The sequence below is a fragment of the Planktomarina temperata RCA23 genome, from assembly GCF_000738435.1.
Lineage (GTDB): Bacteria > Pseudomonadota > Alphaproteobacteria > Rhodobacterales > Rhodobacteraceae > Planktomarina > Planktomarina temperata.
Genome location: NZ_CP003984.1, coordinates 1,148,142 through 1,205,812, shown reverse-complemented (window position 1 = coordinate 1,205,812; position 57,671 = coordinate 1,148,142). Strand labels below are relative to the sequence as shown.

Below are 57,671 nucleotides of genomic sequence, written 5' to 3'. Positions count from 1 at the left end.
ATGGAACAACGGTTGGCACCGAAAACAAAACTGAGCGAGGCCCGCCTCTGCGAGACATTTGGCGTTGGTCGCATGCATGTTCGGCGCGCCCTTCTTCTCCTCGCAAGTCAGGGAATCATCGAGCTACAATCAAATCGCGGCGCCTATGTCGCCTGCCCTGACGAATCCGAGGCGAACGATGTCTTCGCAGCCCGCATGTTGATCGAACCACCGCTCGTTCGGCAAATGGCGCAAAGCCCAGATAATATTGATCTGACACTCCTCACCGAACACATTGCGCTCGAGGATGCTGCGCGTAAGATGAATGAGCGAACCGAGATCATTCGGCTGTCCGGTGAATTTCACACCAAGCTCGCTCAATCGACGGGAAACAAATTTGTCTTCCGGATGATGCGCGAGCTTGTGACGCGAACATCACTCATTGTCGGCCTCTTTGGATCATCCGAAAACGCCAGTTGCCCAGATGATGAACACAGTAACATTCTGGAGGCGATCCGGTTGCGAAACCCGGAACTTACCGAAAAACTTCTCATATCTCACTTGAACCATATTCAGAGCGGCCTTGACATGACATCGCGGCAGGCACCTCAGGACGATTTAGCAGCTATTCTTGGATCGGAGTGATTTTGGGCAATCCCCGTTCTGTGTTGATGAAACGAGGAATTTTTATAGATATTAATCAGATTGGTGCTGTTTGGCGCAGGTTGAGCTTAGCCACTCTCAACGGAGCTGTCAGACGAATGAGAACTCGCATCGGATTGCTGGCGCAGCCTGAATCTATGCGCTCAATAATTGACGCCACTCAGCGAGAGCAGTGGCGCGGTTCAGCTTGAACGTGCTGACATTTGGTAATTTGGAATTTTTTGGGGTCGCTATAAACGAAACACATATAGGCTAGGGGTGGGGGTCACCCCCCCTCGGTCCCTACCCCCCCATGGGCTAGAAACCACCTTAAGACTAAACCTCAGTAAGCACATTTATCTTTGATGGGTAGGTAGATGGGTTTACAATTAAATTATCAATAACCAATTGATTTAAAATATTTACTGGTGGATGCAACAGGAAGTGAACACCCTGTCTGTCCGCCACAAACTGCCTCACTAGCAGTGGCAAACCTCAAATAAGCATCAGTTATTACTCATTTATTTAGGCTCGACAATTGTCATGTCGCATGTGGGTTATGTAACCGTCGTTAAGTTAACCTCAACTACGCTCAAGAAAACTAAAATAGCAGATGACCTACACGCGTTCAGTACTTAGACACGTGGGGATCAAGCTGAGTTGGGGTGCTACCCGTCAAATATCAACCCGGATTTATTGGTTTTGAGCTTTTTCTAAGGCTAGCATGTGGAATTCACGTCTATCTGGAACATGGGCCAACCCTCTATCAATAACACTAGGCAAAGAATTTTCTAGACTTTTCAGAAACTCCACTCTTTTAGGTTGCATCAATTTTAGAATGCATTCATTAAACCGAGCACCATTACCAATCAAATAACGTAATGCTTCCACTTGGCCATTATTTTCACGGTAAGTAATATGGTAACAGTCCTTAACATCTAGAAGTGCATCTGATTTCAGACTCTTCGTGGGAAACGTTATTCGATAAAGAAAGGTCTTAGAGTGTTTATACATATGATTTTTAAAATCTAATAATATTGAAAATCGTGGGTTACCAATAAAGTCACCATCGAGTGATACATTTGTCAATTTTACATCCAAAACTTGAAAGGTCTCCGTTGCGGAAATCATCCTTTTCGGACGTTCAATAATATCAACATCGTCAAAAGACAGGAGTGAAATTTTGTCCGTTAGTTGAGGCAAGAGAATATTATCGTTTATGGTAGAGTAAACACACCCAAGTCCAAAACCGATTTGCCCATCCTTTGATCCAAGTGTTTCATCTTGGCCTTTGTAGATTAAAGACAAAAGCTCCTCAGTTACCGTACTGTTAGGATAGCGATATGCGAAAATATAGAACCATGAATTATTATTCGGCATATCAGTGATGCTGTTTTTAAAATCTTGATAACCTGGTTCATAGATTGCGTTATGAGCCACCTTAGCCCATCTGTCTAAATATGAATTATCTTGGAAGCCCTTCAAAAACAATTCACCTGCTTTTTCTACCTTTTTGTTCAATTTATCGGGTATTTTCAAACCGTGCCGTCTCGCTATTTCTAATGTGACCAAAATTTCCTTCATACCGTCATTATGATACCATAAGGCTCTATTTCCTCTGGTGGTTCTATCTTTAATCGAACCATCTTCAAAAACGTTTTGATCGATATGATCAAGCAAACTTTTAATTAAATTTATACTAGATTTGCCCTCTATTTGATTCTGAAGAATTTTAGGCCAGCTCCAAGAATGATCCATTCCAAAAGTTAAATTCTCCATATCTGGAGACTTGTTTCTTTGAAAAAATTCACCAAACCATTTTTTAATAACAATGTGCCTGGGGTCATTCACATTTTGATTAGCAAGGCTCATGTAATACCCATAAGAGAGATGCATCATCTCCATTTGCACTGTTCCGTGATCTTTGATTAGGGAAAGGTCTTGACCGTCTGGCTGTGTCCATTCCGTACATTCTTTTTTCAAGACTCCAGAATTTGTACATTGGACAGTATCGAGAAAAGCCTCGCCACTAGCCCAGTAAAATAGCAATTTCATAGCATCTTCAGTGAATTTCATGGCATCTTCAGTGTAAGTCTCGCTGATCCCACCCATTGCGATTGTAGCAAGATGTGAAAAATCAATTGTTGCTAAACTTAGTTGTTCGGCGTGGGGTACATTTATGCGATTATCCATCCGACTATTGTAACCAGATAACCTCAGTGGAATTGGTCGTTTCAAATTATCATTCAATCGATTAACTGATGATTCTGGATTTTTACCACATAAAAAATTAATTTTTTTCTGAGGAGCCGAATTGAATTTTTTCAATACTTCGAGTGGCACAATAAAGTTTCCATTCCAATCCAAATTTATAGGAATAAACTTTTCACCAAAGTACTTTTCGCTCAATAATAAGGTTGTACTTTCCTCTAACTTTAGGGCAGAGCCTATTTTATTGGTATTTTCAAACTGAACTAAAGCGCTTTTAGATTTAGCTCCAAATATACCGTCTATTTCGCCAATATCATAACCGAGTGCGCTAAGAAGTGCTTGCACTTCAAACTCTGTTTTTCTTTCGGATGCCTGCAAAGAGAAAGGTAAAATGATTGAAATTATAATTGCAGTAATGACCTGAAAAATATGTTTGTTTGCGATAACTTTAACGAAGTAATACTTATTACTTTCAATCGGTTGTAAGGGACAAAACATTAGGGCGCACTCCAATTAAGGCAACATGTCAGATTGAAACACGTTCGGACATGGTACTACTATAAGAAACAAGACTCACAGATTGCGATAAATCAGTCAAGACTCTATTGCTTAACCTTACATCTATCTATCTGATCCCATTTGTAAATTTTGCAGCAAAACGAATAATAAAGCGAAGGTGCACTTGATTACTGCTAGTGCCATAATGTTCGTAAATTTCTGACAATATCCAAATTTTTTGCTCTCATAAATGCGCTATGTATATGCTTCAAATGCATTTTTTATCTGATTATCATTGTGAGCTTAAGCGCAGAATTTTTGTTTAAGGCTTTATACAGCAAGCTATTTGAATTGCATTTCAATTAAATCGCTATGCCGCCTTCTCCAACCATTCCCTCAGCACACTCATGGGATAACCTGATCCGTATCCTTGGCCTACGCCATCGGTCGTCCACCCACCTATCTGGTCGGTAATATCTGAAGGACATTGCACTGCCCTTAACCTGTCTCTCATCGAGTGCCTGAAGCTGTGCATCGTACATCCGACTGGCACATAATGTTTAAGCCATTTGTTCAGTGCTGCACTTGCTGAATTAGCTGTCGTGATTGATCGACGATTATACCTTGGGAAAGCAAAGTCTGATCCATTGTCTGCCTCTGACATGCGTTTAGCAGCCCATAATGCTTCACCGACCAAGGGTATCTTACGTCCACTACTCGCCGTCTTAAGATTACGCCAAGGATGTTTGGTTACACGGACACATGGCAGATCCGTATCAAGCCCTAACAAATCCTCCTTAAGCAGCCCTGCCCCTTCAGCCAAACGCATTCCCGTGTCAGAGATCAAAGCTATCAGCCATCTCATATCATCATCGATTGCATGACACTCAGATTGTACGTTTCTAATAGCCTCAATAGGTATTGGCTTACGAACTAAAACCCCAGCACTGCGATCGTGATAGACTCCAACAAAAGGATTACGAATATCCAAGGCATACTCAGACAGAGCAAAGTTTATGACTGCCTTCAGATACGAAAAATTGCGGGTAATGCTGGAACCTGTAAGTCCACGTGCAACGAGCCAATCCCTGAATTGAAGAGCATCTTGGCGAGTGTAATCTGACAACGACTTGTTACCGCAGAGGCCAATCAGATAGTTACAGGACCGCTCAGCTGCCACACGAAAGGTCTTGGGGCGACCTTTACCCTTCTGCTCAAGATAGACCTCTAAGGCATCTAAAAGGGATGGGCAGTCGATGTTAGGCTGCTTGGGGGCGACTTTTAGACTGCTGGAAGAGCCTTTAACCAACGACAAACCAATCACGTCAGACTTAGCCAATCGCATCTGGCTCCAGTACGCCTCTAGCTTGGCAGCCGTAATACTGGCTTGCACCTTAGCTTTCTGAGGGGATGTAGTACGCAGCCCTTGGACAATACGATGGTAAGAATAGTGATCTCGCAAGTCAGCAGGAACACGTCTGGAGAAGTAATAGTAGCCATTACGGATGAAAGTATGGGGGATAGATTTGGTCAGCAATTTGGTCAGTACTCACGTGCGGCATTACAAGCGCCGGGCCAGAAGAACTGAGTTATAACTGATGCTTATCGGGGATATGCCACTGCTAGTAAGGCGGTGATGGCGGTGCTGTCAGACAAATGAGAACTCGCATCGGATTGCTGGTGCAGCCTGAACCTATGCGCTAAATAGTTGGCGCCACTCAGTAAGATCGGCCGTTCGATTGAGCTTGAAATTGTCTCGTGAGTAGAAGTGGCGTTCCTGATTGAAATGGTTGTGGACTGAAGAGTGGACTGCAGCGAACTTCTGCAGACATCGCATTTGTCGAAAGCGGAGCATGGCGCGTTCTCGTCGTCGAAACGGCAAGTGGGAATTCTCCGCCCTATTGTTACACCAGCGGCCCGTTTCCTGCCGATCCGCGTTGCCAACAACTTTCATTGCAGCGCCGTAGGAACGTAGTTTGTCCGTCACAACTACTTCTGGCCCGCCGTAGCGCTTCATTGCTTTTCTGAGAAACTTCGATGCCGCTTTGCGGTCTCGGCGCTTGGTTACATAACTTTCAAGCACCTCACCTTCGTGATCAACGGCCCGCCAGAGGTAATGCATCTCTCGGACCACGTTTATTAGCTGAGTAAGTTGCCCAAAACATCTCTTTTTCTCAGCATATCATTGCCTAAGTTTGCTAATTCTCATCTTTCACATCTGCGGTGCACGCACAACTTTGCGATCAGATTCTACGATTGCCTCAACGTCGATGACGTTTTTGTTGTGGTGTTTTAAAAAGGCTTAAAAATAGTGTGCCGAGACGATATACCTCTTGGCCATGAGGCTAAGGCGCTTGCAGCACGTCAAATCCGCTGCTTACATAACCACAGATGAGCGATGAGCATTCAAAGTCGAAATGCCCTATGCCTTAAAACATATGATGACCAATAGGGTTAAAGTAGTTTGCTCGATCACCAACTCACAGCAATGAGCCAACTCTAAAGGGAGTATTCGCTGACTGCCTCTACTACTCTGAAGAAGTGAACAGGTTACTCAAGCAGCAAAAAAGAAGTATATCTTACTTAGCTACAGAGATTTTTCTTTCCCAGTCGTGTCATGCTCTTTGCGCATAACACTGAGGCCAGAATAGTCGATCAAATCTTTGATTGTAAGCTCTTCTTTTGTGCGCTTTTCAAAAACCTGAATGTATTCAATCATAGTGTTCGAATGCTCGCGCATAACGCCTTCGGCTCGCACAGCGTCGCCCTTTTGAATGGCCTCAAAGATCACTTTATGTTGTGAATTTCCAAGTTTAAGGCGGAAGTTGCTCCTCTCCTTGCCCTCCTTTGTGGACAGAACTTGCCGATCGAAAACCATGGCCCCAACCTCTAGCATCGGCATGTGACTGATACGACTACACGTAAAGCCGATAAAATCATTGCCGCAACATTCCAAAATCGTTTTGTGAAACACTGCATTCTGTTTTTGTATTAAGCGAATTGAAGCGTGATCCATCTTGCCCACTAAAATAAGCCTATCGATCTCTTCAATCGCCGCTTCCAAGATAGGAAGTGTGCTGAGTCGATCAGGCGATTGCGCCATGAGCCGCGCGGCGAGGCTTTCGAGGTGGCCGCGTACCTGCACTGCTTGCAAGACGTCATTTACATTTGGTGCGTTAACAAAATAGCCGCGCCCTTCGCTGCGTCGAATGAGCCCTTCATGCTCTAACATACGAAGAGCAAGGCGCACCGGCGTGCGAGAAACCTTGTGGGTATCGCACAAGCGCGCCTCGGAGATGCGTTCTTCTTCACCATAATTGCCGAGCACGATGTCATTGCGAATTCGCGCTGCAAGTTCTGTATCAATAGATTCCATAGGCCCATTCAGCCTATTGGGATCCCAAAGTCAACATTGCGACCAAAACTTATCGATTTTAAAATTTTGTGCTTGATTTGGGATCCATAATGGTAATTGTATAGGCTTCAATACACAGAATCTAGCGTGAAGCTGTGGCCTGCTCTTTTTTTGGGATCCCAAACCGGTTATAAAGTTCAGACCCATGCCAAGTAACGCGCGGCAAAAGGAGCCTTTTCATGGATGGTGGGACAGACAGTAAATCCTTGAAGCACTTTATTGCAGGGCAATGGGTCGATGCAGCGGCTGGTGCAATGTTCGAAGTGTTTAACCCTCTTGACGACTCGCATTATGCTTTTGCTGCGAAAGGAACGACCGAAGATATCTTCAATGCAGTGGCGGCAGCAAAGGCAGCCTTCACATCTTACAAAGAAACAACGCCAACCGAGCGCGAGCGCTGGCTCTTGCGGGTCGCAGAAATCATGGAAGCGCGTCAGAAAGATCTGGTAAATTGCTTGATCGACGAGATCGGCTCACCCGTGCAAAAGGCAATGTTTGAATTCACTAAAGGCTTGACGATGATCCGTGCCGCCGCCGGTTTGTGTCGCAATGTGCGTGGCGAGACGATCCCATCTGATCGCCCCGGTACGTTCTCGATGTCCATCCGTGAACCGCTTGGTGTTGTCGCAGTGATCACACCGTTTAATGTGCCACTGATAAAGACTACACGTTTGGTGGCCAATGCCTTGGCGGTCGGAAACACGGTTGTCCATCTACCCTCTGAAATGGCCCCTCATCTGAGTTTGATCTTCGCGGAGATCGTTGAAGAAGCTGGTATCCCCGATGGTGTGTATAATGTGGTAACAGGCATGGGCGCAGAGATTGGCGATGATCTGACCGGCCACAAAGATATCGATTTTTTGACGTTCACAGGCTCAACGTTGGTGGGTCAGCATATCAACGAGATCTGCGCCAAGAATAAAACGCCGAACACGCTGGAATTGGGCGGTAAAAGCCCCACGATAATCCTCGCAGATGCCGACTTGGACAACGTGATGCTGCTTGCCGCGCGCTCTGTCTTTATGTTCGCAGGACAAGCCTGCATAGCGTCGAGCCGTTTCTATGTGGAACGACCTTTATACGATGAATTCGTAAAGCGTTTCTCGATGATCATCCGCAAACTTGGTATGGGCGATCTGCGCGACCCGAATACTGTTATCGCGCCAATAATTTCGCCACGACAACGAGAACGAATAAAAAGCCATATCGACGACGCGCGCGCCAAAGGTGCAAATGTGATCGGCGGCGAATGGGAAGGTAATCGGTGCCAGCCGACTTTGCTCACAGAGGTATCGGAGGACATGACTGTTTGCCAAACGGAAACATTTGGCCCAGTCACTGCGATCTATCCAATTGAGAACTACGAGGAAGGATTGGAAAAAGCGAACGACACTGAATATGGGCTATCATCTGCGATATTCACCAAAGACATCGACAAAGCTTTCCACTTCGTGCGTAATTCCAAAGCGGGCATGTGCCACATAAATGGTCCAACCATTCACGACGAGGCCCATGTGCCCTTTGGCGGAAATGGCGAAAGCGGCGTAGGTCGCGAAGGCACGGACGCAGACATGGAAGCAATGACAGAACTCAAATGGGTTACGGTGCAATTATGACTTTTACACTTTATCATCACGGATCATCAGTATGCGCTGCTAAGGTTCGCTTTGCGATGGCGGAAAAAGGCATGAAATGGGAAGGTGTTTACATCGATATTCTTGCAGGTGAGCAATTCACACCCGAGTATCAAAAGATCAATGCGAAGTCGGTTGTGCCAACACTTGTGCATGATGACTTGGTTATCCCAGACAGTACTGTGATCATCGAATACCTCGATCAAATTGCACCAGAAAATTCTACTCATCCCAAAGATCCTTGGGAGCGCGCGCAGGCGCGCTATTGGACCAAAGCGGTGGATGAGGATCTGCATCCTGCTTGTGGCGCGATGACGTTTTTATGTTCGCACCGCCACACAGTTTTGCGCAAGCTTGGTAAAGAAGGAGCAAATAAATTCCTTGCCTCCACACCAGATTTTTCTGTCACATCTGATTGGAAGAGTTTCAAAGATGCTATCGTGCGCCAAGGCTTTGAGGCACCTGGAGCGTTGGGAAAAGTTAAACTTTACGACAGCTATCTGCACAAGATGGACAAAGCGCTGACTGGTAATGATTGGCTGGTTGGCAATAAATTCTCCATCGCTGACATCGCGCTGACACCCTACATCAATCGTCTTGCAATGATGTCGATGCGCGGCATGTGGGAAGGTGGACGTTTGCCCAATGTGGAGCGCTGGTTCGAGGCCATCGAAGCGCGTGAGAATTTCAAACCTTGCTTTATCGACTGGGTGCCCGAAGATCTCACGAATGATCTGCGTGAGAACGGGATCAAAAGCTGGCCAGAAGTTGCTAAGATTCTTGAAATTGAAATCTAGGAAATAGAGGAGGCTGACATGGGCCGACTAATTGGAAAAACAGCCGCAATCACTGGTGCTGCGCGCGGCATTGGCGCGGAATATGCGAAAAAATTGGCCAATGAGGGGGCCAACGTCATGGTGACTGACATTCTTGACCCAGCAGAGGTGGTGGCCGAGATCAACGCTGCAGAGGGTGGCCGTGCCGTTGGTATGATTGTGGATGTAACATCAGATGATGATCTGAATGCGATGGTCGCGAAAGCTGAAGAAGAATTTGGTGCGCTCAACATCGTTGTCAACAACGCAGGTCTCTTTGCAAACTTGGAACTGAAACCGTTTTTCCAGATCGATAATGACGAATTTGATAAGGTTATGACAATCAACGCGCGCTCAATTCACCAATCGACTAAAGCTGCGCTTCCTGCGCTGGTACGCGCGGGTGGTGGCAAGATTGTCAACATCGCCTCTGGTACGTTCTATTATGGCCCTCCTGGCCTATCACATTACACCGCATCCAAAGCCGCTGTTATCGGTTTGACCCGTGGTCATGCGCGCGAACTTGGTGAAAAGAATATTCAAATCAATGCAATAGCCGTTGGCCTAACCGAAAGCAGCTCTATTCGCGACAACAAAAAATGGGATCGCGCACGCGCTCCCACCGTTGATTCCCGTTCGATCAAACGCGAAATGGTGCCCGAAGATCTTCTTGGAACGCTCATATTTTTGTGCACATCTGACAGCGATTTTATCACTGGTCAGACGATCAACGTCGATGGCGGCAAGGTGAACCTTTAAACCTTATGTCCCAGCGCAAGAACATCCTCTTCATCATGTGCGATCAATTGCGCTATGATTACCTATCCTGTGCAGGTCACAAGACCTTGCACACGCCCAACATCGACTCTCTCGCAGAGCGCGGTGTTCGCTTTTCTAATGCTTACGTGCAGTCTCCGATTTGCGGCCCAAGTCGCATGAGTACATACACGGGGCGCTATCCATCTAATCATGGGGCGACCGCCAATTTCGTACCTTTGCGCGTGGGAGAACTTAACATTGGCGACCATCTCAAGCCTTTGGGAATTCGCCCAGTTCTAGTAGGCAAGACCCACATGATCCCTGATCAAGAAGGGATGAAACGTCTCGGCATTGAACCAGCGAGCCCGATCGGTGTGCATCATTCACAAATCGGGTTCGAACCTTATGAGCGTGATGATGGTATCCATCCCGACCTGGTTTTGAAGCCGAATGTTGCGTATAATAATTACCTCAAAGAACGCGGCTATGACGACCACGAGAACCCTTGGCATTGGGCTGCGAACTCGGTTGAGCGCAGGGGCGAAATCCGTTCAGGATTCTTCAATGATGTCGCGCAACTGCCAGCGCGGGTAAGTGAAGAAGACTCCGAAACACCCTATATGACCCGCCGCGCAATGCAATTTATCGAAGAAGACGATGGCGAAAAGCCATGGTGTCTTCACCTGAGTTATATCAAGCCACACTGGCCCTACATTGCACCTGCGCCCTACAACGATATGTACTCAGCGGCGGATGTTCAGGATGTTCACAGGTCTGAAACAGAACGCGAAAATACCAACCAACTTGCACAGCACTTCCAAGAACGGATTTGCGGGCAAACTTTCTCCAGGGAAGAGGCCCGCGAGACTGTGATACCTGCGTATATGGGGCTGATCAAACAAATAGATGATCAACTTGGCATACTTTTCGAGTTCATGGAAAAAAAGGATCTTATGAAGAGCACGATGATTGTGTTCACATCAGATCATGGAGAATATTTTGGTGATCACTGGATGGGGGACAAAGATTTTTTCCACGATCCTGCCGTTAAAGTCCCACTTATCATTTCCGACCCTGATCCGTCATGTGACAATACGCGCGGTAGTGTGCAGAACGCACCTGTTGAAGCAATTGATCTTGTGCCGACGTTTATCGAGTATGCTGGTGGAGCTGTGCCTAAGCACATTCTTGATGGTCGTTCCCTAATGCCTTTACTGCAAGGGAATGACGTGCCGTGGCGCGAATTCGTTGTTAGTGAATATGATTATTTTCAACAGTCCTTCAGCCCAAAGACAGGTCGCGCACCGCTCGAGTGCCGGATCTATATGATCAAGAATGATCGATGGAAATACATCCACGCACCCGGATTTTTGCCAATTCTGTTTGATCTAACAAATGACCCAGACGAATTTGTCGATTTGGGAAACTCAGATGATCACACAGATGCCCGGCAATATATGCACTACGCTTTAGCTGACTGGTCTTTACAGTATCGCCAACGCGAAACCGTATCAGAAGAACGGGCGGAGCAAATGGTCGGTCTTGAGGACAAGTTTGGCGTGCTTATCGGGTACTGGAATGAAGAGGACGTAAAGCCTCCAGCAACGGCTCCTGATTTCGAATCTGGGCCAAAAGCACACTAAACCAACACTAATAATAAGGTTTCTAGAAGGAATTCGACTGATGGCACATCTTGGCGAAGATATTATTGGAAGAAGCACTCAAACACCGTTCTTCAAAGTTGCAAATGCAGATGAGATTGGAATTCAAGCACCTGAAAATCGCATAGGCGATGCGGATCGAACATGGGTGCGCTCGTTGAGTGGTTTCCAGAAAGAGGCCTTGGTGCGCTCTGCCAAGACCGGCGACACATGGCGTTTTGTAAGTGATGAAGGACAGTACTTGAATGGCCATGACGCGGCTTGCTGCCCACTTGCGTTTCTGTCTTGCGGAATGGCTGCAAGTTACATGAACGAAATCATAGCGCTAGCTGAACAACAGGGTGTTGAGATCCGTAAGCTCAAGCTTATTCAGGATAATTACTATACTATGAAAGGCTCAATGATGAAGCGTACCATGGTAGGTGGAGCGGAAAATATTGAGCTACAAGTCGAGATTGATTGTGATCTCGATGATGCTGCATTGAATGATTTTTTGGTGAACGCTACCTATGCATCTCCACTCAATGGCTTGATGCGTGGGCAGATTGAGAGCTTGTTTAAGTTGAGCAAAAACGGTTCAGAGCTAGCGACCGCCAATGCTTTTGAATTTAGCGGCACGATACTGCCTGACCCCGGCGATCATTTTGCCAAAGCGATGCCTACGGATGCTACAGATGGCTTGATGACCAAGGTTGGACCAACACCAAAAAAAGATGTAAGCGGTGGTACTGCGACCAACGCGTCTTCCCTGAGTGATGAGCAGAACCGACGTCTAAATATTGGTGCGGTGGCTGAATTGCGAAAGGATGGAATTAAGCAAATCCAGCAGATGCAATACTCGCCCTATGGAACATCGTTTATGCTACTCAGTTCAGAAGATGGCCGCGCACCAGATGCGAATACTCTGATCTCTGCTGGCATCGGCTTTTGCTTTATGACGCAGTTCGGACGCTTCGTGTCGATGCTGAAACTCGACTTACCTGATTACCGCATCGTGCAGGACACGCACTTTAGCCTAGGTGGCGCGAGCGGTGGCACTGGCAAAGCAGGTAGTGCGGATCCGATTGAAACACATGTCTATCTTGAAACCTCTGAGAGCGATGCAACCGCGCAAGAGATGCTCGATATTTCAGAGAAGACGTGCTTTCTGCACGCCTTCTGCAAGACGGATTTGAAGACAAAGCTCAAGATTAAACGGATTGCATAAAATGCAAAAGTTCCTGAAATCAGACATTCCGATCTGGGTAAACGTCCTTCAAGTTCTGCTGACTTTGATCATGCTCGGTCAGGTCTACATGTATTTCTTCGATCATGATCTGCTTGCTGCAACAGGTGTCACGGTCAATGGGACGCCTGATTTGAATCTTGTCTATGAGATGGGTGGTCGCACGTTAACTATGGCTGCAGCGTCGATCTTTGTTATGATCACGCAAAATGCGCGGCAATTCCTTGTGGTGCTTTTCATGAACATTCTACGCGAAGGCACTGAGACGATTATCGATCCACTCTTCCCGATTGCAAATGCACCTGCTAGTCCGGCGATGGATTTTGGTATGCATGTTGTCGTAGTTGCGATTGAAATTCTGGCCTGTGTGGTGGTTTGGAAGCGCCTTAAGAAAAGCTCTCAAACGGGCAATTAAGCAGCCAAACCTTGGGACCCTCTGCGTCGGTGTACATAGAGCGGTAGGTCTCAAGCAACGCCAACGGCATGAACTGAACAAGCGTGGGGCCGATGTCGCCCCATTCGTACAGCGTGTCCCAGTGAAACAACTTCAAAACTGCGGCGCCATAAACCTCTCATTGTAGCGATTTCCATTTAAGCTCAAAGCGGCGCACCCAACCGTTTGTGGAGGTGATCGCAAGCGGGACCAAGATGAAAAAAGCGAGCCACCCAGTTCAAATGTAGAATTTTGAAATCTCACCACCAGAAAGTCCAACAGTGCCTATGTCGTGCAAGTAAAGTACCTTGTGCAACAGCCCGTAACCGAAGGCAGCAACGGCAAGATACTGACGGCGTTTCATCAACCAACGCAAACCACGCCTGCCCCTTCGAAGTATCTTCAAAGGTGTGATTATCATGGTGATGATCATGAAGCGTGCAGAAACCTCGCTGCTAGGGTGAAGCAATTGATGGATTGATCTCTTATCGCCCAAAGCGAGACCAACTATCATCAGAATTGCTGGAGGGCTGAGCAGCACCTAGAATGCGTAGGGGTGATCCCAGAAAGATTTGACTGCGAAAATAACGTGTTTCCTAAAATTGCTCAGAAAAAAGACGAAATCAAAATTCTAAACCTGCTTCATATACCCAGATCGATCTCTGGCGAGATATAGACCAACAAAGATTAACACGAATGCAACTTTCGTTCGCGTTGTGATCACGTCGCCAAGCAGCAAAACCCCGAACACATTGGTCAAAATGATGCTGAAATATGCATTGGGGGCTAGGAATATTGGCCCCTTGCGACGGATCAAAAAGATACGGATGGAATAGGCTACGGCGGTTGAAAGGATTGAAACACCAGTTAGCCCTAACCAAGGCCGCGCACTAGGCAATTCACCTTCGAATACTGACAAGAAAGGCCAAATGCCGAACAACGATGCAACCAAAGCGCTCCCACCGATCATCGAAATCGGATGCGCTTTTGGCATGACGCGCATTAAAATGGTAGCCATCGCAAGGCAAGCTACCGCGCAAAACGTAGCCAACATAGGAAAAGCACTTTCCCTTCCTGCAGTACCAATCCACGAAGTCGGCTCTGTGATAGTAAGCAAGCCCACCAATCCAATGATCAAACCAACGGATTTTTGGCGAGAAATCTGAACCTTTAAAACCAATGCTGAAAGGCCAATCGTTATCAGAGGGACCATTGCATACATTGAACCCACTACATTTGATGGGATCGTTTGTAATCCATAAGTTGTCAGACCGATTGGGAAGACAAAATTAAAAATGCCCAGAATGAACGCCCATTTCCAAAACTCAAACTTGAGGGGCAGGCCGTCACCTAATAGATAAGTGATTGGTAGTAGAAAAGCAGCGCCAAGGACTAAACGTCCACCAGCGGCTTGTTCTAACGTGAACGCTTCTAGAGAAAGTTTTACGAAGACGAACGACAGGCTCAAGCAAACCGTCATAAATCCAAAGGCAATCCAAGCGGTGTAATCGGTGTTTTGATCTTGAAGATCGTCTGATTGGTGCATCTACTAGCGTTCCATAGGAAATAGTGTGGATTCGATCATCCACCAACGACGGCTTGTGGCAAATACAAAGCAATTTGCGGGAACAAAATTAATAATCCGATCATTGCTGCCATTGCGAACCAAAAGGGCCAAATGCCGCGGAAAATCGTGCTCATGGGCACATCTCTTGCAATGGATTTGACGATGAACACATTGATCCCGACTGGCGGGCTGATCATGCCCATTTCCAGTACAATGACCAGGATAATGCCAAACCAGATCAGATCCCAATCTAGTGCTACGGCGATAGGAATGACTACGGGGACGGTTAATACTAACATTGCTATTGCTTCTAAAAACATACCAAGAAACATGTAAATCAGGACAATAATCAGCAGAATACCAATGTTGCCGATGGGTAGGGAAGTCAATATTGTAACCAATTGTGCAGGAAGTTCTGTCAATGACATGAAAGGAATGAAAACAAATGCACCAATGATTATTAGAAAAACCGTGGCAGTTGCATTCATAGTTTCAAGGATTACCGCCTTGGAGGCTTGCCAGCCAAGTGACTGACGGTATGCTGCGACAACAAAAGTTAGAAATGCCCCAATAGATGATGCTTCGACTGGTGTGAAGAACCCAGTGTACATGCCACCAATGGTAATCAACACGACACCGACGATTGGAAGTGCCCGCCAAAGTGATGTGACCCGTTCAGGACGGCCAAATCGTTTTGCACGCGGCCCCGCAGTGGGGTTCCTAATAACAACACAATATATTGCGCCAATAAAGAGAAGTGTCAGAATAATTCCCGGGAACACACCAGCCATAAATAATCGCCCAATGGATTGTTCGGTTAATACAGCATAAATGATCATGCCACCTGAGGGTGGAATCAAAAACCCAAGTGTGCCCCCCGCTGCAACTGAACCTGTTGCAAGACTGTCCGCATATTTATACTTTTTCATTTCAGGTAGTGCGACCCGCCCCATGGTGACAGCAGAAGCTAAAGATGATCCTGAAAGTGCTGCAAATCCCGCACAGGCTGCGATCGTAGCTGATGCCAAGCCACCGCGCAGATGGCCCATCCAACGATAGGCGGCAGAGAATAAATCTTTTGACATGCCAGACACACCGGCTAGGTTTCCCATCAAAACGAACATGGGTATTACCAACAGGTTGTAATTTGAGGCAGCCTCAAATGTTTCTCCTGCTAAGTTTGAATAGGCGACTTTAAGTCCACGTGACCAAGCTTGATCTTCGGCCATACCTACAGCCATGAATTTATATGCATTGGCAATGATCGTGCCGATAAACCCCACGCTTAGCATTGACAGGGCTACGGGCATTCGTAGGGCCAGTAAAATGAAAAGTGAGAGTAAGCCTAGAATGCCTATGAGAGTTAAACTTATCACAAAAGTTTTTCTCCAATTTGTAGCTGATTTACTTTTTGTGACTGTAGAATTTGCCAAATATCTAGTACTAAAACGAGAGCGTAAATTAGAATTGAAACTGAAAGAAGGTAATAAAATGGTTCGAATGAAATTAGTAATTGTTGTGTCGTCTCGCCAAATTTACTTGCCATTCCACCAGCATGCCAAAGCCGCCATCCCATAAATCCAAGCATTGAAGCGCCCAAACTCTTAATAAAAATCATGGACCATTTAGCAAATAGAGCTGACATACTTGGTTCTAGAATTTCAATTTCTACGTGAGCACCAGTCCGTGCCCCTAGTGGGATCGAAAGCGCTACCATTGTAACGAGTGCTAGAAGAAGTAAATCTTCTGCGCCTGTTATGGGTGCGTTCATTGCTTTACGCATAATGAGCACATTCCAGACTGAAAAGCCTGTCATAAACGTAAGGGTGGCTCCACCACAGATCAACGCAGTCCACTTAAGGAAATGATCAAGTGCTGATATTGATATCAACATCATCCTTGAAAAAAGTGTGTCACTCATTGTGTTATTTCCAGATCTTTATACTTCAGCAAAGTCTGGGCACCATTTCAAAACACCCTCTTTATAGCTATCTTTTTCGCAAAAGGTTTCTGCCCAACGCGTAATATTTGGAAATTTTTCAAACGAGTATCCGCAGCCCTTCAAAACAAAATGTAGGGGTATCCATGAGATGTCAGCCAGAGTGTATTGATGTCCCATAATCCAGGTTCGGCCTTCTAGGGTTTGTTCCAGTTTAAAGAAAGACGTATCCAAAATCGCCTTGGCCTTGTCCAGATCGCTAGTTTCAAAACTCTTGTCACCGGCATGTTTGGAGTGAAATGCCTTTAATTCTTGATTTTTTTGCAAATCATCGTATTTCGCCTGCTCTTTTGCTGTTTTCTTTAATTTTGGAGCCATCTTCATGGCATACACGTAAGGCTTGCAGCCTGGGACATGGATAGCTGCAGCAAGATGCAGCCATTCCATCATCTCCACATTGTTTTTTGCTCGCAACGATGGTTCTGAATAGGTTTCATCAAGGTAATCTATTATGTCATTTGACTCGATATGAACAACGCCGTTGTCAATTAAAGTTGGCACCAGGCCGTTCGGGTTTATGCCAAAATATTCATCAGAAATATTTTCTTTTTTCTTCAAGTCTAGGTGATGGCTTTCCCAAGCCAGTCCTTTTTCAATAAGTGTCATTCTTACGCGCATCGAGCAGTTAGAAATAGCACCGTGGTACAAGTGCAGTCCTGTGAAGGTTTCAACAGTCTTGTTTTTGGGTGTTATGACGGCCATATGACGTGTTCCTTATTTTCGATTTAAGTAATCAATCAAAGCGCGCTATAAAGCTGTTTTATGTGCGCGCTTCAAATATTTATTTATTTAGCGCTTCATATATCGTTTGCGCATTCTGGATGCCGCGATCTGCGTAATCCGAATAGATAGCTTCCATACCGGCTGCCGCAGCGGCTTCCATCTTAGCGCGTTCCCTATCAGAGGTTACAATCCATTCAACGTTGAGTTCGCCTGCGGCAATTTTCTCATCCTTCCACTTCAGCGCTACTTCATCTGCATCATGAAACGCCTGCACCAATTGCATAGAAAAGGGCATGCCAGATATCTCATCAATAATTTTCTGGTGTTTTGCACTCAGGCTTTCGTAGCGTTCCTTGTTCATAACGTAGAAGACAGGATTAAATGTGGCAGGTGTATTTACAACTGCATAATTAGCCACTTCATCAAGGTTCCAAGGCGGCATGATGTTGTTGATTGATGAGATTGCTGCGTCGATTGTTCCAGTTGATAACGCGGTGTAATGCTCGGTTGGATCTAACTGTACCGGCACTGCTCCCATTCCCTGTAGGACAGGCGTTGTTATGGCCGCCCAAGGAACAATTTTGGCGCCCCTCATGCCTTCTATCGTTGAGACGTCTTTTGTGGCAATGATCATGCCTCCAGCTGGGTTGCCAACGGCTAAAACTTTCACATCGGACCATTCATCTGCCATGTATTTGTCGAAAACTGTCCACATGCGCCTAGTTGAGTCGGGGCCGTCAAGTGCTTTACCAGGTAGTATTGCAAGCATCGTCTTTGGGAAGAGCGTAGGGGTCGAAGCTGCGATCCCAAACGTGATATCCGCCACTCCCTCTACAGCGCGTTTATATTGCTGGGTAGGTCCTGCGCCCAGTTGCCCCGCGGCATACACTTTTAATGTTAATTCGCCATTAGAGCGGGAAGTAAGCTCGTTCTCAAACCAAGCCAGCGCACCTGTGATTGTTTCATGGCTTGGTGGAACAAAAGTTGCTACACTCAGCTCCTCTCCTGATACGGCATTTGCGGAAATGCTAAGTGATCCAGCAAGAATAGCTGCTAGTTTAAACCTCAAATTCATAGTTTCCTCGCTCAGTTAGATCCAAATCTTGACTAGAACCAGATAGATTAGGATCCCAAATTTTTAAATGGAATCAAAAATCCACATATTTAGCCCTATAATGTACCATAGTTACAACAATTGGGATCCTATATCAAGATTTTTTCTCTTAAATCAGCCGAAATTCACAAAAGTACTTGATTTTGGGATCCCATAATTGCTTAATTTTACAAAACAGGCCTGTTTCTGCATAACCCTAAAAATACAAGGACACCGTTACATGCACCCAGAACTCAAAGCTCATCCCGAGTATTTCAAAAAAGAAGTCGTGCAATTGGCAGATAACGTCTATCAAGCTTTCGGGTTTGCTGCTTCAAACGTTTATATGATCATCGGTGATGATGGTTTGATCATTGTTGATACGTCTGAGACAACGGTCGCGGCTGAAAATATTTTGGCCGAGTTCCGCAAGATTACCGATCTACCAATCAAAACGATCATCCTTACGCATTCACACCGTGATCATGTTTCAGGTGCCAGTATTTTTGCAAAAGGGGGTAATCCGGAGATCCTCGCGAGCACAGGTTTCTCGGAAGACTCGCTCTTTGTTGCATCCAATCATCCACAGCCAGTAAAGGCTATGCAGGTCCGAACAAAACGTCAGTTCGGTATTGGATTATCGTATCCCAATGAGATCATTGGCATCGGGGTCGGTCCAGGCGCGCGTCCACTGAAAGGAATGGGGGCGGGGGCTTTACCGCCTACGCGACGCATCGGGGATGAAGGTGAAAAGTTAAGCGTTCACGGTATTGATCTGGAGCTTGTACACGCACCTGGCGAAACCCCTGACCACATTGTTGTTTGGTATGCAGATAAGAAAGTGTTGATATGTGGCGATAATTTCTATCGCTCTTTTCCAAACCTTTATCCCCCACGCGGAACTGCCTATCGGGATTTTGATTCTTGGGCGGATACAATGGATTTACTTATGGGTTTTGGATCAGAGGTGCTTGGTCCGGGTCACACAAAAGCGGTTTTTGGTGCGGAGAAAATCAAGAGTGATTTGACAGATTACCGTGACGCAATCCGTCATATTGTCGATGAAACCCGCAATGGTATGGACGCGGGACTGACAATTGACGAACTCGCGCATAAAGTGAAATTGCCAGATCATTTGGCCGAAAAACCTCATCTGCGGGAGTATTATGGCCGTGTTGATTTTTCTGTGCGTGCCTATTTTGTCGGAACCATGGGTTGGTTTGACGGCAATCCGACCTCGCTATCGCCGTTATCACCTAAAGATGAAGCGATGCGTTTCATTGACTTGGCAGGTGGCAACGCCGCTGTCTTAGGTTCTGCCCAAAAGGCGCTGAAAGATGGTGATTTCCAGTGGGCGCTACAGCTTTTGGATCGCCTGCTAAATGTGGATTATGAGGTTGCCAATGCGAAGCAACTAAAAGCAGAGGCACTTCGCGCGCACGCCGTTGCGCAAATCAACTGCCCGACACGCCACTACTATATTCAATATGCGAAAGAACTGGAACAAGGCGACATCTAAAAACTCCAGAGCGGGGGTCAATCAGCCCCGCCTCGCTTGGCTTTTTGATGCTGGTCTTCGATCAAACCGATTTTCCAATAACCTGAAATATAGGTGTCCTCGCGGGGCACCTGTTTTTCGTTTATCAGGAAGTCTCGCAAGGACCGGATGACGGCCGACTCGCCTGCAATACATGTTTTTACGCGGCCCTGTGGCCATTCAATAGCTTTGATCAAGTCTTCCTGGCGCGTAGATGCTTTGTGGGGATCAGAATGCACCAACCAATGTATCTTTATGCCTGCCGGTGCGTCGATTTCTTGTCGATCTAATGCCGAAGTGATCTCAAATATCGCGACACCTTTTGAATCACGTGGCATGGCCTCCAATGCAACTGCTGCGACCGGAATGGCCGAAGGATCAGCTGCAACAAGATACCAATCCGCATCAAAATCTATAAACTTTGGTTCACTTGGACCAGCGAAACCCAGAAAACCTCCAGCCCTGACAGAACTTGCCCAACGTGATGCAGGGCCTTCATCGCCATGTGCAACAAAATCGATGCTTAATTCATGCGTAAAGGCATCAAACTTGCGTACCGTGTAAGTGCGTCTAACGGGCGGTGGACCACTGCTCAGACGCTCGACAAAATGCTCTTTAGTTTCGCCATTTTCGGGGATCATCAGCTTGCAATTTCCGCCGTCGCGCCCGCTCGGGAAACCATCAAGCTCAGGGCCAGCAAACACAACACGGATCATATTGGGCGTTAGACGCCACACATCTTTGACCACTAAAACGCGTGGCATAGGGCGTTCTGTGCGTTTGCGCGCGGCTTGAGCCACTTTTGAAGTCAAAGTCATATGATTTTCCTAAATCAAAACTGATCGAGATCGTTGGCTATTGAAACCTGACCCGAAAAAACTTGAGAAATTCGCGCTGTAAAGTCAGGCGCAGTTTCTGGCGTGATACTATCAAGCGGAATATGAACGGCGACCACGTGCGCAACTCCCGCGCGGGCCGCGAGGTCGCCCAATTGCTCTGGGCTCAGGTGGTGACTATGAAGGTGCTGACCCATCATCGTGATGCGCTCTGACGTCATGTGAGGATTCTTCTCCTGAAGCTGCGCTATGATTTGCTCTGCAAGCATCATTTCACCCACAAGCAGTTGCGCGCCTTTGGCGAGATTCTCAACCATGCGACACGGCCCCGTGTCGCCTGTGTAAACTATAGAGCGATCAGGCGCGTCAAAACGTAAAGAAAGTGAGATAGGCCCCTTCATTCCCAGTTCTGTTTCGGCACGATAATGCGTGTTTTCGCAGCATGAAACGCGAATATTATCGATTTCAAACGTGTCGCCTGGAGCGATTTCCTCAACCTGAACAAAATTTCGCGGATGTGGAAGTGACTGACCAACGACGCCAAAGCCAATGGCTTGCGGAATATCACAGGCCATCGCGAGACCCTCAACGATTTGACGCGTGCCCGGTGGACCATAGATCGTGATCGGCTGTTTGCGTTGCAGCATCATATTGATCCCGAGGCAGGTAAACAGACTGCCAATATGATCAAAATGATGATGCGAAAGGATGACCTTATCAATGCGACGAAAGTCGATCCCAGCACGCATCAACTGTTGCATCGCGCCTTCGCCGCAATCAATCAAGATCACGCGATCGCCATACGTAATTGCATGAGAAGGTGCAGCGCGATGAAGCTTTGGGACAGGGCCACCAGCGGTTCCGAGCGTGATAAAAGTTGTATCAAATGGCATTTCATTTAAGCCTGAGCCGTGGGGAGAGGTACGCGATCGACCGCAGCAATCTCCAACTCCGCTAAGCGCTCTACTAATCGCGCTTTCACGTCTTGATGTTTAGCGCTGCACCAAAGATTGACCATTTCGCCAGGGTCGTTTGAGAGGTCAAAAAGCTCGTTAGGACACTTGCCAAGATACATTGAGAGACGCCAGTTTTCATAAACAATTGAATGAACGCGGGGGCGAGGCCCAAAGGCTTCTTGCGTGCGTTGCGTTTCATATTGAATATGTGCGGCTTCCCTGCCCGCGCCACCAGCAGCGGCTAGAACGACGCCTTGCATTCCTATCGATTTTTCGACCTTCGCATGCTCAAGGATGGTGGTTCCAATATCAAGTGTTTGGGCTAAGTCGTCTGTACGAGTGCCGCTGTCGCCTTTCGGATCCGCCCAAATGAATGGAACGTGCGTGAGGCTGTCGTATTGCTCCGCTCCTTTGAACAAAAGGCGATGTTCGCCCAAATGATCGCCATGATCGGACGTATATATTTGCACAGTATTTTCCGAGACGCCTGCATCTGCCGCCGCCGCGCGCACGCGGCCAACCGCATCGTCAATCATCGAGATCATTCCGCAAGTCAGTGCGCGCGCCTCCAACGCCTCCTGTTTGGAGACAGCCACCGAATAGCCTTCCATTTGACCCAGGTTTGGATCTTTGGCACGGTCACGTTCGGCTACTTTTATGTACTCGGGCGGATCCCAGTCATCAGCTTCATATGCGGCAGGCACGACCATATCTTCGGGCTTGTACATGTCCCAATATTTTCCAGGCGGGGTAAACGGATGGTGCGGATCAGGGAAGGAAACCATCAGCAGGAAGGGCTTATTGTTATTACGCCTCGCTTCGAGCCACTCAACCGCACGATTTGCGATATAGGTCGTGGAATAATGTTCTTCTGGAACTTTCGTACGGATCGCTTGAGGAACGGTGAAATCGTGATCGAATTGTTTGTCACGCCCACGCAGAGCCAAAGTTTCAGGTGCGTTCTTCTTGACCCATTCGAGATGACTTCCGCCTGTGTTGAAGCCATGCCGCATAACTGCGAAGTATTCTTTGAAACCATAAAACGGTATTGGGACTTTAGGGTCGGGTTTATCCCAGTACGCCTGACGCTCGTACTGATAAGTGTCGTTATCAAGGTCCGAGCGGGTCGCGACATTCAGATCGTCGGGTGGCGCTGTAAAACCTTCCCGATGCTTGGTTGGTTCGATCTGTATGTCAAAATCGGATACGTTTTGTAGATGGCTTTTGCCAATCAAGCAAGTGTCATAGCCAGCATTCGCAAGAAGTTCAACAAATGTCACACTGTCATGATTAAGAGGAATTCCAAGCGAGCGTGTTCCATGGCTTGATGGCATACGGCAGGTCATAAGGCTTGCGCGGTTTGGCATACAAACTGGAGAAGCAACGTAGAACCGGTCGTGGCTCACGCCCTCAGCTGCCATTGCATCAATATTTGGTGTGCGCAGAACCGGATGGCCGTTACAGCCCAGGTGATCGTAACGCTGTTGATCCGTGATGAAGAGGATATAGCTCGAACGTTCGCTCATTGTTATAGCTCCTATGTTGTTGGTAGTTCATCACGGCTGCGCAGCGTATGCCATGCCACCAGAACAAACCCCCCGGCTAATGCCAGACCATAGATTTCGGTCGGACGCGCTAGGATCAGAACTGCAATTATGAGGCGCGTGCAGATCATTATCGGTTTCAGCGCTTTGCGGTCAAACCCTGCAAGGGCGCTGGACACCAAATAAAGGGCCACGGCGATGCGAAGCATCAGCAATGCCAACCAGCCAAAATTGAGGGAGCCATCGTAGCCCGCTATGAATAACCCATTGTTTGGATCGATCACAGCCTTGTCGATCAGCAATAATTCTGGGTAGAGCGCGAAAACGAAGGGAATGGTGAACATAACGATACCAGATCGCACTGCCGAAAAACCAGTTTTCATCGGATCTGCCTTTGTGATACTCGCTGCTGCAAACGCAGCCAATGCGACGGGCGGCGTGATAGCTGAGGCAACTGCGAAGTAAAAGATGAACATATGCGCCGTGAACGTCGCAAGTCCTAGGCCCACAAGCATCGGACCCATCAGCAACGCAACGTTAATGTAGGCTGGCACCGCTGGCATTCCCATGCCGAGTAGGACTGCCAAAAGCATTGTCAAAAATAATGCGAACAGTTGGAAACCAGCAGAGTTGGCGGAAACATCAAAGGAATTGAGGAAACCAAGCACATCAACGGCCACAAATTTAGCAAGGCCTGTGAAGTTCAAGCATACATCGATCACAGTGACAGCGACGAACATTAAGAACAATGTGGAGATCGTCACGCCCGCTTGCGACAGACCATCAAAGATCTTCATCGGTTTGGCACGGAAGGATTTGTCGACGAACATCAGGATAAGTAGGAGGAACACCGCCCACCATCCCGCCGCGCTTGCATCACCCGCCGCGTTTTGGCACAGCTCGATGATCCAAGGCAAGGATGTGATCTCGCACGTCCCGTTTCTTTGATCAACAACTGCGCCCAGCATGATAGAATACCAGCTGCATCCGACAGCGTCTTTGGGAGTAAGCAGAAGTATCAGAACCAACAAAACAGGACCAAAGATTTGCATCAAATGAAGGCGATCCTCACCTGTTAGTTTCATGTCTTCAGTTAATTCTCCGACTGCTTCGATTTTTTGCTTACGCGCTTGAAACATGACAGAGAGGAACAAGCAGAAGAAGTAGAAGAGTGCGGGCAAAGTTGCGGCAATGATAATCTCGCGATAAGGCACACCAGTCAAAGCTGCCATGATGAAAGCAGCAACGCCCATGATCGGCGGCATAATTGCACCGCCGGAAGAGGCGGCAGCTTCTACGCCGCCTGAAAAGACTTTGGAGAAGCCCCGCTTGAGCATCATTGGGATCGTCAAAACGCCCGTGGACAAGACGTTCACAACTGGGCCGCCCGTGATCGTTCCAAACATCGCGGAAGACACGACGGCCGCATGGGCTGGGCCACCGCGCAAGTTGCGGGTTGCAGCAAAGGCGAGCTTGATCAAAGATTGGCCACCCGCGCATTTGCCGAAAAGAGCACCTAGAATGACATATGGGAACACGAGAACAAGCAGGACATTGATGAAACGACCGAGCAGGCCAGAAGATTGATTGACCAAGGCATCTTGGAACAACCCATGGCTAGATCCAAGGCTCCTGACATCTTCACTGCTTAAAATCGTCACTAAGTACTTGTTTTGGTCCTCTGGCCCAAAAAAATACCAGTTAAGAATTGTAAAGAAAGTATAAGCGGCTATCAGGATTGAGACTAGGACGAGCGGCAATCCCCAGACTTTAATATTGTAGCCAAGGAAAACAGCAACGGCGCTGAACATGATTAAGATCAACCAGCTACCTGTTGTGGTCGCGCACCCCGGATCATCGGCTGTGTCAGGCACGGGCAACCCATAAAGCTCAGCGAAGTCAATTTCTGCCTGTAATGCCTTGGCGACCAGGCGTTCACGGTCTCCGGTAAATTTATCGATCAGGCACACGGATTCGATCTCGACTAAGTATGTTAGCGAAATTGCTGCAGCGGCTACTACAAGCGCTGCATCCATAAAAAGTCCAAAACGGCGGACAGTTGCACTTTTGTTTGCCCAACTACGCCACATAGACTTTTTCAATGCAACAACCAGCATCATCCAGAAGAAGGTGATCGGGAACAACCACTCGGTCGGGAAGCGCCGTATTCTGAAAAACTCGTTTCCCGTGAGATCCTTCCATAGATTGTCCCAACCCGGAATAGCAGGTGTCACGTTTATGAGACCAAGCAGAACAAGCAGAAGTGCCAAAATGTAGATTAGTCGATCTACAAACACAGGTTTTTGAAATGCTATTATGGAATTTGTAGAGTTTTGATCTGACATGACGAAAGCAACCTTTTACCCACTGGAGCAGGGAAATTGAAAAGGAGGGCACATGCGTTACGCCCCCCCCCTAACTGAAAGTGTTCACCAGATTAAGGCTTGGAACAGTCAGGTAGCGTGTGTCCAGCTTCTTCCCAAGCACGTACCGCGCCAGGGTGGAATTTCACAATGTTCGCTCCACAAAGACCGTTGGCTTTTTCGGAAACATCACCAAAGTTGAGCGTCGCCATGAATGGAGCCATCGCTTTGATCTCATCTAAATTCTCGATGTGCGACTTTGTGAGTTGGTAGGCCAGCTCTTCGTCCATGCTTTTGTTAACAAGATCCCCACCAGGCACAGCTTTGCCGCGGAACATGTCATCCTCAGACACAATGGTCCAACCTTCACCCATCGCCGCTTTGATGTCTGCAAGCGGCACAACGAAAGGCGTTGAGCCAGGCTTGTTCAAGAACTTCTGCGTTGCCGGCGCTTCGAACAATTCCTTGGGCATGGAGTGCATTGTCATTGAACCCGCAGCGGAAGCTTGAGTCACCCGCGGTCCAGGGAACATTGCAGGGATTACAGCAGCATCAACAGTGCCGTCGATAATCGCCGATGGCATCTGACTCCAGTTTACTGTCACCGTATCGTAATCGTCTTCTGGCTTCAGGCCGGTGAAAAGCTGGATCAAGCTACGTGAGTTCAAAGCGGCAGTACCACGTGGTGGCCCGTTCAAAACCTTCATGCCCTTAAGGTCATCCCAACCAGAAATTCCTTTTGAATCATATGCATAAAGCGTGAATATTGAGAATGTGTAAGGATAAAGCATAGCAATGCTATGACCAAGCTCCTTAGCCGCGTCTTTTTCCAAATTGGAATATGGACCAGCTGCTTTCGCCATCAAGAACGGTAGAATGAAAGGTCCGCTGGCAAGGTCAATTTTACCTTCTGCGAGGGCCATTATGTATTTGGTTCCGGTTTGTCCGTCTTTCATTTGAATATTGGCGATGCCGCGCTCTGCTGCGTTCTCAACGAGCGACGTCGCGGATAGCGCACCGGCAGTGCCCGCGCCAGCAGCGTTGGATGTCAAGTTAACTTGCGCGAAACTCGCGCTTGCACTTAGCGCGAACGTCATGGCGCTGGCCGTTTTGAATATAGTCTTGAGCATTGTGTCCTCCCTTAGCTCTAAACATTGCGGCAAATCTGTTGCTACCGCTGCGCAATCAATCTCTAGATGACAAAGTGGGCTGCAGTTTTCCTGTCTAACTCACTACCAGACACTCCCAAAAATGCGGACCTTTAGATTCGCAATTCGTTTGAGTCCAGTCTTCTGAGCCCCAATACATTATTTCGGGATCCTTAAGTCAAGAAATTTTAAAAATAAACATAAATTTTACTGATTTTATTTCATTTTGGGATCCCAAAATGAAATTTTCATCTATTCTGTGGATGTGTGCTGCCCCTCAGAACAATGAGAGGTGCTAGGAGACGATTTAAAACTCGCATCGGGTTGCTAGCGCAGCCTAATTTTACGCCTCCAATTTCTGGCGCCAAGGTACTCGCAGACGCATCCATTTCAGCATCGGCAGCCTAACCTTTGACAGCTCCTCTTCGGACTGGACTTTTGTTTTGCCGTAAGCCTGTGTGTTGATGTGCCCGAATGCCCTCGGGCTTTGCTCAGTGAGCAAAGTCAAAGGGAATAAGGACATGGGAATTGATATAGCTGCATTGGACACAGCGGGCCGCGATGAACTTTTGGAGCACTGGCGATCTTTGATTGGAAGGCCGCCGCCCAAGCATATCAGCCGCAGCCTGCTGATCCAGATAATAGCTTTTGAACTGCAATCAAAGCAACACAGGGGCTTCTCCAAAAGGCTGAGCCAGCGCCTCAAACGCGCAGCGCTGCGCGATGTTATGCGCCCCGCCTTTAAGCCCGGTAGCAGCTTTGTGCGCGAGTATCGCGGGAAGACCCATGTTGTTGAGGTGGGAGAGGATGGCTGCTTTGCTTGGAACGCGCAGCGCTTCAAGTCCCTGTCTCATACGGCCCGCGCTATTACCGGCTATAACGTATCGGGCTTTAAGTTCTTTGGAGTGAAGCCATGAACGGGCTGGGGCGGCCAAGCGTGCGCGCAGTTGTCTATACCCGCAAAAGCTCAGAGGAAGGCTTGGATCAAGAGTTCAATTCCCTTGATGCTCAATATGAAGCCTGCACCGCCTATATAGCCTCACAACGCCATGAAGGCTGGAAGCTGGTCAAACAACGCTTTGATGATGGTGGTGTCTCAGGCGGGACCATGGACCGCCCTGCCCTCAAGGCTCTATTGGATGAGGTTGATAAAGGCCTCATAGATATGATCGTGGTCTATAAGATAGATCGCCTTACAAGATCACTGTCAGACTTCGCCCGCCTTATAGAGCGACTGGAGAAAGCTGGCTGCTCCTTTGTATCAGTCACCCAATCCTTCAATACCTCCAGCTCCATGGGAAGGTTAACCCTGAATGTCTTATTATCCTTCGCTCAGTTTGAGCGTGAAGTCACAGCTGAACGTATCCGCGATAAAATAGCGGCTTCTAAAAAGAAGGGCATGTGGATGGGCGGCATGGTTCCGTGGGGCTACCAGGTTCATTCAGACCCCAAAGTTCAATCTTTGGAACCGCACCCCCAAAACGCGCCAGATATCCAACGCGTCTTTGATCTTTATGAGGAGTTGGGGTGTTTGAGCAAACTCAAGCGGGAAGTCGATCAGCTTTGGCCTAACCGCAGCTACAGCCGCGGCCGTCTTCATAATATTCTGCGCAACCCCATCTACATTGGAAAGGTCAGGCATAAGTCCGATGTCTATGATGGCCTCCATGAGGCCATCATAGCGCAGGAACAATTTGATCGGGTGCAACAGCAGATGCAGCTGAAGTCTGTGATCAAGCGCGGCACCCATCACTCCCGCGGCCCCTCTGCCTTTTTGATTGGTAAGGTCTTTGATGAGACAGGGGATAGGTTAACACCCTCCAAAACCCGCAAAAACGGGCGTTCCATCCGGTATTACTACTCCAACCGCTTAATTACCAAAGGCGCTGATCCAACAGGCTGGCGGCTTAGGGCCGATATGATGGAGGAGGCTCTTCAGGACATGGTAAAGCAACGGTTAGGGCGAAGACTACACAGGATGCAGATTGCACCTCTGATGAAGCCTCATGACGTAAATAGAGCTATTCAGGCGTTAGAACGGTTGAGTATCGATCAAGTGCTCAGGTTGATTGCGCGTGTAGATTTGAGCAATTCTGTCCTGGCGATTCAAATCGATCACGAGGCCTTGGTAAATCATCTCGGTATAAACACAGATGATCTCGATCATGATTATCTCAGTTTTGAACAACCGGTGGCATTCCAAAGACGCTGTAATGGCACCAAGATGGTTTGGGCCAGCTATAAGAGCGAGCCCAACCACGCATTAATCCGCGCTATCGTGCAATCGCGCAGCTGGGTGGAAAAACTAAAGGCTGGCAAGAGCGTTTCAGACATCACAGCGTCAGAGGGCATTTCTGAGGGGCGGTTGTGGAAGCGTATTCGCCTGGCCTTTCTCTCACCCAAGCTCGTTACTGCCATATTGGATGGCACCACCAATCAGGAGCTAACAATAAACAAGCTATCAGGCAAGGATATCCCCCTCAATTGGGAGGAGCAGAAGGCACAGTTTCTCTGTTAAATTCCCTGTTAATCGGAATTAAGTTCCCTGTTATTTTTAGCACCCACGCCCAAAACCCCAATGGAACATGGGGATTTATCAAACCTGCAATTTAAAAACAAAAATATTCCCTGTTAATTTCCCTGTTAATTCCAAAAAACAGGGAAAACCCACCCTCGACAAATGAGCTTCTGAGTAAAGGCCGAAGATCAGCCTATATCTCAGCCTCACACAAAGCATCACGCAAAGCGCGCGCTTTTAGATCTCTGAAACAACGCAAAAAATCAGGGCATTTTGGGGAGCTGTGCCAGCTGCAAAAGCAGGTGGCGGACAGACAGGGTGTTCATCTCCTGTTGCATCCACCAGTAATCAGCTAACTCTATGTAATCACTGGATACAGCATACCTCAGTTCACTGCAATAAGGCGCATATTGGTCAGTAATCTGGTCAGTAATGCAGACCCCCCCTGCATGTGCCACCCCACCCCCTAGGGATACCGTACATAGCTCTGACCTGCGATTGGGTTCTGGGTATCGTCAACCAGCAGCATCAGCCTGTTTCAATGATACTTGACGGTTTCATCTGTGCGGTAGGGTGTGGGCTGTATGTATGCCTCTGCTACTTCGTAGGATGCTTATGCATGATGCCTGCTGTTGCTACCCTGTATCCTAGGAAATCGTTACAGTAGCATCAGAGGGCCTCTGCATGGGCCATAGGTGGCTATGGGGTAAGTATACATGGCCTCTGCCAGTGATTAGCCCTGTGAGTTTGTAAACTACTATTGGTTCAGTTTCGGGTAAGATGACCGTGATTGAAGTCCTTAGGGGGACAAAGTGCTATAGTAATATATAGGAACCTGTCCCTTTAACGGTGTCACTCCCCCGAAACTTCAGGCTCTGGCCCGTAGAGATACTCCAGCTTTAACTCTGTGATAGCACCTTCACCCCAGCCTGTTGCTAGATGGGTTAGTACTTCTGCTTCAGTCCACGGGGTGTAGATGCTGGCTGTAGGGCTGCCTGAGTAATCCTTGGGGAGGTAAAGGTGACGGTGGGGGGTTGCAAGATCAGATACCAATTAACCTGACTGCAACCTGTTTTGTAAAAAATGAAATCGCTAGCACTTCATATGTACAGTTATTATTCAGACAAAACTCGTTGAGAGCCTTATATTCATCCTGCTCCCAATTTTCGTTAACTATGAACTCGTCAAAAATTAGTATGGTGTGTTTATCAATCACTGGCTTTGAAAAGTTTAGTGCGCAGATCGTTGAAGAATAAAGGTCAGCATCAAAGTTGATTATTGAAGCCATTGGGCGTGGTTGAGAGAAAAACCCGGTTAGGGTATCTTCAAACTTACCAACAATGAACTCTCCACCTGCGATTTGAGGTATATTTCCATCGCTAGAATAAGTACCCGCTTTTTTGTCATGCCAGTCTTCTGGAATGCCTTCAAAAGTGTCGAATCCATAACCCTTTTTAAAAGTATTAATCAGATATTGGAACGCCTCACCCCGCCAAACACCGTATTCATAGAATGGCCTGTCTTGCTGACTCTGTTCGACCATGCGATCAAATAATGCCCATCTATGGAAATATAATTCAGGCAGAACAGGTAACTCAAACACCCATGCCAAAGAACGCATATATGGATGATTTTTTAAAGAAGACCGCATCAGAGCATCAAACCCTGATTCATCACCTTCATAGTATTGCAGCGCAGTTAATGTAATCTTAGCTTTTCGATGTTTTGGATCAGCCGATAAACATTTTTCAACCCAATTTTTGGAATCTGATATGGATTCTGCCAAACCTGATAAATTCCAAAATACCTCAGCATGATCAGGCTTGATAGCTAGAGCTTTGTTGTAAGCCTCTATCGCTTCTTCCAGCTTACCTTGCTCTTTGAGAGCATTGCCCATGTTGTTGTAGGCATCAGCATAATCAGGTCTGATGGCCAGTGCCTTGTTGTAAGCCTCTATCGCCTCTTCCAGCTTACCTTGCTCTTTCAGAGCATTGCCCATGTTAAAATAGGCATCAGCATAATCAGGCTTGATGGCTAGGGCTTTGTTGTAAGCCTCCATCGCCTCTTCCAGCTTACCTTGCTCTTTGAGAGCATTGCCCATGTTGTTGTAGGCCTCAGCATGATCAGGCTTGATAGCTAGAGCTTTGTTGTACGCCTCTATGGCCTCTTCCAGCTTACCTCGGTCTTGGAGAGTAATTCCCATGTTGTTGTAGGCCTCAGAATAATCAGGTTTGATGGTTACAGCTTCTTTGTAAGCTTCGATGGATTGATCAAGTTGTCCTAGGCCTTTCAGTACCGCCCCTTGTATGTTTAACAAGATGGCTGACTGTGGGAATTGCTGAACTAAGGTTTCAGCCTGCTTGAGCGCCTGCTGAAGTTGCCCTTGGCTGTAGAGGTTAACCAATGATTGCAGTTGATCCTGTCGAGGATCTTGAACTTTGGATGCTTTCCCAACCGGTCTACCCGCTAACCCCTTCAGCCCATCTCTGGCTCTCTTGTTCTTGGGGAACTTAGCCAGAATGTCGTGATAGATAAGCTCAGCATTCTCAGGAGAGCCTTCTTTTGCTTTCGTCTTCGCCAGCTTGAGAGCTTGATCCAGTTTGAGAGTATTTAAGATATTGGGCTGCTTAGGCTGTGGTTCTGCGGGTATCTGATTGGCTTCTAGAGGCCCTTGGCCGGCTTCATTTAAACGTTTCTCAAGCTGATCAAAACCATCACCCTTAACGCCTTTACTTTTGGCTTGATCAAACACAGCCTTTGCATCAGCTAACTTGTCTAACTTGATTGAAGTATCAATGTAACTGAGCCAAAACTGGGCCGTGGCTGGATTAGCCTCCAGCGCCGTCTTAAAGAACGGGAGTGCTTGTTCAACTTTACCAACACCAACAGCGAGTACACCCATATTATGATTGGCATCAGGGTGTTTAGGCTGGGCTTTTAGAATAGCTGTGTAAAGGCGGTCTGCCTCTTGAACCTGCCCTGCTCTATGAGCCTCAACACCCTTCTGTAAAGCCTGATCAATCGTAAGTTCTGCCACTGCTATTCCACCGTTTTTATAATCTCATTCTGAGATAAATACGTGTTGGTACTTCTTCGTTTCCATGTTTAGATTTTCTAACCAAGTTTGGAGAGGGATGCAAATGGGCGAAGTAGTGACACTCCTGACGTCTGCCTCTGGGCATTCCCTTGTTAAAAGCTTCACTGGCCAAGAATTATCCCCACAGCCCTTTTCCACTGGCAAACTGTTCAATGTATCTGAAGAGCCAGTATCAGATCTTCAAAGCCTGTCCGCATTGCTGCAAAGACTTGAGAATGATCCCAAGCATACGGTCATCAGAGGGTCACTGACGGACGGTAAAAACAGCCCAGTGCCTCGCAAAATGGAATACTTCACAGCAATACCTCGCCAGTGGTGCATGATCGACATCGATAGCCTTGCTTGGGATGGTGATGTTTCTGATCAACAAGAAATGGTGTCTTATGCAATCCAGCAGCTTCCTGTTGAGTTCCAAGCTGCTGACTGCTGGTATCATTTTTCATCCAGCATGGGCATCAAAGCTGGGATTAATGTGCATCTGTGGTTCTGGTTGGAACGCACGTGTTCTGACAATGAACTGAAGGCGTGGCTGTCTGGCGGTCCTGTCGACATGCGGATGTTCAATCCAATCCAAATCCACCTGACGGCTAACCCTCTATTTAGCGATGGTGCTGTTGATCCTTATCCAAACAGGTCTGGCTTGTTTAAAGCTGGCACTGGAATATCAACCGTAACAGTGCCATCTGATTTAGCTTTCAGGAGTGCTGTCGCTTCAAGGTCGTCAAAGCAAAGAACAAGTGGCAAATCAGGACTGCTTGATCCTGCCGATATTATCCGTGATCCAGATACTGGTCTTGCCGTCGATGGCAGGGAACAACTTATGTTCTTACTGTCCACCCAGGTCATGCAGCAGTTGGTCACCCTAGAACACACTCCAAGCGAAGAAGAGGTGACCGCTGCCCTCTGGGACCGTTTCTGTGAAGAAGCAGATATAAGCGTGGTGTCTGCCCGTGGCCCTTGGACAGTTGCTGATGCTGCAACAAAGGCCAGAGCAAGGTTGCATGAACTTAATAACGGTACGTATGACTTTGTATCTCGCTCAGACAGAACGATACTTGTTGCAGGTGCAGGTAAGGTGGCACGCCCGAAGCTTGTCGGAGCCGTGGAAGCACAATCAAAACTCAATACCATTCTAGGCGGCTTCTTCGAGGACTTGGCTAGGGGTGCTAGCCCAAGGGCTGCTGTTCGCCTGACTATGGGAACAGGTAAAACCAAACAAACAATAGCCGAACTAAAAAAGTATCTGACAGATAAGTTCCAGCAGACCATAGAAGTCTACGTCCCCCGACATGATCTAGCTGACGAATGGGAAGAAAGCTTAGAAGGCATCAATGCCAGGGTCATTCACGTTTATCCCCGTACAGGCGGTAAATGGGACGAAGAGCAGAACTCATACCCGCATCCTATAATGTGTCAGCGGGCAGAGTATGTCAGGGATTTGGAAGAGAAGGGTCACAGCATCTATGGCAATGCCTGTCTAAGCCGTACCTCAGGAGAGCAATGCAGCTTCTTTGGCAATTGTAGCTATTTGGATCAGTTCAGGCAATCGGGCAATGATCTGGGCGTTGAGAATACGATCCGTATTTACACTCATGCGTCCTTGTTTCTGAGCAGGAATGAATTTGAACGCCAAGCAGAGCCTGATCTGGTAATAATAGATGAGGCGTTTATGTCCTCTGCCGTTAGCAATATGCCATCCATGCCAGTGGGTGATGTGACACAGCATATTCGTTTGGAAGGCCTTCCCAGTTTAGGCTTTGATCTGGTGGAGTGCCTAACCAAACATCAAGGTGATCTATCCTACCTACGGGACAAAGACATTGGAGCCTTTGAGTTCAACGCCGTGTCGGTTGAAGGGCTAAATCCAGCTACCCCCTTCAGTGCTGGGACGACGCAAAGCCGCAATGTGAGATCCGCCAAGCAATATAAGGCTCTGACCAAATTACTTGAGATCGCAGCACGGGAGGTTGAGGACCAGGGTAGAGACAGCTTTGGGCAGTTGATTCACGACAATAGAAAAACCCGAAACAACAACCGCAAGAACGATATTGTGATCTGTGAGCATAAGCCCATTCGAGTGCCACGGTCTACGCCAGTGCTTTACTTGGATGCTACGGCTGACCCCATAATCACAGAAGCGTATCTACCAGCCCTGCAATATCATCAGATTGATGTTCACCAATTAGCTGTGGTCAGTCAGGTACATGATCGCACTGGTAGTAAAAACTTCTGGAACAGCAAGATCGGACCAGAGCAAGAGAACCTGTCAGAACCAACCTATGATGCTCGCCACAATGACTTAGCCAGCTTAATCACAATCCTAAACGCATGGGTGAAGGCAGGAGAAAGCCCTCTAATAGTAGGAAACAAAGATTTATGTGAGTTCCTGCGAGAGCACCCTAAGCTTGATACAGGTGTAGCTGTGGCACACTTTATGTCCTTACGTGGTTCCAATGCCTATGCGGATAGATCAGTTGTATTTATTACGGGCCGCAACCAGCCACCAATCGATGAGATCGAACAACAAGCGAGGTCAGTCTATGGTAACTCAGGCAATCCACTAAGCTATGATGATAAAGAGAACCTACCCTTAGATCAGGTTGAATATTGGCTGTCTGCACGTAGCCCTCAATCTCCAGCAGCTATGACAGTTCCATCATTTAGTGATCCCCGCATTAAAGCAGTTCAAAAGCAAATCAGGGAGGCTGAGACTGTACAGGCAATTGCTCGGTTGAGGTTAGTTTGGGCTGATTATCAGAAGCGAGTATTCTTGCTATCGAACCTGCCTGTCGAGATGCCAGTAGATCACCTGATTGAGTTTAACGACTTGATGCCTGACAGGCTGGAAATGGAACTGATCAGAACAGGTGACCTACCTCTTACACCATTAGGGTTGGAGAAGATGCAGGACAACTTGGGTCTATCCAAAGGGGCAGCTAAGAAGTTGTTTCAGCGTTCCAAAGCTTCTGATCCCAAGCGGCTATTAACTCAACTGCCCGCACTCGTCCGAACAGCCACCCAGATAGCCACCTTTGACGCCAAGGTTAAACGCACCAGCACCCACCAGCATCTATTCCTCCCGAAGGATTACTCAGGCAGTCCTACCACCAGCATCTACACCCCTTGGTCTGAGGCAGAAGTACTGGCGCATCTAACCACAGGCTGGGGTGAAGGTGCTATCAGTAATCTAAAGCTGGAGTATCTCTACGGGCCAGAGCCTGAAGTTTCGGGGGAGTGACACCGTTAAAGGGACAGGTTCCTATATATTACTATAGCACTTTGTCCCCCTAAGGACTTCAATCACGGTCATCTTACCCGAAACTGAACCAATAGTAGTTTACAAACTCACAGGGCTAATCACTGGCAGAGGCCATATATACTTACCCCGCACACCCCCTGTGGCCCATGCAGAGGCCCTCTGATGCTACTGTAACGATTTCCTAGGATACTGGGTAACAACTGAAGGCTTCATGCATAAGCATCCTACGAAGTAGCAGAGGCATACATACAGCCCACACCCTACCGCACAGATGAAACCGTCAAGTATCATTGAAACAGGCTGATGCTGCTGGTTGACGATACCCAGAACCCAATCGCAGGTCAGAGCTATGTACGGTATCCCTAGGGGGTGGGGTGGCACATGCAGGGGGGGTCTGCATTACTGACCAGATTACTGACCAATATGCGCCTTATTGCAGTGAACTGAGGTATGCTGTATCCAGTGATTACATAGAGTTAGCTGATTACTGGTGGATGCAACAGGAGATGAACACCCTGTCTGTCCGCCATCACCGCCTTACTAGCAGTGGCATATCCCCGATAAGCATCAGTTATAACTCAGTTCTTCTGGCCCGGCGCTTGTAATGCCGCACGTGAGTACTGACCAAATTGCTATTTGGCCTTCTCTAGCCAATCCCGCAGCACACTCAGCGGATAGCCTGAACCATACCCCTGCCCTACACCATCAGTCGTCCATCCACCTATTTGGTCAGTGATATCAGAAGGACACTGAACCACCCTTAACCTGTCCCGCATTGAGTGTCTAAAGCTGTGCATCGTGCATCCTGCTGGGACATACTGCTTAAGCCATTTGTTTAGTGCCGCACTGGCAGAGTTAGCCGCTGTGGGTGATGTCCTATTGTACCTTGGGAAAGCAAAGTCTGACCCATTATCTGCCTCTACTATGCGTCTAGCAGCCCACAATGCGTCACCAATAAGTGGAATGTGTCGTTCACTGCTTGATGTCTTCAGGTTACGCCAAGGATGTTTGGTTACACGGACACATGGCAGATCCGTATCAAGCCCTACCAAATCCTCCTTAAGCAGCCCTGCCCCTTCAGCCAAACGCATTCCCGTGTCAGAGATCAAAGCTATCAGCCATCTCATATCATCATCGATTGCATGACACTCAGATTGTACGTTTCTAATAGCCTCAATAGGTATTGGCTTACGAACTAAAACCCCAGCACTGCGATCGTGATAGACTCCAACAAAAGGATTACGAATATCCAAGGCATACTCAGACAGAGCAAAGTTTATGACTGCCTTCAGATACGAAAAATTGCGGGTAATGCTGGAACCTGTAAGTCCACGTGCAACGAGCCAATCCCTGAATTGAAGAGCATCTTGGCGAGTGTAATCTGACAACGACTTGTTACCGCAGAGGCCAATCAGATAGTTACAGGACCGCTCAGCTGCCACACGAAAGGTCTTGGGGCGACCTTTACCCTTCTGCTCAAGATAGACCTCTAAGGCATCTAAAAGGGATGGGCAGTCGATGTTAGGCTGCTTGGGGGCGACTTTTAGACTGCTGGAAGAGCCTTTAACCAACGACAAACCAATCACGTCAGACTTAGCCAATCGCATCTGGCTCCAGTACGCCTCTAGCTTGGCAGCCGTAATACTGGCTTGCACCTTAGCTTTCTGAGGGGATGTAGTACGCAGCCCTTGGACAATACGATGGTAAGAATAGTGATCTCGCAAGTCAGCAGGAACACGTCTGGAGAAGTAATAGTAGCCATTACGGATGAAAGTATGGGGGATAGATTTGGTCAGCAATTTGGTCAGTACTCACGTGCGGCATTACAAGCGCCGGGCCAGAAGAACTGAGTTATAACTGATGCTTATCGGGGATATGCCACTGCTAGTAAGGCGGTGATGGCGGACAGACAGGGATTCGAACCCTGGAGACGGTCTCCCGCCTACACACTTTCCAGGCGTGCGCCTTCGACCACTCGGCCACCTGTCCGTTGGGCGTGGTCTATGAGACTGGCGCGCGGTTTTCAAGAGCCTAAAATAGATTTCCGAGCTCATGATTCAAAAAATCTTATCCTCGGCTCTTGCGCCCATGCGTCAAGCTTTCCAATCAAGGCCGGCACCCTAGGTGACGCCTCATGATGGTTACGAGGGCTCAGAGCGTACGGCGCCCAGGGCCTCTGGGTTACGGATCCAAATATCGCGCTGCCCGAATGGAATTTCTATGCCATTGGCGGTCAGCACCTCATAGACCTGATGGTTCAATTCGGAGCGCACCGTGAGCCCATAATTGATATCGGCAAGCAATGCGCGGATCTCAAAGTTCAAAGAATCTGCGCCAAATCCTTGGAACACCACCGAGGGTGCCGGATCTTTCAGCACCAGAGGATGTTGCTCGGCAAGTGGCAGCAAGAGCTCTTCAATCTTGCGCGTGTCATTGCCATAGGCTACGCCGATCGGGACAATGATGCGACCCACAGAGCTGCCATGGGTGTAGTTGGTCACCGTTCCCGAGACCAAATCGGCATTGGGTACAATCACATCCGTACGGTCAAAGGTCTGTATGCTCGTGGAACGGACGGAGATTTTTCTGACAATCCCCATATTTCCGCCCACTTCGATCCAATCGCCAACACTGATGGGCCTCTCAATCAATAAGATGATGCCAGACACAAAGTTGGATACGATATTTTGCAAGCCAAAACCGATCCCAACCGAAAGGGCACCAGCAACAATTGCAAGCGACGACAGATCAAGCCCAGCAGAGGTAATCGCCACGACCGCCGCCAAGAAAATCCCGAAATAACCGATGCCCGAGACAATGGCATTCTGTCCGCCCGCATCTATTTTGGTTTTCGCCAAAATGCGGGTTTTTAAAGTCCGTTGAATGAGGCGCGTCAGTAACAGGCCAATGACAAAGACAACAATCAGCTGCAGCACAACGCCAGGCGACAGCTGCACCCCTCCGAGTGTCACGCCAGATTTAAAGGACGCCCAGAGCTCCGTCAGCTCTGATGTTCGCACCCCCCCGATCAGGGCAAAGACCGGTAAAAAGGCCACAATCAAGCCCGCATTCACAACGACGGCAGCCAGGCTATCATGCCCGGCGCTACGATCTGAAGACAGCATTGCAAATGCATTGCGCACAGCCTCGAATGTTACAAAGAGTATGCCCAAAAGCCCGGTGGACAGAAGAATAGACATCAACAACTCGATGGCCAAATATGAATAGCCAATCACCGCAAGGGCGATACAGATTGCCGCGACAACAGCCAGCCCTTGCCCAAGTCGCACCACAATCCTGTGGGGCACTTGCTCGGCCCCTGTGGCGGCCTGTGGTCCATGGCTTTGGCGCCACAACAATCCGCCAAGCCGCAAGGTTCCGACGCCCGCGATGGACACGAGTACAAAGACGATCACTGCCTCAGTTCCACTCGAAAAATCGCCCATATCGCTCAGATAGCCCATCAAGATCATCGCAGAGATGACCACACCCAGCCAACGGATCAACAAACGCGCCTGCAGGCCTGAACCGCCGGGCAATGCAAGAGCACTTCGGCTCGTCTCATCAATGGGGCATAGTTGAGTGGCCAACCAACGGCTGATAAAAAGCGGGGCGAAAATCCAAGTGGCAGCTTGCAGCAAGACGCTCAAATCAAGATCATAGAGCCGTGAAACACTCCAAGCACGCGACAGCAAGAATACACAGAGCATCACATTCACCAGCTGCCCCAAGCCGAGCAAGTATCGGGCCAGATCGACGCCAAAGGCATCTTCTGAGCGGGACAGGCGGCGCAGGGCACGGGCCAGCCAGCGGCGACCTTGTGTCAGCAACAGGCCTGCTGCCAAAAGCAGCGTCACGATAAGTGGCAATTGATCACGCGCTTTGTCGCGCACAACAGGGGTATTCCAAGCGGTCGATACATTGCCCACAAGAGATTGCAATTTTTCCGTAATTTGTAAAACCGCCTCAGGCCAGAGGCGAAGATCAATGGGCGACGGGCCCAGCTTGAGCAGATTTTCGGTCTGTTTCGCCGACAGCGCGGCATCAATTTCGCGAATCAAACCATCGGCCTGTTTGTAGGCCTCCCGAGCCCTTATGCGCGGCGCATTTATAGCCTCAATATCCTGAGCCAAGCTGGCGCGGCGCTCGGCGATTTCTGCCAGTTCTGTGCCGCTTTCGGGCACAGGCCCGAGGGCGGCCAACTGCTCCTCCAAAATGGCCAATCTAGCGGGGCTAGAATTTTGCACTTCTAAAAATTCAGACCGTCTCAAGGCCAATTGCTCGCGCAGTTTGGTCAAAAAAGCTTCATTTGCGGTACCGGCTTCGAGCGTATCTTGCGCCATATTTGCCGTGGCGGCCCATCGGCTATAATCTGGCGTGACTTGCGCCGAGGTTTGGGCACTCGCGAGCGTGGCCCACAGCCCCAACCAGACAATCAGAAAAAATTTAGACAGGTTCAAAAACAGTTTGAATATCACGGCTGGTCTCCATCCATTCTGGCACCTCGAGGCCTTTCGAGCGCAAGAAATCAGGGTTAAAGAGTTTTGATTGATAACGCGTCCCATAGTCACACAAAATAGTGACAATTCTATGACCAGGGCCAAGGTCACGCGCCATGCGCACAGCGCCGGCAATGTTGATTCCAGAAGATCCTCCCAGAACCAGGCCCTCATTGCGCAGCAGATCGAAGACAAAGGGCAAAGCCTCTGCATCTGGAATGTTATAGGACATATCCGGCGTAAAGCCCTCTAGATTTTTGGTGATCCGACCTTGACCAATGCCTTCGCTGATCGAGCCACCCTCTGAGGCCAGAACCCCTGTGGTGTAAAAACTGTGCAAGGCCGCGCCATCCGGGTCGGCGAGGCCCACTTTTACACCCTTGGGCTGCAAATACAGTCCCATGCCCGCCACGGTTCCCCCCGAGCCGGCAGCACAAATGAACCCATCCAATTTGCCCTCAGTTTGCGCCCATATTTCAGGCCCGGTGGTCTCAATATGCGCTTGGCGATTGGCAATATTGTCAAATTGATTGGCCCATATGGCACCATTGGGCTCTGTTTTGGCCAATTCTTGGGCCAAACGTCCCGAATAACGCACATAGTTATTGGGGTTTTTGTAAGGGGCGGCAGGGACTTCGACAAGCTCTGCACCCGCAAGGCGCAACATATCTTTTTTCTCTTGGCTTTGCGTTTCGGGTATGACGATCACCGTGCGAAAGCCCATTGAGGCGCCAACCAGCGCCAAGCCAATCCCCGTATTGCCGGCCGTACCTTCAACGATCGTACCACCTGGCTTTAAATCACCCGAGGCCACAGCCGCTTTGATAATATACAAAGCCGCACGATCCTTAACAGATTGTCCTGGGTTCATAAATTCCGCTTTGCCAAGGATTTCACAGCCCGTGGCCTCGCTGGCCGCTTTGAGCCGGATCAATGGCGTATTGCCCACGGCCGCAGCCAAATCGGAATAGATAGTCGACATCACAAACCCTTTATCTTTTAATCTTCCTAAGCCGCATGGAACAGAAGCTCAAGAATTCTTACGCAACATGTCTCGATTTTGTGCGAGCCAATAGCCGGCCAAAGCTAGGGGCACCACGGGCAATTGATGGGTCGTCAGGCGGTGGTAGAAGTCATCAAAGCTCAGGATATGCCCTTGGATATCCTCAGATTCATCCTGCAATCCGCTCAAGATCGCCGCCGCATCACCAATATCAGCCAAGCCCACAAAAATGTGAAAATACTCACTGCTACACCCCGGTGAGCTATAGCCACTATGCACCCTGTGCAGATCCCCGATCTTCAGCCCCGCCTCTTCAAAGCTCTCACGGATCGCAGCGCCTTCGGGGGTCTCGCCCGCATCAATACGGCCGGCAACCGGCTCCATCAACCACGGGTGGGCATCGGCCCGCACAAAGGGGCCAAAACGAAATTGCTCAACCAACAAGACCCGATCTGTCTTTGGATCATAGGGCAGAACAATGGCGGCATCTGTGCCAACAAAGGCCGCCCGGTCCACCCGCTCGCTCCCTGCCCCATCAAACCGCGGCACGGAAAGCTCGGCCTGCTGCAAGGCGAAAAATTTTGTATAGGGCTGGCTGTGTCCATGCACCACCACATCGGCGCGGCTCAGACCAGAGGGCGACGGCGGCGTCGGGTCTGACCGCGCCTTGAGCCTTGCGTCCGCACGCACGCGCATCATGGGATAGGCCTCGGCCAGCTCCGCCGGTGACATCTGCCCCATAACGGCCATAACCTCCCAAGCCGCTTCCAAAGCCAAAGCTCCATGTGCCGCTTGCCAATCGGTCAAAGACCACTCGGGCCCCGGCTCCAGACCGTCGGGCGGCAGGTAAACTTGCGCCTGCACAGAGCCCCCAGCGGCCATGACCGTCACCGGGTGCAGCTTATAGCCAAAGCCACTTTCATAGTGATCCATACGGGCCAAAACTTGCCCATCGCATCCCCGCAGCAAAATGCCCCGCGCCTGACAGCCCGCTTTAGGGTGGATTGCCGGAAAAGGTTGCCCTTTTGCCCAGGTGACATGGTAGCCTGGTAACTCCGCCTCCACTCCTGCGCGGCAGCTTGCCCCGCCCACAAGATCCAACAGATCCGGCCAACACAGCGTGCCGAACAAAAACACATGGGTCATCGGCGGCTCATTCAGGCTTGGACAGGGTGATTTGTGTCACATCGCAATTGGCGTAATGAAAGGTCGCGGCGCAAGAGGTCAGGTAGAAATTCCACATCCGGCGGAAACGCTCATCAAAGCCCATCGCCTCCACTTGATCCCATTTGTCATTGAACCGCGCATGCCAAAGCCTCAGAGTTTTGCTATAACTCTCGCCAAACTCTATTGATTTCACACAGTCCAAACCGGCTTTTTGGGCCTCACGGCGCAGCACTGCCGGTGAGGGCAGCATACCGCCTGGGAAAATATATTTTTGAATAAAATCCACAGATTTACGGTAATCTTCAAACCGATCATCACGCACTGTGATGATTTGTAGCGTCGCCTGCCCACCTGTTTTGAGCCGGCCAAAAACCGTACTGAAATAGGAGGGCCAATATTTCTCTCCGACAGCCTCAAACATCTCAATGCTGGCAATGCCGTCATAAACCCCGGTTTCATCGCGATAATCTTGCAGTTTAAACGTCACCATATCTTGCAGGCCGGCCGCCGCAATCCGATCTTCGGCGTATTTAAACTGCTCATTGCTGATGGTCAGACAGGTCACTTTCAACCCGCGCTCTTTCGCAGCATATTCGGCAAAGCCACCCCAGCCGCAACCAATTTCCAGCACATGATCACCAGGCTTCACCCCCATTTGATCAACCATACTGGCATATTTTGCCGTCTGGGCCTCCTCGAGTGTTTCACGCCCGGTTTCAAAAATCGCCGATGAATAGGTCATAGTCTTGTCGAGCCACAGACCATAGAAATCATTTCCTAGGTCATAGTGATAGCTGATGTTTTTGCGCGCTTGCCCCTTGGAATTCCGCTGCATCCAGAAGCGGAATTTCTCGTAAATCTGGACCAGCTTTTGCCCTGGGAAACTGTCAAACACCTCTTCATTATCCGCATGAATATAATCCATGAAAGCCTGCAAATCCGGCGTGCTCCATTGGCCATCCAAATAGGCATCACAAAACCCCAGCTGCCCTTCCCGCAGCAAACGCTCGAAGATGCCTTTGTCGTGAATACGAACCTCGCATACCGGTCCGGCGCCCGGACCTTCCGCGCGGAAGATGCGGCCATCGTCAAAAGCAAAATCTATGCGCCCGTTTTGTCCTTTTTGCGCAACGCCAAAGGCGGTGGCAAAATAACGCGGCAAGTTTTTCTGCCCATCGGTGGAAGTCAGGATCATATAGGCATCTCCCGTAGAGATTTGAGTTTATAGTAAATTAACGGAGCAGGCGTGAGAAGCAAGCCTCGCGGTGATTAGAAGTCACGGGTTTTATAGAACGACAGGGCGATTTCGCGCCCCTCTTTGGCTGAAACGATCGGCGCAGGGTAGGCACTCTGCGCCGACAGGCCCCAAGACCTTGGGATAGCGTCAAAATATTGCAGCGCGCTGGCCGGCGGATTTGCCTGCCCCTCTGCAATCCACATCTTGCGGTAACGCCGATCTGCATCAAATTTCTCGATCTGGGTTTCGGGATTGAACACGCGGAAATAGGGCGCCGCATCCGGGCCACTGCCCGCCGCCCATTGCCATCCCATCGCGTTGCTCGCCGGATCCCAATCAATCAAGCAATCTTCAAACCAAGCCTGCCCAAGCCGCCAATGGGTCATGAGATGTTTGGTCAAATAAGACGCGACAATCATCCGCCCACGGTTGTGCATGGTGCCCGTGACATAAAGCTCGCGCATCGCCGCATCGATAAACTCAAGCCCCGTGCGCCCGGTTTTCCACGCGGTAAATTTGGCGCTGCTGGCCTCCTCGCTCCAGGGAAAGGCATCCCAAGCCGGTTTCCAATTTCGCGTCAGGATTTGCGGTGTATGGTGCAGCAAGTGATAGGCAAACTCGCGCCAGACCAATTCTTTGAGGAAAATTTCTGCCCCCGGATTGCCACGGTTCAATTCAGCTTGCCCGGCGTGCCAGCATTGCGCGGGGGTAATTTCCCCCAGAGCGAGATTTTCTGCTAATTTTGACGTGCCATCTTCACCGGGAATATCCCGCCCCTCGCCATAGTGCCGCAACGCGCCGCTGGTGAATTCCGCCAATCTCTCCTGTGCCAGATCCGCACCAACCCGCGCGTAGCGTTCCACGATCGCAGCGCCGCGCTGCATAGCGCGTCCCAAGCCCCATGCGCCCAGCGCCTCTGAGCTCGGATAGGTCTCTGGTCCCGGAATCCGTGTTGGCGCCGGCAAGGGCTCGGGTACCTCTCTGCCGCGCACAGCCTTCCAAAGCGGCGTGTAAACTTTGTAAAATCCACCTAGCTTTGTCTGCACCGTCCAAGGTTCGAACAACAGGTGGCCTTTGAAGCTTTTGGCCTCGAGCCCCATGGCCGAGAGGAACGCTTTCACCTCCGCATCACGCGCCTGGCTGGCTGGATCATAGGACCGCTGCCAATAGACGGCGGTCGCACCCGTTTCCTCGACAAGCTTGGGGATCACATCTATCGCCGCGCCGCGCCGCAAAATCAAGCGGTTGCCTTTGTCGGCGACGGCCTTTTGAAGGGCCGCAATACCCTGCCCCAACCGCCATTTTGGCGCCGATCCTAAGGTCTCAACCTGCGCATCACAGATGAACACGGCAATCACCGGGCCACCCCGGGCAAGAGCGGCCGTCAGCGCCGCGTGGTCCTGCAGACGCAAGTCGCGCCGGAACCACAATAAAGTTGGGGTCATATCGCGTCCTTCACAAACCGCTATAGAACGTGATCTAGGGCATTTAACAGCCGGTCAACATCATCGGGACCGGTATAATGCACAAATGACAGGCGCAGCACCCCGTGCTCTGGCGCAATGCCAAGCGCTGACAAGGGGCGCACCGCGTAAAAATCACCACCCCCCGCCATAACGCCGAAAGGGGCCAGCTTCTCGGCCGCCACCTCACCCGGCATAGAGAGTTGCACGGCAATGGTTGGCGCGCGATTTTGAGCCTCAGCCGGGCCAAGCAAATGTACGGAATTTTTAGCGCTCAGATAGTCTAAAATAGGTTGAGCCAAACGTGCCTCATGATCTCTAAACAGATCATGCACCTTTGCAGCCCGCTGTGCAGCTGTGGCCTCCACTGAAAAGTGGTGAGCATAGACCGCATCCATATAATCGGCCATGCCCGCGCAGGCCGCCACCTGAGCATGATCGGGACCGGCGGGTGTAAAACGCTTATACAGGCTGCCTTCGTTAAAATAATGCCCTTGATTGGGAAGGCGCATTCCAAGATCACGCCGGATCACCATCAGCCCTTGATGCGGCCCATAGGTTTTATAGGCGGAAAACAGGTAGATATCCGCGCCTAACTCCGACACATTCACAAAGCCATGCGGCGCGTAACTCACGCCATCAACACAAGAGTAAGCACCTGCCGCACGGATCATCGCGGTGATTTCCGCCACGGGGTTGACCGCCGCGATTACATTGGAGCAATGCGGAAAGCACACCATCCGCACAGATGGGTCCAGCAGAGCCTGCAAATCTTGTGGATCCAGCAGACCGGTTTGCGGATCAATGGCCCATTCTTTCACTTCAACCCCACGTTCGGCCAAGCGCCGCCAAGGGCCCGAATTGGCCTCATGGTCTTGATTGGTGACAATGATGGACTGCCCCGGTTCCAGCCATTGCCCGACCGCTTGCGCCAAAACATAGGTATTTTGGGTGGTGGAGGGCCCAAAGGTCAGCTCATCACTCTGCACCCCCAGCATAGCGGCCAGGCGAGAGCGGGCCTCGTCCATTTCTTCCCCGCCCAAACGCGACGCCTCATAAGGCGCATAGGGTTGTACTTTACGCTCCCGGTAGAAGCGGGCCAGACGATCCTGAACTTGCACGCAAGTGTAAGAGCCCCCAGCATTTTCGAAAAATGATTGCCCCTGTAAAGACGGCACGTCGAAGGCCGGGAAATTTTGACGGATAAACTCTAGATCAAGCTGCATGGCGTTGGTCCTTGACAGATGGCTCCTCGGGCGAGCCAGACGAGGAACGGGATTTGCGAGCCGCTGTAAGATGAGGCCCAATTGGACCTCACCTTGCGGGTCTTAGGCGTTCACGTCAACCACAACGCGGCCCTGCACTTGGCCTTTGAGAATGTCTTTACCCAAGCGCGGCAGATCAGACAGAACCGCCGGAACAATCATGCCTTCAAGCTTAGAGAGTGGCAGATCTTTTGCGATCCTTGCCCAAGCCTTTTGCCGATTTTCAAAAGGTTGCATCACGCTGTCGATGCCCAAGAGGTTCACTCCCCGCAGCAGAAAGGGAATGACCGTCGCCGGCAGGCTTGCCCCGCCCGCCAGGCCCACAGCCGCCACAGAAGCGCCATAGCACATTTGCCCCAAGACCCGCGCCAGCATGTCGCCGCCCACCGCATCAACACAGCCCGCCCAGCGCTCCGCTTCAAGGGGCCGTTTGGTCACCTCGTTGATTTCACTGCGCGCGACAATCTGCGTTGCCCCTAGGGCGGTAAGATAATCTGCTGTCTCAGGACGGCCCGTGACCGCAGCCACCTCATAGCCCAAATTGGCCAAAAGCGCGGTGGCAACCGAGCCCACACCGCCCGCCGCACCGGTGACCAAAACAGGCGCCTTGCCCGGCTCAAGCCCGTGATTTTCAAGCGCCATAACGGCCAACATGGCCGTAAGGCCAGCAGTGCCCACAGCCATAGCCTGGCGGGTCGTCAACCCGTGCGGCAGAGGTACAAGGAAATCTGCCTTGACCCGCGCCTTTTGCGCATAGCCGCCCCAATGGACCTCGCCAACGCGCCAGCCGGTCAGAATGACTTTATCCCCCGGACGATAGCGCGGATCATCGGAGCTTTCGACAGTGCCTGCAAAATCAATTCCTGGCACATGCGGATAAACGCGGACCAAACCACCGCCCGGACCGATGCACAGACCGTCTTTGTAATTCACGGTAGAATAGTCAACCGCCACAGTCACATCGCCCGCGGGTAAATCGTCATATGAGATTTGCCGCAGATCGGCTTGGGTGCCGGTTTCCGTTTTCTCAACAACTAAGGCGTTAAACATTGGGCTCTCCAGGATTATACAATCCTCTCCTGCTAACGCCAATCGCGCCCAAGTGCCAGAGGCCGGCACGAAAACTTATCCAGCTCTTTGTGAATTTAGCCTCTCGCGCCCCTTTTAATTGCGCGCAAAGCGCATTACATCTGATCTGTCCCTCGGGACTATGGTCATAAACGCGCTCGTAATAAACGGATCGGACCCGGGGGCGGTACCCGGCAGCTCCACCAAACCTCCCTCATTTGGGGACAGATGGGGCTGAAATAGGATCGACGGACGTCTAAAGGGGTTAGCTTTGGCTCGGTGAGATACCACCGTTATCGGTTCATTTAAGCTAGTTGCAAATGACAACAAAGCTCCAATGGCTCTGGCTGCGTAAGCAGTCCGAAACATTGAAACCTTAAGCCCTGTCGCCTTGCAGCGTCAGGCGGGGTCCGCAGGTACCTGGCAACAGAAACCTGCACCTTCCCCCCTCACATACCTGGTCTTCACATCAATCAAGCGTTGCGCATTTGGTATAGGCCACCGTCGGAATGACCTGGCCCTTGCGCCACGGCTGCATGGTCACCCAAAGCACCTGTGCCGCCTCATGATACATCAATGTCATCTCAACCCCGTTCCATTGGGTTGTGCCATGCACCTCAGATCGGCTCTGATTGTCAGTCAATCCCACAATGCGATATTCACTGCGCGCCCAATAGACATCCTTTTTCGTGAGGGTGATATAAGGGGTGAAATAGGTTTCAGCGGCCCTGCGGGATCCCAAAGCCCGAATGGCTTGATCCAGATTGCGTTCGGAACACTTGACGCCCTCATGGGCCAATCCAACTATGGGCATACAACACCACAGGCCAAGCGCCAAAGCGAGACTCGGAACAATGCGCGGTTTCAATGTTATTTCCTTCAATTACTGTCGTCGAAATCGATTAATAAAATACATACTCACAAAACTATCCGCAAAAAATCAAGGACCCCTCTGCCTTCGACGTCCCTACTCCCGCGCAACGCGGGGCCGACCGGTTGCTTCGACTGAAATCACGGCCTCAATAAATATCTCACGCGCCTCGCTGCGCGCCCGTTTGATATCACGATGGCTTGAGACCTGTACAGTGTCGCTGCCGCTCTCCTCCACCTCGGCGCGCGCGCTGTCACATAGCCAAGTCTCCAGCGCCAGCAAGGCGTCATCCTCGCTATGAAAATCCTGCGGTCCCGCGGTAAAATGCACCCGAAAGACTCCTTCGGACGGCGCCGTGATTGTGCCGGAGCGCCGCATCGTGATGCGTCCAACGACGGCGCCAATGGCATTGGCCACGGCGGCATGCTCGGGCAAAATAACATCGCACTTCAGCGCCTCGCCCACTGCCGGGTAATAGGTGGCCGCCGAAGCCCCAAGCCCGATCACAGCCACATCCAGACAGGCTTCGATCTTCACCAATCCCCCCGCGCGCCGCAATCCGCGCCGCAGCAGCTCATGGCCGGCCAATTCCGCCGGCGCGCCGCTATAGGGGTCGATCTCCTCCGCAAAGGCCGCCGTGAGCAGGGCTTGAGAGGTTTGAGCGGTGAGTTGATCAATAATGATTTTCGCCATATCCTCGGGCGCCCGCGCCAAAGGCTCGCCGGCTCCCGTGCGCCTGCGCCCCATCAAAGCCAGACCAATCGCCGCCGCCTCACGGTCCCAAGCGTCTAATAGCCCCAAGACATGGCTGGCATCGGAGGGGGTGACACCGGAGAGCTGCACCAAGCCACGCGCCACCAGGCGTTGAATAGACAGGTATTCGACCCGCGTGGACAAAAGCCGGTCCAGAGGATGGGTCTGCGGGCCTATGCGGTCAAATACGGCCTGATCACGGGCGCTGAGACCGGCGGTGTCGCCGCCTGGCACCGCGCGCACGAATTGCCCATCATAGTCGCCGGGCATGACCGCGCGCAGCTGCCGATCAAGGGCGGGCAATACCACCTCTGGCGCCTCTCGGGCGATCAATGACATCGGCAAGACCCGGCGCGGGCCCAAGGTGACCCCGCCCGCAAGACCCTCAGAGCGAAAATGCACCTCACTGTCCCCACCCAAACCAGTTGTGCGCATGGCCACCGCCTCGACCATCGTGCGATAGGGGCCAACCTGCGCCCCAGCCGGGTCAATCTGCGGCTGTCCATCACGCAACAGGGCGATATCCGTCGTGGTCCCGCCAATATCAGACACCAAAGCATGATCGCGTCCCGTCATCCAACGGGCGCCCACAATGGAAGCGGCAGGACCGCTCAGAATGGTTTCAATGGGCCGCTCCTTGGCCTTTTGCGAAGAGATCAAAGCTCCGTCGCCGCGCACGACCATCAGAGGTGCGGAGAGGCCAATTTCGCGCAAAATATCCTCGGCCCGACCAATGAGCTTATGGGTCATCCCGATCAATCGGGCATTCAACACTGCCGTCAACGCCCGTTTGGGTCCATTGAGCTTTGAGGATAGGTGATGCGACGCGCTGACAGGGCGGCCTGTAACCTGCCTAATGACCTCAGCGGCGCGCAGCTCATGGGCGGCATTGCGCGTGGCAAATTGCGCAGCCACCGCATAGGCCGATACGCCTTGATCTTCTTCCAACCACGCGCGCAGCGCAGCTTCATCCAGAGGAGCGGCCTGCCCGCCCGCATGATCATGTCCGCCACTCAGCGTGATCACCGGATCACCCTTCAGCGCCTCTTTCAGCCCATGGCTGTCCAAATCCCGCGCATCAAATCCGATATAGACCAACCCCACACGACCCCCTTGCCCCTCAACCAGAGCATTGGTGGCCAGAGTTGTCGACAAAGAGGCCAAGGCAATCTCACCAGGCGCAACATCGGCCTCGGCCAATACGGCCCGCACCGCAGAGCCAATGCCCAGCGCCAAATCGGCACGCGTGGTCAGAGATTTAGCACTGGCAATCACATCGGTGTCGTCGCGGATCAGCACCGCATCTGTATAGGTGCCGCCCGTATCAACGCCCAATAATATCGTCATCCGCTCATCTCCCGCAGGCTCCGGCTCGGTGTAACCCATTTTTGCGCCAGGTCACGCCATTTTGCGACGCATGAGCGGCCAAAAACCAAAGGTGCAATATTATAAAGGCCTCTGCATAACGCCATTTCAACACGAAATGAGGAGAGCGCCGGCCTGGGCCTGCGCATCTGACTTGTGGTGATATCACTGCAAGATTTGAGCCATAACCATATATACCAGTATACCCAGATGGTGAATGCGCCTGCCGTGGGCAGTCAGGCGCAGCCCGGTGTTGCCACCGGGCATAATGTTTTGGCGTGGCGGCTCGGGTATGCAGAGGTCTTTTACACCTTGTACCGCAGCCGCTCTTGCGGCATTTTCACCTAGGCCGAAAAGGAGCATTCATCCGTGCAAAATCAGGCCACATCCCAGGTCTCTTTGACGCAATTCACTTCCGTTGCGGCAAAAATTGGGCTGCTCTCTTTTGGGGGCCCTGCGGCGCAAATCGCCTTGATGCAAGATGAGGTGGTCGACAAACGCGGGTGGGTGTCACAGCAAGATTTCCTCAGAGCGCTGTCATTTTGCATGTTGCTGCCCGGCCCGGAGGCGATGCAATTGGCCACCTACCTTGGCTGGCGGCTGCATGGGCTGCGGGGCGGATTTATCGGCGGAACCTTGTTCATCCTTCCCGGCGCCTGTGTGATTTTTGCTTTGGCTTGGGCTTACGTCAACTTTGGACATACGGGCTGGAGCCAGGCCGCATTCACCGGGATCAAAGCCTGCGTCATCGTCATCGTGCTACAAGCCTTGCTCAAAATTTGCACCCGGGCTTTGATCGAGCCCATGGCCTGGGCGATTGCCGCCAGCAGCTTTTGCGCCATTGCGCTGTTCGGTCTGCCCTATCCTTGGGTGGTTTTGGGGGCGGCGCTTTGGGGCGTGGCAGCCCTGCCCGTAGCCGCAGAGCCGAAAAACCATACCCCGCCCCTCCAGCAAAGCACTCTGGCCGCTTCCAGCCTCATTGCCGCGCTCTGGGCGCTGCCGATTGCAATTCTTTGGAGCATGAAAGAGGTGTTTTTGACCAAAGTCGCCCTGCTTTTTTCAACCTTGGCGGTGGTCACCTTTGGCGGAGCCTATGCGGTTTTGGGATATCTTGGGCAAACCGCCGTGACTGATTTGAACTGGCTGACAGCGCCGCAGATGATCGACGCCTTGGGGTTGGCGGAAACCACGCCCGGTCCACTCATCCTCGTCACGCAATTCGTGGGCTTTCTGGCTGGGTTTCAAGCTGGAGGGCTCGCCCTCGCGTTCATGGCCGGCCTGCTAACGCTTTGGGTGACTTTCCTTCCGTGCTTTTTATGGATTTTCCTCTTTGCCCCCCATCTGGAACGGCTGATGTCCATCGCATGGTTGGCGCGTGCCCTCGCTGGGATCACGGCTGCGGTGGTTGGGGTGATTGCCAGTCTTTCCATATGGTTTGCCGGGCAAATCTGGTTTGCCAGCCATAGGGGTTGGACCCTTGGCCCGCTAGATCTGTCCCTGCCTGATCCGGGCTCGTTGGACCCGCTGTCCCTCAGCTTTTCCGCCCTCGCAGCCCTGCTTTTGCTGTGGCGGAAGTGGGATATTCTGTGGACTTTGCCCCTTATGGCGCTTTTATCCGTCGGGGTTTCCACCTTTTAGGCAGCCTACAGCCCTTTCGTTTCTGGCAAAATACCCTAGAGTGCAGCGCAATCAGATTTGGAAGATTGGACATGAAAATGATCGACTATGGCAGCATGATGCATGATGCAATGCGCGGTTTAATTAAGCGCTTGTTGCAAGATATTGCTGACGTGGGAGAATTGCCCGGAGATCATCATTTTTTCATCACCTTCAACACGATGTATGCGGGCGTGCTGATCCCTGATTGGCTGCTCGAGCGCTACCCCGACGAAATGACAATCGTGGTGCAACATTGGTTTGATAATCTCAATGTCACCGATGAAGGGTTCTCCATCACCCTGAATTTCGGCGATTCGCCCGAGCCGCTCTACATTCCGTTTTTGGCGCTGCGCACCTTTGTGGACCCTTCCGTTGAATTCGGCCTGCGCTTTGAGCAGATCGAAGAGGATGCGCCGGAAGCCGCAGAGGCGCCGATGCATGAAAATGCCGAGGCTGATGACGAGATTAGAGAAGAAGCGCAGGTTGTCAGCCTAGACAGCTTTCGAAAACAATAGCGCGCGCGACAGAGCGCATTGCGCCTAGAGCGCTGCATGGGTAAACCTTTGAGCAGATAACGAAAGGGCATCCCATGACCACAACACGCGTAGAGACCGACAGCTTCGGTCCATTAGACGTTCCTTCTGACAAATATTGGGGTGCACAAACCCAAAGATCGCTGATCAACTTTCCGATCGGTTGGGAAAAGCAACCCATCGCAATCGTCCGCGCGCTTGGGGTCATTAAACAGGGCTGCGCCATGGCCAATACGGCCCTTGGCAAACTGCCTGAAGACAAGGGCAAAGCCATCCAAGAGGCGGCAAGCGAAGTCGCGAAGGGCCTGCTTGATGATCACTTTCCGCTGGTGGTGTGGCAAACGGGCTCTGGCACGCAGTCCAACATGAACGCCAATGAGGTGATTGCCAACCGTGCGATTGAAATGATGGGCGGGGTGATTGGCTCGAAAGATCCGGTGCATCCCAATGATCATTGCAATATGGGCCAGTCTTCCAATGACACCTTCCCCACAGCCATGCATATTGCCACAGCCATGACCGCAAGAGATGTGACCCTGCCCGGTCTGCGCGCCTTGCACGCAGCTTTGCAGGCAAAAACCGAAGAGTTTGACGGGATCATCAAGATTGGCCGCACCCATACGATGGACGCCACCCCGCTCACTCTGGCGCAGGAGTTTTCCGGCTACACCCATCAGGTGGCCATGGCCATCGCCCGCGTCGAGGGCGCCCTGCCGCGCATTTATGAGCTGGCGCAGGGCGGCACGGCCGTGGGTACAGGGCTCAACACCCCCGTGGGTTGGGGCGAAATGGTGGCGCAAAACATGGCGCAAATCACCGGTTTGCCCTTTGTCACCGCGCCGAATAAATTCGAAGCCCTCGCCGCGCATGATGCGATGGTTGAGATGTCTGGCGCTCTGAAAACAGCGGCGGTCAGCCTATTTAAGATCGCCAACGACATCCGGTTGCTCGGCTCCGGTCCGCGCTGTGGATTGGGTGAATTGATGTTGCCAGAGAATGAGCCCGGCAGCTCCATCATGCCTGGCAAGGTTAACCCCACCCAATGCGAAGCGCTCACACAGGTCTGCGCCCATGTGCTGGGCAATGATGCGGCGGTGGGTTTTGCCGGCAGTCAAGGCCACTTTGAGCTGAACGTCTACAAGCCGATGATGGCCTATAACGTCTTGCAATCCATGCAATTGCTCGGCGATGCTGCACAGGCCTTTACCGACAATTGCGTCACTGGCATAACAGCGAACCGCGATCAAATTGACAAGTTGATGCGCGAAAGCCTGATGCTTGTCACCGCTTTGGCCCCTGAAATTGGCTATGACAATGCCACCACCGTGGCCAAAACTGCCCATAAAAACGGCACCACCTTGAAGCAAGAGGCCATCGCGCTTGGCTTTGTAGATGAAGCCACTTTTGACAAGGTCGTGCGCCCTGAGTTGATGATCGGACCAAAATGAGCGCGCCGGTCAATCTCAACAGGTTTCGAAAAGCCACAGCGCGGGCCGAAAAATCGACCCGCGCGGTGGAAAACTCTGTGAAGTTTGGCCGCAGCAAAGCCCAAAAACGCCTGCAAGAAACTAAAAACGCAGCACAGGTGCAACATTTGGATCAACACAAGCGTGATCCATGATGCAAAGGCCCAAGAAACGCTCCCTCACCCTCAATGGTCACCGCACCAGCGTCTCGCTGGAAGATGAATTTTGGTTGGAGTTTCTGCGAATTGCCCAAGAACAGGGCAAGGCGATCAACGCTTTGGCCGTTAAAATTGACCATGCGCGCGGGGTTGAAATAGGCCTGGCCTCCGCTATCCGCCTGTTTGTGCTGGCTCATGCGCTTGGGCGGCCATTTCCCTAAGATCAAGGCGGCGAATTTTGCCGGTGGCGGTCATGGGCATCGCCTCCAAGACCCGCACCCATTTCGGCGCCATATGCGGCGACAATTGCGCCGCCACTTGCGCAATCAAACCCGCTTCGAAACCCGGCTCCAGCAGCCCATTGACTGTAACATAGGCACCAATCACATGGCCCCGTGTCGCATCGGGCGCGGCCACAACTGCGGCCATGACCACTTGCGGCGCGCGTGCCAATACAGCCTCAATCTCTGTGGGGCCAATCCGATACCCGCTTGACGTGATGACATCATCATCACGGGCCATGAATTGCACATAGCCCTGCGCATCCATACGCCCCATATCACCCGTCACCAGATAGGCGCCCAAAAACCGCTCAGCGGTTTTTTCCGGTTGGTTCCAATAGCGCAAAAACATGCTCGGCGTGTCACGATGCACGCAGATTTGCCCAATCTGCCCCACTTCAACGGCCCGGCCCCGCTCATCTAAAATGCGCATGTCGAACCCCGGGAAGGCCTGGCCGATCCATCCCTCCTGCGCAACATCCCAGCTGCGGGCCGATCCGGCGCTGAGGTTGCACTCCGTTTGACCATAAAGCTCATTCACCTCTGCGCCCAATGCCGCCTTCGCCCACTCTATAAGATCGGCAGAGAGCGGCTCGCCCCCCGATGAAATGGATCGCAACCGCGCGCTGGCGGGCACTTCGGCTTGGCGCATCATTTTCAAAGCCGTGGGCGGCAGAAACGCCCGGGTAATCTGAGCATCACGGATCAGATCAAAGGCCGCATCGGCGGTGAAGCGCTCGAAGCGTTTGGCCACGAGCGGCACGCGGAAATAGAAGCATGGGATCGCCATATCCATCAAGCCCCCAATCCAAGCCCAATCCGCCGGGGTCCAACCCACATCTGCCCCATTGGGAAAATCCGCAAATGACAGCTCCAAACAGGGCAAGTGGCCCAAAAGAAACCGATGTGCATGCAAAACACCTTTTGGATTTCCGGTCGTGCCAGAGGTATAGATCATCATGGCAGGGTCTTCCGCCAAGGTCTGTATCGGCCGGTAGGCGGCATCCTGCGCTTCAATTGCACTCCAAAGCCCATCTGCCTGCCCGCTGGTCCCCTCACGCAGGTAAACCTGATCCAAATCAGGAAGATCAGGCGCAATTTCGCAAATTTTTGGGTATTGCGCGTGATCACTGACGAGGATTTTTGCACCGCTGTCCTTCAGACGAAAGCGCAAAGCCTCCGGGCCAAACAGAACAAAAAGCGGCAAGGACACCGCGCCAATCAAATGCGCTGCAAAATGCGCAATCAAAGCCTCGGCGCATTGCGGCAATAAAATCGCCACCCGGTCGCCTGGCCGCACCCCCTCGCCTTGCCAAACCGCCGCCAATCGCTCCGCCGCCTGCGCCATCTCCGCATAGGTCCACATCCGCGCATCGCGGCTCAAATCCATCAAAGCCACAGCCTGAGGAAACGCGCGCGCATGGCTCATTAAGCAGGCCTCAGCAATATTGAAAAACTCAGGCACGCGCACAGGGCTATCGCGAGGGAAAAGACCATCTTTGATCCGGTAGTCGTGGCGCCGATCACGGGCACTCATCGCAGGCCACCCCCAGCGCTGGCAGAGCGCCAAAATGACCGGCTGGGCGAATAAAACATAGCTGTGCCTCCAAACACCACAGCACTCCCAAGCCCACTTGCGCCGCGCCCTGCTGTATTTCGTCAGCTTAGGTCTGAGCTTGCTTTGCTTCAACCAAAATCACACTTGTGATCGAAGCAGCTTAAGGATACCGTTCGCCCATGACAGCCCCTTTGATTGATCCCTTTGCCCGCGCCATCACTTATTTGCGCCTGTCCGTCACGGATCGCTGCGATTTTCGCTGCGTCTATTGCATGTCGGAAAACATGACGTTTTTGCCCAAAAAAGATCTTTTGACTCTGGAAGAGCTTGACCGCCTTTGCAGCACTTTCATTGGGCTGGGCGTGCGCAAATTGCGGATCACAGGCGGCGAGCCTTTGGTGCGGCGCGATATCATGTCGTTTTTCCAATCCATGTCCCGCCATCTGCAAAGCGGCGCTTTGGATGAGCTGACCTTAACCACCAATGGCAACCAGTTGCACCGCTTCGCGGCCGAACTTTATGCGGCCGGTGTGCGGCGGATCAATATCTCGCTCGATACGCTTGATGCCGATAAATTTGCAAAAATCACCCGCTGGGGCAAATTGCAAAATGTGCTGCGCGGCATTGATGCCGCGCTTGCAGCCGGCTTGAAGGTTAAGCTGAATACGGTGGCTCTGCGCGCGTTCAACGAAGACGAGCTGTTTGATCTCACAGCCTTCTGCGCAGCACGCGGCATGGATCTTACATTCATTGAAGTGATGCCTATGGGCGATCTGGGTGAAGAGGACCGTGTGGGGCAATATTGGGCCTTGAGTGACTTGCAAAATCAATTGGCCGGGCGCTTTACCCTGACGGAGCTGCCCGACCGCACTGGCGGCCCGGCGCGTTATATTCGCCTTGAAGAGACCGGGCAGCGCATCGGGCTGATCACCCCTTTGACTCATAATTTCTGTGAAAGCTGCAATCGTGTGCGCGTCACTTGCACCGGTGAGATTTACACCTGCCTTGGCCAAGAAGGCAGCGCCGATCTGAGAGGGCCACTGCGCGCCTCTGAAGGCAATCTTGTTTTGGAACAGGCCATTCGAGCGGCCATTGGCTCAAAACCTAAGGGCCATGATTTCGATTACTCCCGCGGCGATGAAGGCGGCAAGATGTCCCGCCATATGAGCCACACGGGCGGTTAAGCGGTCTGCAAACTGTCCAATAAGCGCGTCAGCATCGCCTCACCCGCTTGAAACTCAGTCAATTCGATAAATTCGTCGGGTTGATGGGCTTGTTCGATGGAGCCTGGACCGCAGACCACGACAGAAAAGCCTTTGGCCTGAAAATGCCCGCCATCGGTGCCATAGGCCACCGTATGGGTTCCATTGTCACCGGTTAAGCGCCGCGCCAGGGCCTCGGCTTTGCCCTCCA

General features: G+C 50.7%; 45 protein-coding genes, 1 tRNA gene, 1 other RNA gene and 1 pseudogene (2 of these 48 cut by a window edge). 19 read left to right on the top strand and 29 right to left on the bottom strand.

Annotated elements, in window-relative coordinates:
- Positions 1–624 carry the 3' portion of an FCD domain-containing protein gene (locus tag RCA23_RS05700; RefSeq protein WP_044049495.1) on the top strand. Its footprint begins 96 nt before the window's first position, so the window shows 624 of its 720 coding nt (coding positions 97–720); the start codon falls outside the window, past its left edge; the stop codon is at positions 622–624.
- A gap of 690 nt (positions 625–1,314) precedes the next feature.
- On the opposite strand, the gene RCA23_RS05695 is transcribed toward RCA23_RS05700, so the two are convergent.
- The 4 genes and pseudogenes from RCA23_RS05695 to RCA23_RS05680 all read right to left on the bottom strand — a co-directional run bounded on the left by RCA23_RS05695 (position 1,315) and on the right by RCA23_RS05680 (position 6,706).
- Positions 1,315–3,330 (bottom strand): peptidoglycan-binding domain-containing protein, encoded by a 2,016-nt coding sequence (locus tag RCA23_RS05695; protein WP_044049494.1) that lies wholly within the window; start codon positions 3,328–3,330, stop codon positions 1,315–1,317.
- Between the two features lie 370 nt (positions 3,331–3,700).
- Entirely contained in the window at positions 3,701–4,867 is a 1,167-nt protein-coding gene (locus RCA23_RS05690) for a DUF6538 domain-containing protein (RefSeq protein WP_044049493.1), read from the bottom strand.
- A 156-nt stretch (positions 4,868–5,023) separates the two neighbouring features.
- Positions 5,024–5,455 (bottom strand): annotated as a pseudogene (locus RCA23_RS05685) (IS6 family transposase); the annotation flags it as partial.
- 462 nt (positions 5,456–5,917) lie between these two features.
- Positions 5,918–6,706, bottom strand: coding sequence for a GntR family transcriptional regulator (locus RCA23_RS05680; protein ID WP_044049491.1), 789 nt, complete (start codon positions 6,704–6,706; stop codon positions 5,918–5,920).
- Positions 6,707–6,924: 218 nt separating this feature from the next.
- On the opposite strand from RCA23_RS05680, the gene RCA23_RS05675 reads away from it, so the two are divergent.
- The 6 genes from RCA23_RS05675 to RCA23_RS05650 are packed head-to-tail and all read left to right on the top strand — an operon-like array spanning position 6,925 to position 13,254.
- Positions 6,925–8,361, top strand: coding sequence for an aldehyde dehydrogenase family protein (locus tag RCA23_RS05675; RefSeq protein WP_044049490.1), 1,437 nt, complete (start codon positions 6,925–6,927; stop codon positions 8,359–8,361).
- A complete protein-coding gene (locus RCA23_RS05670) occupies positions 8,358–9,176 on the top strand; it encodes a glutathione S-transferase family protein (RefSeq protein WP_236631403.1) in 819 nt (272 codons plus the stop codon). Before RCA23_RS05675 ends, RCA23_RS05670 begins: the two co-directional genes overlap by 4 nt.
- Before the next feature lie 18 nt (positions 9,177–9,194).
- Positions 9,195–9,953 (top strand): SDR family NAD(P)-dependent oxidoreductase, encoded by a 759-nt coding sequence (locus RCA23_RS05665; RefSeq protein ID WP_044049488.1) that lies wholly within the window; start codon positions 9,195–9,197, stop codon positions 9,951–9,953.
- A gap of 5 nt (positions 9,954–9,958) precedes the next feature.
- Entirely contained in the window at positions 9,959–11,596 is a 1,638-nt protein-coding gene (locus RCA23_RS05660; protein ID WP_044049487.1) for a sulfatase-like hydrolase/transferase, read from the top strand.
- A gap of 40 nt (positions 11,597–11,636) precedes the next feature.
- Entirely contained in the window at positions 11,637–12,821 is a 1,185-nt protein-coding gene (locus RCA23_RS05655; RefSeq protein ID WP_044049486.1) for an OsmC family protein, read from the top strand.
- A 1-nt stretch (position 12,822) separates the two neighbouring features.
- Positions 12,823–13,254, top strand: a complete 432-nt coding sequence (locus RCA23_RS05650) for a hypothetical protein (RefSeq protein WP_044049485.1) — start codon at positions 12,823–12,825, stop codon at positions 13,252–13,254.
- 256 nt (positions 13,255–13,510) lie between these two features.
- On the opposite strand, the gene RCA23_RS16620 is transcribed toward RCA23_RS05650, so the two are convergent.
- The 6 genes from RCA23_RS16620 to dctP all read right to left on the bottom strand — a co-directional run bounded on the left by RCA23_RS16620 (position 13,511) and on the right by dctP (position 18,636).
- Positions 13,511–13,705 (bottom strand): hypothetical protein, encoded by a 195-nt coding sequence (locus tag RCA23_RS16620; RefSeq protein WP_174422399.1) that lies wholly within the window; start codon positions 13,703–13,705, stop codon positions 13,511–13,513.
- A 198-nt stretch (positions 13,706–13,903) separates the two neighbouring features.
- Positions 13,904–14,818 carry a DMT family transporter gene (locus tag RCA23_RS05640; protein ID WP_044049484.1) on the bottom strand — a complete coding sequence of 305 codons (915 nt, stop codon included), beginning with the start codon at positions 14,816–14,818 and terminating at the stop codon, positions 13,904–13,906.
- A gap of 35 nt (positions 14,819–14,853) precedes the next feature.
- A complete protein-coding gene (locus tag RCA23_RS05635; protein WP_052377059.1) occupies positions 14,854–16,215 on the bottom strand; it encodes a TRAP transporter large permease in 1,362 nt (453 codons plus the stop codon).
- Positions 16,212–16,760, bottom strand: coding sequence for a TRAP transporter small permease (locus tag RCA23_RS05630; protein ID WP_044049483.1), 549 nt, complete (start codon positions 16,758–16,760; stop codon positions 16,212–16,214). The genes RCA23_RS05635 and RCA23_RS05630 overlap by 4 nt, the downstream gene beginning before the upstream one ends.
- Before the next feature lie 18 nt (positions 16,761–16,778).
- Positions 16,779–17,540, bottom strand: coding sequence for a glutathione S-transferase N-terminal domain-containing protein (locus RCA23_RS05625; protein ID WP_044049482.1), 762 nt, complete (start codon positions 17,538–17,540; stop codon positions 16,779–16,781).
- 79 nt (positions 17,541–17,619) lie between these two features.
- Positions 17,620–18,636, bottom strand: coding sequence for a TRAP transporter substrate-binding protein DctP (gene dctP, locus RCA23_RS05620; protein WP_044049481.1), 1,017 nt, complete (start codon positions 18,634–18,636; stop codon positions 17,620–17,622).
- A gap of 259 nt (positions 18,637–18,895) precedes the next feature.
- Here dctP and RCA23_RS05615 point away from each other — a divergent pair, with 259 nt between their 5' ends.
- Positions 18,896–20,173 carry an alkyl/aryl-sulfatase gene (locus RCA23_RS05615; protein WP_052377057.1) on the top strand — a complete coding sequence of 426 codons (1,278 nt, stop codon included), beginning with the start codon at positions 18,896–18,898 and terminating at the stop codon, positions 20,171–20,173.
- Positions 20,174–20,190: 17 nt separating this feature from the next.
- Here RCA23_RS05615 and RCA23_RS05610 read toward each other — a convergent pair whose 3' ends face one another.
- The 5 genes from RCA23_RS05610 to RCA23_RS05590 form a co-directional block, all read right to left on the bottom strand.
- Positions 20,191–20,991 carry a siderophore-interacting protein gene (locus RCA23_RS05610; RefSeq protein ID WP_347721376.1) on the bottom strand — a complete coding sequence of 267 codons (801 nt, stop codon included), beginning with the start codon at positions 20,989–20,991 and terminating at the stop codon, positions 20,191–20,193.
- A 32-nt stretch (positions 20,992–21,023) separates the two neighbouring features.
- The gene (locus RCA23_RS05605; RefSeq protein ID WP_044049480.1) at positions 21,024–21,920 is read right to left on the bottom strand and encodes an MBL fold metallo-hydrolase; all 897 of its coding nucleotides are present in this window, start codon (positions 21,918–21,920) and stop codon (positions 21,024–21,026) included.
- 5 nt (positions 21,921–21,925) lie between these two features.
- Positions 21,926–23,509, bottom strand: a complete 1,584-nt coding sequence (locus tag RCA23_RS05600) for a sulfatase family protein (RefSeq protein WP_044049479.1) — start codon at positions 23,507–23,509, stop codon at positions 21,926–21,928.
- An 11-nt stretch (positions 23,510–23,520) separates the two neighbouring features.
- Positions 23,521–25,872: a TRAP transporter permease gene (locus RCA23_RS05595; protein WP_044049478.1), complete on the bottom strand. Its 2,352-nt coding sequence runs from the start codon at positions 25,870–25,872 to the stop codon at positions 23,521–23,523.
- Between the two features lie 92 nt (positions 25,873–25,964).
- On the bottom strand, positions 25,965–27,020 hold the full coding sequence (locus tag RCA23_RS05590) for a TAXI family TRAP transporter solute-binding subunit (protein ID WP_044049477.1): 1,056 nt from the start codon (positions 27,018–27,020) through the stop codon (positions 25,965–25,967).
- 539 nt (positions 27,021–27,559) lie between these two features.
- Here RCA23_RS05590 and RCA23_RS05580 point away from each other — a divergent pair.
- Both RCA23_RS05580 and RCA23_RS05575 read left to right on the top strand, forming a co-directional pair.
- Complete coding sequence (locus tag RCA23_RS05580; RefSeq protein ID WP_044049475.1) at positions 27,560–27,955, top strand: DUF2924 domain-containing protein; 396 nt, start codon at positions 27,560–27,562, stop codon at positions 27,953–27,955.
- Positions 27,952–29,556: a recombinase family protein gene (locus tag RCA23_RS05575; protein WP_044049474.1), complete on the top strand. Its 1,605-nt coding sequence runs from the start codon at positions 27,952–27,954 to the stop codon at positions 29,554–29,556. The genes RCA23_RS05580 and RCA23_RS05575 overlap by 4 nt, the downstream gene beginning before the upstream one ends.
- Before the next feature lie 1,042 nt (positions 29,557–30,598).
- On the opposite strand, the gene RCA23_RS15950 is transcribed toward RCA23_RS05575, so the two are convergent.
- On the bottom strand, positions 30,599–32,593 hold the full coding sequence (locus RCA23_RS15950) for a tetratricopeptide repeat protein (protein WP_052377055.1): 1,995 nt from the start codon (positions 32,591–32,593) through the stop codon (positions 30,599–30,601).
- 64 nt (positions 32,594–32,657) lie between these two features.
- On the opposite strand from RCA23_RS15950, the gene RCA23_RS05560 reads away from it, so the two are divergent.
- Complete coding sequence (locus RCA23_RS05560; RefSeq protein WP_169701344.1) at positions 32,658–35,891, top strand: hypothetical protein; 3,234 nt, start codon at positions 32,658–32,660, stop codon at positions 35,889–35,891.
- 653 nt (positions 35,892–36,544) lie between these two features.
- Here the strand turns inward: RCA23_RS05560 and RCA23_RS05555 are convergent.
- The 9 genes from RCA23_RS05555 to acuI form a co-directional block, all read right to left on the bottom strand.
- The gene (locus RCA23_RS05555; protein WP_044049471.1) at positions 36,545–37,711 is read right to left on the bottom strand and encodes a DUF6538 domain-containing protein; all 1,167 of its coding nucleotides are present in this window, start codon (positions 37,709–37,711) and stop codon (positions 36,545–36,547) included.
- Positions 37,712–37,811: 100 nt separating this feature from the next.
- A tRNA-Ser gene (locus RCA23_RS05550) sits at positions 37,812–37,901 on the bottom strand.
- A gap of 152 nt (positions 37,902–38,053) precedes the next feature.
- A complete protein-coding gene (locus RCA23_RS05545) occupies positions 38,054–40,390 on the bottom strand; it encodes a DUF3772 domain-containing protein (RefSeq protein ID WP_052377054.1) in 2,337 nt (778 codons plus the stop codon).
- Positions 40,359–41,393, bottom strand: coding sequence for a cysteine synthase A (locus tag RCA23_RS05540; RefSeq protein WP_044049470.1), 1,035 nt, complete (start codon positions 41,391–41,393; stop codon positions 40,359–40,361). The genes RCA23_RS05545 and RCA23_RS05540 overlap by 32 nt, the downstream gene beginning before the upstream one ends.
- A gap of 48 nt (positions 41,394–41,441) precedes the next feature.
- Complete coding sequence (locus RCA23_RS05535) at positions 41,442–42,560, bottom strand: NUDIX domain-containing protein (protein ID WP_044049469.1); 1,119 nt, start codon at positions 42,558–42,560, stop codon at positions 41,442–41,444.
- Between the two features lie 7 nt (positions 42,561–42,567).
- Complete coding sequence (locus RCA23_RS05530) at positions 42,568–43,776, bottom strand: SAM-dependent methyltransferase (RefSeq protein ID WP_044049468.1); 1,209 nt, start codon at positions 43,774–43,776, stop codon at positions 42,568–42,570.
- A 74-nt stretch (positions 43,777–43,850) separates the two neighbouring features.
- Complete coding sequence (locus RCA23_RS05525; RefSeq protein WP_044049467.1) at positions 43,851–45,263, bottom strand: cryptochrome/photolyase family protein; 1,413 nt, start codon at positions 45,261–45,263, stop codon at positions 43,851–43,853.
- Between the two features lie 20 nt (positions 45,264–45,283).
- Complete coding sequence (locus RCA23_RS05520) at positions 45,284–46,507, bottom strand: aminotransferase class V-fold PLP-dependent enzyme (RefSeq protein WP_044049466.1); 1,224 nt, start codon at positions 46,505–46,507, stop codon at positions 45,284–45,286.
- A gap of 102 nt (positions 46,508–46,609) precedes the next feature.
- On the bottom strand, positions 46,610–47,596 hold the full coding sequence (gene acuI, locus RCA23_RS05515; RefSeq protein WP_044049465.1) for an acryloyl-CoA reductase: 987 nt from the start codon (positions 47,594–47,596) through the stop codon (positions 46,610–46,612).
- 108 nt (positions 47,597–47,704) lie between these two features.
- On the opposite strand from acuI, the gene ssrA reads away from it, so the two are divergent.
- Positions 47,705–48,055, top strand: a transfer-messenger RNA (tmRNA) gene (ssrA, locus tag RCA23_RS16225).
- A 28-nt stretch (positions 48,056–48,083) separates the two neighbouring features.
- Here ssrA and RCA23_RS05510 read toward each other — a convergent pair.
- Positions 48,084–48,482, bottom strand: coding sequence for a hypothetical protein (locus RCA23_RS05510; RefSeq protein ID WP_169701343.1), 399 nt, complete (start codon positions 48,480–48,482; stop codon positions 48,084–48,086).
- Positions 48,483–48,581: 99 nt separating this feature from the next.
- Positions 48,582–50,585 (bottom strand): hydantoinase/oxoprolinase N-terminal domain-containing protein, encoded by a 2,004-nt coding sequence (locus RCA23_RS05505; RefSeq protein ID WP_044051324.1) that lies wholly within the window; start codon positions 50,583–50,585, stop codon positions 48,582–48,584.
- A 228-nt stretch (positions 50,586–50,813) separates the two neighbouring features.
- On the opposite strand from RCA23_RS05505, the gene RCA23_RS16430 reads away from it, so the two are divergent.
- From RCA23_RS16430 to RCA23_RS16220, 6 genes are all read left to right on the top strand, one after another.
- Entirely contained in the window at positions 50,814–50,951 is a 138-nt protein-coding gene (locus RCA23_RS16430) for a hypothetical protein (RefSeq protein WP_169701342.1), read from the top strand.
- Between the two features lie 21 nt (positions 50,952–50,972).
- Positions 50,973–52,241 carry a chromate efflux transporter gene (chrA, locus tag RCA23_RS05500; protein WP_236631402.1) on the top strand — a complete coding sequence of 423 codons (1,269 nt, stop codon included), beginning with the start codon at positions 50,973–50,975 and terminating at the stop codon, positions 52,239–52,241.
- A 71-nt stretch (positions 52,242–52,312) separates the two neighbouring features.
- Positions 52,313–52,777 (top strand): SspB family protein, encoded by a 465-nt coding sequence (locus RCA23_RS05495; RefSeq protein WP_044049463.1) that lies wholly within the window; start codon positions 52,313–52,315, stop codon positions 52,775–52,777.
- A gap of 74 nt (positions 52,778–52,851) precedes the next feature.
- Complete coding sequence (gene fumC / locus RCA23_RS05490) at positions 52,852–54,243, top strand: class II fumarate hydratase (protein WP_044049462.1); 1,392 nt, start codon at positions 52,852–52,854, stop codon at positions 54,241–54,243.
- Positions 54,240–54,416 carry a DUF4169 family protein gene (locus RCA23_RS05485; RefSeq protein WP_044049461.1) on the top strand — a complete coding sequence of 59 codons (177 nt, stop codon included), beginning with the start codon at positions 54,240–54,242 and terminating at the stop codon, positions 54,414–54,416. Before fumC ends, RCA23_RS05485 begins: the two co-directional genes overlap by 4 nt.
- Complete coding sequence (locus tag RCA23_RS16220; RefSeq protein WP_081870904.1) at positions 54,413–54,640, top strand: ribbon-helix-helix domain-containing protein; 228 nt, start codon at positions 54,413–54,415, stop codon at positions 54,638–54,640. Before RCA23_RS05485 ends, RCA23_RS16220 begins: the two co-directional genes overlap by 4 nt.
- Here the strand turns inward: RCA23_RS16220 and RCA23_RS05475 are convergent.
- The gene (locus RCA23_RS05475; RefSeq protein ID WP_044049459.1) at positions 54,591–56,237 is read right to left on the bottom strand and encodes an AMP-binding protein; all 1,647 of its coding nucleotides are present in this window, start codon (positions 56,235–56,237) and stop codon (positions 54,591–54,593) included. The genes RCA23_RS16220 and RCA23_RS05475 overlap by 50 nt on opposite strands.
- 200 nt (positions 56,238–56,437) lie before the next feature.
- Between RCA23_RS05475 and moaA the strand changes: the two genes are divergently transcribed.
- Entirely contained in the window at positions 56,438–57,442 is a 1,005-nt protein-coding gene (gene moaA / locus RCA23_RS05470; protein ID WP_044049458.1) for a GTP 3',8-cyclase MoaA, read from the top strand.
- On the opposite strand, the gene argE is transcribed toward moaA, so the two are convergent.
- On the bottom strand, positions 57,439–57,671 hold the final stretch of the coding sequence (argE, locus tag RCA23_RS05465; protein WP_044049457.1) for an acetylornithine deacetylase. The gene runs 931 nt beyond the window's last position; 233 of the gene's 1,164 nt are visible here — the last part of the coding sequence; the start codon falls outside the window, past its right edge; the stop codon is at positions 57,439–57,441. The two genes, moaA and argE, sit on opposite strands and share 4 nt — an antisense overlap.

Excerpts from the sequence above, each read along its gene's own strand:
- acuI (WP_044049465.1), bottom strand. The coding sequence starts at position 47,596 with ATGTTTAACGCCTTAGTTGTTGAGAAAACGGAAACCGGCACCCAAGCC.
- RCA23_RS05495 (WP_044049463.1), top strand. The coding sequence starts at position 52,313 with ATGAAAATGATCGACTATGGCAGCATGATGCATGATGCAATGCGCGGT.
- RCA23_RS16430 (WP_169701342.1), top strand. The coding sequence starts at position 50,814 with ATGGTGAATGCGCCTGCCGTGGGCAGTCAGGCGCAGCCCGGTGTTGCC.
- RCA23_RS05670 (WP_236631403.1), top strand. The coding sequence starts at position 8,358 with ATGACTTTTACACTTTATCATCACGGATCATCAGTATGCGCTGCTAAG.
- RCA23_RS05615 (WP_052377057.1), top strand. The coding sequence starts at position 18,896 with ATGCACCCAGAACTCAAAGCTCATCCCGAGTATTTCAAAAAAGAAGTC.
- RCA23_RS05530 (WP_044049468.1), bottom strand. The coding sequence starts at position 43,776 with ATGATCCTGACTTCCACCGATGGGCAGAAAAACTTGCCGCGTTATTTT.
- RCA23_RS05605 (WP_044049480.1), bottom strand. The coding sequence starts at position 21,920 with ATGCCATTTGATACAACTTTTATCACGCTCGGAACCGCTGGTGGCCCT.
- RCA23_RS05665 (WP_044049488.1), top strand. The coding sequence starts at position 9,195 with ATGGGCCGACTAATTGGAAAAACAGCCGCAATCACTGGTGCTGCGCGC.
- RCA23_RS05505 (WP_044051324.1), bottom strand. The coding sequence starts at position 50,585 with ATGACGATATTATTGGGCGTTGATACGGGCGGCACCTATACAGATGCG.
- fumC (WP_044049462.1), top strand. The coding sequence starts at position 52,852 with ATGACCACAACACGCGTAGAGACCGACAGCTTCGGTCCATTAGACGTT.
- moaA (WP_044049458.1), top strand. The coding sequence starts at position 56,438 with ATGACAGCCCCTTTGATTGATCCCTTTGCCCGCGCCATCACTTATTTG.
- RCA23_RS05485 (WP_044049461.1), top strand. The coding sequence starts at position 54,240 with ATGAGCGCGCCGGTCAATCTCAACAGGTTTCGAAAAGCCACAGCGCGG.
- RCA23_RS05520 (WP_044049466.1), bottom strand. The coding sequence starts at position 46,507 with ATGCAGCTTGATCTAGAGTTTATCCGTCAAAATTTCCCGGCCTTCGAC.
- RCA23_RS05695 (WP_044049494.1), bottom strand. The coding sequence starts at position 3,330 with ATGTTTTGTCCCTTACAACCGATTGAAAGTAATAAGTATTACTTCGTT.
- RCA23_RS05650 (WP_044049485.1), top strand. The coding sequence starts at position 12,823 with ATGCAAAAGTTCCTGAAATCAGACATTCCGATCTGGGTAAACGTCCTT.
- RCA23_RS05655 (WP_044049486.1), top strand. The coding sequence starts at position 11,637 with ATGGCACATCTTGGCGAAGATATTATTGGAAGAAGCACTCAAACACCG.
- dctP (WP_044049481.1), bottom strand. The coding sequence starts at position 18,636 with ATGAATTTGAGGTTTAAACTAGCAGCTATTCTTGCTGGATCACTTAGC.
- RCA23_RS05535 (WP_044049469.1), bottom strand. The coding sequence starts at position 42,560 with ATGACCCATGTGTTTTTGTTCGGCACGCTGTGTTGGCCGGATCTGTTG.
- RCA23_RS05600 (WP_044049479.1), bottom strand. The coding sequence starts at position 23,509 with ATGAGCGAACGTTCGAGCTATATCCTCTTCATCACGGATCAACAGCGT.
- RCA23_RS05525 (WP_044049467.1), bottom strand. The coding sequence starts at position 45,263 with ATGACCCCAACTTTATTGTGGTTCCGGCGCGACTTGCGTCTGCAGGAC.
- RCA23_RS05625 (WP_044049482.1), bottom strand. The coding sequence starts at position 17,540 with ATGGCCGTCATAACACCCAAAAACAAGACTGTTGAAACCTTCACAGGA.
- RCA23_RS05575 (WP_044049474.1), top strand. The coding sequence starts at position 27,952 with ATGAACGGGCTGGGGCGGCCAAGCGTGCGCGCAGTTGTCTATACCCGC.
- RCA23_RS05640 (WP_044049484.1), bottom strand. The coding sequence starts at position 14,818 with ATGCACCAATCAGACGATCTTCAAGATCAAAACACCGATTACACCGCT.
- RCA23_RS05595 (WP_044049478.1), bottom strand. The coding sequence starts at position 25,872 with ATGTCAGATCAAAACTCTACAAATTCCATAATAGCATTTCAAAAACCT.
- RCA23_RS05540 (WP_044049470.1), bottom strand. The coding sequence starts at position 41,393 with ATGTCGACTATCTATTCCGATTTGGCTGCGGCCGTGGGCAATACGCCA.
- RCA23_RS05675 (WP_044049490.1), top strand. The coding sequence starts at position 6,925 with ATGGATGGTGGGACAGACAGTAAATCCTTGAAGCACTTTATTGCAGGG.
- RCA23_RS16620 (WP_174422399.1), bottom strand. The coding sequence starts at position 13,705 with ATGATCATCACCATGATAATCACACCTTTGAAGATACTTCGAAGGGGC.
- RCA23_RS05630 (WP_044049483.1), bottom strand. The coding sequence starts at position 16,760 with ATGAGTGACACACTTTTTTCAAGGATGATGTTGATATCAATATCAGCA.
- RCA23_RS05580 (WP_044049475.1), top strand. The coding sequence starts at position 27,560 with ATGGGAATTGATATAGCTGCATTGGACACAGCGGGCCGCGATGAACTT.
- RCA23_RS05560 (WP_169701344.1), top strand. The coding sequence starts at position 32,658 with ATGTTTAGATTTTCTAACCAAGTTTGGAGAGGGATGCAAATGGGCGAA.
- RCA23_RS16220 (WP_081870904.1), top strand. The coding sequence starts at position 54,413 with ATGATGCAAAGGCCCAAGAAACGCTCCCTCACCCTCAATGGTCACCGC.
- RCA23_RS05680 (WP_044049491.1), bottom strand. The coding sequence starts at position 6,706 with ATGGAATCTATTGATACAGAACTTGCAGCGCGAATTCGCAATGACATC.
- RCA23_RS05475 (WP_044049459.1), bottom strand. The coding sequence starts at position 56,237 with ATGAGTGCCCGTGATCGGCGCCACGACTACCGGATCAAAGATGGTCTT.
- RCA23_RS05590 (WP_044049477.1), bottom strand. The coding sequence starts at position 27,020 with ATGCTCAAGACTATATTCAAAACGGCCAGCGCCATGACGTTCGCGCTA.
- RCA23_RS05660 (WP_044049487.1), top strand. The coding sequence starts at position 9,959 with ATGTCCCAGCGCAAGAACATCCTCTTCATCATGTGCGATCAATTGCGC.